32 protein-coding genes (1 of these 32 running past the window's edge) are annotated in these 57,671 nt (G+C 51.2%); 26 read left to right on the top strand and 6 right to left on the bottom strand.

All coding sequences use genetic code 11. From position 1 onward, the window contains the following. Positions 1-993 carry the beginning of an AAA family ATPase gene (locus tag E6072_RS03270; protein WP_316693701.1) on the bottom strand. 1,290 nt of this gene lie to the left of the window's left edge, so the window shows 993 of its 2,283 coding nt (coding positions 1-993); the start codon lies at positions 991-993; its stop codon lies beyond the left edge, outside the window. Positions 994-1,123: 130 nt separating this feature from the next. Between E6072_RS03270 and E6072_RS03265 the strand changes: the two genes are divergently transcribed. From E6072_RS03265 to E6072_RS03165, 21 genes are all read left to right on the top strand, one after another. After that, positions 1,124-2,461: a PAC2 family protein gene (locus E6072_RS03265; RefSeq protein ID WP_316693699.1), complete on the top strand. Its 1,338-nt coding sequence runs from the start codon at positions 1,124-1,126 to the stop codon at positions 2,459-2,461. A 3-nt stretch (positions 2,462-2,464) separates the two neighbouring features. Further along, positions 2,465-3,718: a DNA polymerase IV gene (dinB, locus tag E6072_RS03260; RefSeq protein WP_316693698.1), complete on the top strand. Its 1,254-nt coding sequence runs from the start codon at positions 2,465-2,467 to the stop codon at positions 3,716-3,718. 56 nt (positions 3,719-3,774) lie between these two features. Further along, positions 3,775-4,197, top strand: a complete 423-nt coding sequence (locus tag E6072_RS03255) for a DUF3040 domain-containing protein (RefSeq protein WP_316693696.1) — start codon at positions 3,775-3,777, stop codon at positions 4,195-4,197. A gap of 336 nt (positions 4,198-4,533) precedes the next feature. Beyond that, the gene (gene mraZ / locus E6072_RS03250) at positions 4,534-4,965 is read left to right on the top strand and encodes a division/cell wall cluster transcriptional repressor MraZ (protein ID WP_316693694.1); all 432 of its coding nucleotides are present in this window, start codon (positions 4,534-4,536) and stop codon (positions 4,963-4,965) included. 120 nt (positions 4,966-5,085) lie between these two features. Beyond that, positions 5,086-6,081 carry a 16S rRNA (cytosine(1402)-N(4))-methyltransferase RsmH gene (rsmH, locus tag E6072_RS03245; protein ID WP_316693693.1) on the top strand — a complete coding sequence of 332 codons (996 nt, stop codon included), beginning with the start codon at positions 5,086-5,088 and terminating at the stop codon, positions 6,079-6,081. Next, on the top strand, positions 6,074-6,496 hold the full coding sequence (locus E6072_RS03240; protein WP_307737524.1) for a hypothetical protein: 423 nt from the start codon (positions 6,074-6,076) through the stop codon (positions 6,494-6,496). Before rsmH ends, E6072_RS03240 begins: the two co-directional genes overlap by 8 nt. Positions 6,497-6,508: 12 nt before the next feature. Continuing rightward, positions 6,509-8,452, top strand: coding sequence for a penicillin-binding protein 2 (locus E6072_RS03235; RefSeq protein WP_316693689.1), 1,944 nt, complete (start codon positions 6,509-6,511; stop codon positions 8,450-8,452). Positions 8,453-8,491: 39 nt separating this feature from the next. After that, positions 8,492-10,021, top strand: a complete 1,530-nt coding sequence (gene murF / locus E6072_RS03230) for a UDP-N-acetylmuramoyl-tripeptide--D-alanyl-D-alanine ligase (RefSeq protein WP_316693687.1) — start codon at positions 8,492-8,494, stop codon at positions 10,019-10,021. Continuing rightward, positions 10,021-11,133, top strand: a complete 1,113-nt coding sequence (mraY, locus tag E6072_RS03225; protein ID WP_278605780.1) for a phospho-N-acetylmuramoyl-pentapeptide-transferase — start codon at positions 10,021-10,023, stop codon at positions 11,131-11,133. Before murF ends, mraY begins: the two co-directional genes overlap by 1 nt. Then, a complete protein-coding gene (gene murD, locus E6072_RS03220; RefSeq protein WP_316693685.1) occupies positions 11,130-12,569 on the top strand; it encodes a UDP-N-acetylmuramoyl-L-alanine--D-glutamate ligase in 1,440 nt (479 codons plus the stop codon). Before mraY ends, murD begins: the two co-directional genes overlap by 4 nt. Positions 12,570-12,571: 2 nt before the next feature. Next, on the top strand, positions 12,572-13,918 hold the full coding sequence (locus tag E6072_RS03215; RefSeq protein WP_316693683.1) for a putative peptidoglycan glycosyltransferase FtsW: 1,347 nt from the start codon (positions 12,572-12,574) through the stop codon (positions 13,916-13,918). After that, a complete protein-coding gene (gene murG, locus E6072_RS03210; protein ID WP_278605783.1) occupies positions 13,908-15,029 on the top strand; it encodes an undecaprenyldiphospho-muramoylpentapeptide beta-N-acetylglucosaminyltransferase in 1,122 nt (373 codons plus the stop codon). The genes E6072_RS03215 and murG overlap by 11 nt, the downstream gene beginning before the upstream one ends. Further along, complete coding sequence (gene murC, locus E6072_RS03205; protein ID WP_316693680.1) at positions 15,026-16,432, top strand: UDP-N-acetylmuramate--L-alanine ligase; 1,407 nt, start codon at positions 15,026-15,028, stop codon at positions 16,430-16,432. The genes murG and murC overlap by 4 nt, the downstream gene beginning before the upstream one ends. After that, positions 16,429-17,316, top strand: coding sequence for an FtsQ-type POTRA domain-containing protein (locus tag E6072_RS03200; RefSeq protein ID WP_316693678.1), 888 nt, complete (start codon positions 16,429-16,431; stop codon positions 17,314-17,316). Before murC ends, E6072_RS03200 begins: the two co-directional genes overlap by 4 nt. A 141-nt stretch (positions 17,317-17,457) precedes the next feature. Then, entirely contained in the window at positions 17,458-20,355 is a 2,898-nt protein-coding gene (locus tag E6072_RS03195) for a class I tRNA ligase family protein (protein ID WP_316693676.1), read from the top strand. A gap of 93 nt (positions 20,356-20,448) precedes the next feature. Continuing rightward, positions 20,449-21,456, top strand: coding sequence for a hypothetical protein (locus tag E6072_RS03190; RefSeq protein WP_316693675.1), 1,008 nt, complete (start codon positions 20,449-20,451; stop codon positions 21,454-21,456). Between the two features lie 244 nt (positions 21,457-21,700). Then, complete coding sequence (locus tag E6072_RS03185; protein ID WP_278619533.1) at positions 21,701-24,916, top strand: alpha-L-fucosidase; 3,216 nt, start codon at positions 21,701-21,703, stop codon at positions 24,914-24,916. 131 nt (positions 24,917-25,047) lie between these two features. Further along, on the top strand, positions 25,048-29,226 hold the full coding sequence (locus tag E6072_RS03180; RefSeq protein WP_278619534.1) for a family 20 glycosylhydrolase: 4,179 nt from the start codon (positions 25,048-25,050) through the stop codon (positions 29,224-29,226). A gap of 75 nt (positions 29,227-29,301) precedes the next feature. Beyond that, entirely contained in the window at positions 29,302-36,108 is a 6,807-nt protein-coding gene (locus tag E6072_RS03175) for a beta-galactosidase (protein WP_316693674.1), read from the top strand. A gap of 246 nt (positions 36,109-36,354) precedes the next feature. Then, the gene (locus tag E6072_RS03170; protein ID WP_316693673.1) at positions 36,355-41,811 is read left to right on the top strand and encodes an NPCBM/NEW2 domain-containing protein; all 5,457 of its coding nucleotides are present in this window, start codon (positions 36,355-36,357) and stop codon (positions 41,809-41,811) included. A 37-nt stretch (positions 41,812-41,848) separates the two neighbouring features. Next, positions 41,849-47,353, top strand: coding sequence for an endo-alpha-N-acetylgalactosaminidase family protein (locus tag E6072_RS03165; RefSeq protein WP_316693671.1), 5,505 nt, complete (start codon positions 41,849-41,851; stop codon positions 47,351-47,353). A gap of 208 nt (positions 47,354-47,561) precedes the next feature. Here E6072_RS03165 and E6072_RS03160 read toward each other — a convergent pair whose 3' ends face one another. The 3 genes from E6072_RS03160 to E6072_RS03150 are packed head-to-tail and all read right to left on the bottom strand — an operon-like array spanning position 47,562 to position 50,091. Continuing rightward, on the bottom strand, positions 47,562-48,236 hold the full coding sequence (locus tag E6072_RS03160; RefSeq protein WP_288335899.1) for an N-acetylmannosamine-6-phosphate 2-epimerase: 675 nt from the start codon (positions 48,234-48,236) through the stop codon (positions 47,562-47,564). A 2-nt stretch (positions 48,237-48,238) separates the two neighbouring features. Continuing rightward, entirely contained in the window at positions 48,239-49,177 is a 939-nt protein-coding gene (locus E6072_RS03155; RefSeq protein ID WP_316693669.1) for an ROK family protein, read from the bottom strand. Then, entirely contained in the window at positions 49,174-50,091 is a 918-nt protein-coding gene (locus E6072_RS03150) for a dihydrodipicolinate synthase family protein (protein ID WP_316693668.1), read from the bottom strand. Before E6072_RS03150 ends, E6072_RS03155 begins: the two co-directional genes overlap by 4 nt. 384 nt (positions 50,092-50,475) lie before the next feature. Here E6072_RS03150 and E6072_RS03145 point away from each other — a divergent pair, with 384 nt between their 5' ends. Then, positions 50,476-52,002: a sodium:solute symporter gene (locus E6072_RS03145; RefSeq protein WP_288335896.1), complete on the top strand. Its 1,527-nt coding sequence runs from the start codon at positions 50,476-50,478 to the stop codon at positions 52,000-52,002. 160 nt (positions 52,003-52,162) lie between these two features. Beyond that, the gene (locus tag E6072_RS03140; protein ID WP_288335895.1) at positions 52,163-52,969 is read left to right on the top strand and encodes an alpha/beta fold hydrolase; all 807 of its coding nucleotides are present in this window, start codon (positions 52,163-52,165) and stop codon (positions 52,967-52,969) included. A 53-nt stretch (positions 52,970-53,022) separates the two neighbouring features. Here the strand turns inward: E6072_RS03140 and E6072_RS03135 are convergent, their stop codons facing one another. Further along, complete coding sequence (locus E6072_RS03135; RefSeq protein WP_288335894.1) at positions 53,023-53,793, bottom strand: FadR/GntR family transcriptional regulator; 771 nt, start codon at positions 53,791-53,793, stop codon at positions 53,023-53,025. A 342-nt stretch (positions 53,794-54,135) separates the two neighbouring features. On the opposite strand from E6072_RS03135, the gene E6072_RS03130 reads away from it, so the two are divergent. The 3 genes from E6072_RS03130 to E6072_RS03120 are packed head-to-tail and all read left to right on the top strand — an operon-like array spanning position 54,136 to position 57,275. Continuing rightward, positions 54,136-55,509 (top strand): sugar porter family MFS transporter, encoded by a 1,374-nt coding sequence (locus E6072_RS03130; protein ID WP_288335892.1) that lies wholly within the window; start codon positions 54,136-54,138, stop codon positions 55,507-55,509. Between the two features lie 25 nt (positions 55,510-55,534). After that, positions 55,535-56,347, top strand: a complete 813-nt coding sequence (locus E6072_RS03125; RefSeq protein ID WP_316693666.1) for an alpha/beta hydrolase — start codon at positions 55,535-55,537, stop codon at positions 56,345-56,347. Between the two features lie 22 nt (positions 56,348-56,369). Beyond that, the gene (locus E6072_RS03120; protein WP_316693665.1) at positions 56,370-57,275 is read left to right on the top strand and encodes an alpha/beta hydrolase; all 906 of its coding nucleotides are present in this window, start codon (positions 56,370-56,372) and stop codon (positions 57,273-57,275) included. Here E6072_RS03120 and E6072_RS03115 read toward each other — a convergent pair. Beyond that, positions 57,247-57,671 (bottom strand): hypothetical protein (locus tag E6072_RS03115; RefSeq protein WP_316693664.1); only part of this gene is annotated, 425 nt, incomplete at its 5' end. The two genes, E6072_RS03120 and E6072_RS03115, sit on opposite strands and share 29 nt — an antisense overlap.

The following is a 57,671-nucleotide window of genomic DNA, read 5'->3' as shown; positions in this document are numbered from 1 at the left end:
GCTAAGACGGGCGCGGCGAATCGCCTCTTTTACTATTTGCGGTCGCAGGAGCAGTTTGGTAGCGCCTACCGCTAATGGCTGATCAGAATCGGGAACCCGCTGCAGGGAGCGTACTGCCTGCTCAATTAGTTTTACCCAACGTAAATCTCCCTTCAAAGCCGAGACTTTCGGGTGTTCTTTACCCGGGGCTCTAGTTCCGGGTAACAGGTTTCCCATGGTGGTGGAGACCAACCCGGTTTCTCCTAGCGCGGGTAGCACTTGCTCGATATAACGTAAAAAAGCGGACGAGGGGCCTATTATCAGCACCCCGGATTTTTCTAAGCGTTCCGCCTGTTCATATAGTAAATAGGCCGCGCGATGCAGTGCTACTGCGGTTTTACCGGTGCCCGGTCCGCCCTGGATTACCAGGATCTGAGAAGTATTAGCCCGGATTATCCGATCCTGCTCACCTTGGATGGTGGCCACAATATCGCCCATATGGCCTGAGCGTTCTGCTTGGAGTGCTGCCAACAGTGCGCCCTCGCCCTGCAGCTGGATCCCTGCTTGATCGCTGTGGGATAAATCGAAGGCTTCGTCTTCTAGTGAAATTACCTCCCGGCGATGCAGGCCAATATGGCGTCGCCTAGCCATCCCCAGCGGGTGGCGGGCAGTCGCTTGGTAAAAGGCAGTAGCGGCGTTAGCCCGCCAATCCATTAGCACCTGAGCGTGATTGCTATCTTGCAGTCCCACCCGACCGATATAGAAATCTTTCCCTGTTAGCGGAGTGAGCTTTCCAAATACTAAGCGTTCTTCTACCCGTTCCAAGCGGGCGGCTTGGTCTCCCAAATGAGCTGCCATTACGTCGCGTTCCGAGCGGTTTTGCGGAGAACCGGTGGCGCCAAGTGCCTGAACCTGGCGCTGGCGCTGGCGGTAACGAGTGCGGGCATCATCTAAAACCTGGTAAATGCGATCTACGGCCTGCTGCTCCGCCTCTAACTGCGCGGGATCATTCAAGAAGAGCCCCTTCCCTTAAGAAAAAGTAGGCATCAATTCTACCCGCTATCGCTAAAACCGCATAGCTCGGGCGAGGGGCGATGCGCGCGCGGCGCTGGCCGGGTAGGCTGGACTAAAGAATGGAGGGTAGATGACAGATAGTGCCCGTTTTATAATTCCCGGTCCTGCCTACGAGGATACCCAGGCAGAAGTACTGCTCTACGCCTTTTCGGGGGCGATAGATTCCGGTGATATTGGCGGAATGATTATTGAGCAGCTCTTGCATGCCCTTCCGCATGAAGAAGTTGCGCGTTTTTCCCTTGAGACGGTACTGGATTACCGGGCGCGGCGTCCTCGAATAACCATTGAAAACTGGATGATGACCGATATGCGTTACCCCAGTTGCACCCTGGAGCGGATTACCGATTATTCCGGACGTCAAATATTGTTACTGCGCGGACTAGAGCCCGACATTAACTGGGAAGATTTTTCCCTAGCTATTTTCGAGGTATGTCAAAAGATGGGGGTAAAACAGGCAGTTGATCTGATGGGGATAGCTGCCAATATTCCCCACACCCGGATCCCCTTCATTAACCAGACTTCTCCCAATCCGGATATTTTGCCTCCGCAAACTGAGATGCCGGGTACCTTCATTATCACGGCCTCTTTTGGGCAGTACCTGCAGATGCTATTCCAAATGATTTCAGTGCAGGCACGAGGAATCGTAGTGGGGGTTCCTTATTACTTGGCAGATGGACAATACCCTCCGGGGGCAGTTAGCGCGATTCAATATCTGTCTGAGACTCTCAATCTGGATTTGCCGATGGGAGATTTGGAAGCAGCCAGCACCCAAATGATCAAAGAGATCAGCGCGCAGCTCGAGGAAAACCCCGAAGCCAAAGAACTGATTGAAAAAATGGAGCAGCACTACGACGAGGCGCTAACCCAGCCCTGGGGAGAGCTGCATCCGAAGTCTTTAGCCGAATCAGTGGATTCCCGATCGGGAGAGGCGATTGCAGAACGCATTGAAAAGTTCTTGGCGCAAGTAAATCCCCAAGATGCCCCCGAAGAAGCCGCGGAGGGACTCCTGGCGGGAAGAGATGATTTGCTGGCTCACCTGGCACGAAAAGTTGCCTCCCGCCAGATGAGAAATACGGATATTCACCCCCCGGAACAGGTATTTAAAGCCGTTGGGAACCGCTCAGGACAGTCCGTATCCCCTGCGAAGGAACCTGATCGTAGAAAAGAAGGGGAAGTTACCCCTTCCAAAGTCGCAGCTATTGGCCAGGCGGCTACACCAGGTAGAGCCCCGCAGGGTAGGCATTTTCCGCCGCGCCGCTCCCATCTACAGCGTAAGCAGGCAGAAAGCTCTTCCGGCGGATCTGATCCAGCTACCCCAGCACCGCCGCCTCCTCCCCGTAGTCGGGAAGAATCTCTACCAGACCATCTGCGCAGTTCAGAAGATAACGGGGATAGCGGAAAGAACTGACCGGTGAGTAAAGCTCCACAGTCTGCCGCCGCCAAAAGAAATTGGGGCAGCGATGATAGCGGAACCAATATTCTGCATGTCGACATGGATGCTTTTTTCGTGGAGGCCGAGATCATGCGCAACCCTACCTTACGAGGCAAACCGGTAATCGTAGGAGGCAAAAGCAATCGCGGAGTGGTTTCTTCTGCTTCCTATGAGGCCCGGGCGCACGGTGTACATGCGGCGATGCCGGTTTCTCAGGCCAAGCGAATATGTCCCCAAGCGATAGTGGTCGCCTCCGGGCATGGATACTACTCGCAGCTGTCTAAGAAAGTCATGACAATTCTGGGGGAAATCACCCCGGTAATGGAACAAATATCGATTGACGAGGCTTTCTTAGAGGTCTCAGGAGCGCGCCGGAGACTGGGAACCCCTTTAGAGATCGCTCACCTGCTGCGTAAACGGATCCGGGAAGAACTTTCTTTACCGGCCTCGGTAGGAATCGGGGGCAATAAATTAGTCGCTAAAATCGCTTCCGCCCATGCCAAACCAGACGGGGTACTACTGGTGCCTGCAGATAGAACCAGGGATTTTCTGCAGATTTTGCCCGTGGGTGCCATCCCGGGGATCGGAACTGCCGCGGGCACCAAACTTGAGCGAAAAGGAATCGAAACCGTTGGACAACTGACTACTTTAAGTATTTCCCAATTGAATTCTCTATTTGGGAAAGCCACGGGAGTTCGTCTTTATCAATTATGTCGGGGACAAGATTCGCGCCGAGTAGGCGCAGGGAGCAAAGAAAAATCCATCGGAACCGAGATTACTTTCGCACTCGACGTCCATTCGCGAGAAACTATTGCGGCAACTTTACTGGATCAAGCGCACCAATGCGCGGCACGGCTACGCGCCAATGACCTGTTAGCTGGCAATGTCACCATTAAAATACGAGCCTCCGATTTTCGTACCTGGACTCGTTCCCACACGCTGCGCCAGCCCACCGACGTTGCCCGCGAGATTGCGCGTCAAGCCTTGGAGTTGTTTGCGAAAGAGCATATGCCCAAGGGAGGAATCCGTCTGGTCGGAGTCACTACCAAAGAACTAATCTCTGCCACTTCGGGGGTGCAGCTGGCGTGGGGGAGTGATACTCGCGGACGTGCCACGGAAATAGCGATGGATAGGATTCACCAGAAATATGGTGCTACTTCCCTGCTTCCGGCTACGCTAGTTACGCCCGGGAAAAACTCTAGGGCGCCAAGTTATGAAACTGAGTCTGACTGAACTAGGCTTTTGTTTTATGCTGGAAGAAGCATTTACGCGGAAAGGAGAGAACTACCGTGGGACTATCTGAAAAAGAAAAACAGATTCTCGCAGATATGGAACGCCAATTCTCTGATGTCCGCGTGGCTGAAGCTCCGGTTGTGAACAACTCTGGGTCAGAAAAGTCGCAGAAATTGAACTTTTCGCCCAAACTGGTCGCCACGATGACGCTACTAGTCCTGATGGGGATTGCACTGCTGATCGTGGGCATTTCAGTATGGACAATCTCTAAGTTTTTAGCGATAGCCGTTGCGGTCTCCGGGTTTATAGTGGTGCTTTTTGCAGTGACCTTACCCATGAATTCGCGGTTTTCCAGTTTCGGGGTAAGTCCCAATAAAACTGCAACTAATAACCGGTCTGCAGCAAATAAACCGGGCTCGAAGCGTTCTTTTAAGCAGCGCCAGGAAGATAAATGGGATCGCCGCAACGGTGAGCGTTAATGAGCTGAGTTTTTATTCTTCTAGATCTCGCAATTATTTTGTTTAAAAACATCTGGGACGCTTATTGATATTTCCGCGTCTGGGGAAATGGACGGTTGTCGCGCTTGTCGCGACCGGTAGGTTTTTACTCTAGTCCGGTGTTTAAGGATCAGCTCTCGTAATTCCGGTTACAAACAATCAGAATCGGGTTTTTCACTCCACTTTACTTTGGAGTAATTCACGCAGGTAAAACCGGTAATTCACTCAATTATTTTTCATAAAACACTAGTATTGTGCGCCAAAGTGGAGAAAAATGGGGTAAAGTGGAGCTATCTGGTTGGAAAGGAGGTGGCGCCCATGTTTTTAGGTTCCTATGAACCCAAAATGGACGACAAGGGGCGCTTGATTCTTCCAGCCAAATTCCGGGATCAATTGGCGGGTGGCTTAGTAATCACTCGAGGTCAAGATCGTTGTCTCTATGTTTTTCCTGCAGCCGAGTTTGAGCGGATGTACCAGGAACTACGTCGGGCTCCACTTTCCTCCCGTCAAGGTCGCGACTACGTCCGGGTCATGCTTTCCGGTGCTTCTGATGAAATCCCGGATAAACAAGGCCGGATCGTGATTCCACCTCAACTTCGCGCCTATGCAGATCTAGATAAGCAGCTTGCGGTAATCGGCGCCGGATCGCGCGTGGAGATCTGGAACGCTGAGGCTTGGAACCAATATTTAACCGAGCAGGAAGAAGCCTTCGCCCAAACCGGAGAGGAAGTGATTCCCGGAATGTTCTAGCTTGGAGAGCCTGGCCTCTTCCCGAATGCTCTGATGCCTCTTCCCCGGTAGCAGATCGTCGGGGAGAGCCCTGGTTTTCCACAAAATTCTCCCACCTGTCCCAACTTCCAAAAGGAAACCATGTTCCCAAACACTGTTTTTACTCATCAGCCGGTGCTAGCTGCACGCTGCATCGAGCTTTTGGGGCAGGGGATTGCCCAAGCAGGAAAACAAGGACGCGCCCTGGTAATCGATGGAACCTTGGGACTGGGAGGACATAGCGAGCTTATTTTGCAGACCTACCCCCAGGTGCATTTGATCGGCATCGACCGAGACAAACAGGCGCTCGCGAGAGCTAGTAGGCGTCTGGGCGAATACTCTTCTCGGTTTACGGCGGTACATGCAACCTACGATGCGATTGGGCAAGTGGCGGCGGCATATCATGACGAGGATTATCCCTTAGGTGGCATATTGATGGATCTGGGAGTTTCTTCCCTGCAGCTCGATGACGCAGCGCGTGGTTTTAGCTATGCCCGAGATACCGATCTAGATATGCGCATGGATCAAAGTAGCGGTAAAACTGCGGCAGACTTGTTGAAAGAACTGTCTGTCAGCGAGCTGACAAAAATATTGCGGGAGGCAGGCGAAGAGAAATTCGCTTCTCGCATTGCCCGGGAAATAGTAAAAACCCGAGAGAAAACTCCGCTTACTTCTTCTGCGCAGTTAGTAGAGATCGTGCGGGACGCTATTCCCGCTCCGGCGCGTCGCAGCGGGGGTAACCCTGCCAAGCGAACCTTCCAGGCATTACGGATAGCAGTAAATCAAGAGTTAAGCATCCTCAAACGAGCGATCCCTGCCGCCCTGAAAAGTCTGGCACCTGGTGGGGTGATGGTGGTGGAAGCTTACCAATCCCTAGAAGATCGGATAGTTAAACAGGCCTTTTCGCAGGTAGCGACCGCGAAGAATCTAGAGGGAATTCCTATAGAGGAGCCAAAAGCTTTCCAGCTGCTGATCAATGGAGCCGAAAAGGCCGGAGAAACCGAAATATCCAATAATCCTCGTGCCGCATCGGTGCGGTTACGGGCGATTACCAAGTTAAGTGAGCCCGCAGAAAGGACCCGGGAATACCATGTCTAATTCCGCCGCCTTAAGACAGACATCGCCCACTCGGCGTCGGCCGGTTCGCGCCGGAAATGCGGCTCGCTTACGAGTTGTCGGCGACGAGCAGACACTTAAAAAACGCTCCCCCCTGATGGCGAAAATTGTGGCTGCTGCGCTACTTTTAGTCGCCTTGATTGTTTCCCCGATGCTGATCAATACCCAATTGGCGGTAATTTCTTACCAGATTCATGACGACCAGGTGGAATTAGCGCAAGTACAAGAAGATAACCAACGGGTGCAGTCCCAGGTCAATTTAAAGTCTAGTCCCGAGAAAGTACGTAAAGCTGCCCTGGATGCCGGGTATGTCCCGGCGGGAGAGACCGGATACGTTACCCTAAAAACAAGCAAGATCGAAGGGGGAACTCCTCCAGTTCCGGTAGCTAAGGAATAATAGGCGTCTATGGTGGGAAAGAAGCGAAGGGAATCGCCGGCGAAGAGCGCTTCTTCGCTAAAACAGAAAACTCTTTCTGACCAGGCAGATTCTCGAAAGCGTGCGGGGAGAGATTTCATTTCTAAGGGGAGCGTAAACAGCCGAGGAGCAAGTAAGGTAGCAGGCAAACGCGGCAGGCTGCTACTGGTGATAGTCGTTTTTCTACTGGTGCTGTGTAGCGCTAGGTTATTCGATCTACAGGTAGTGCAAGCCCCCGCTCTTGCTGACGAGGCCAGGCAGGCACGAACTGTTTCCGCCGAGATCGTTTCCAAGCGAGGAGACATTGTAGATAGGAAAGGGACAGTGCTCGCCACCTCGATCGAGGTTTATAACGTGTCTGTTAACCAGATATTGGTCAAAGATTATGTGCATCATGAGATCGTTTCCCCTGACGGCAAGATAGTTACTGATAAAAGTAAACTTCGCGACCCTCGTAATCAGAAGAAAGTAATCGGAACCGGAGCCGCCGAAGCTGCCCGGCAATTGGCGCCAATTCTGGAGATAAACCCGGCTGTGCTCGGGGGGAAAATGGTGGGAAGCAGAGGCTTCGTCTACCTGGCTAAGAATGTTAGCGCCGAGAAATGGCGGAAGATCCGAAAACTAAAAATCGATGGTATCGATGGGGAACTACGTTACCAGCGGCAATACCCTAATGGTGCCACTGCCTCCTCGATTTTAGGTTTCACCGATTTTGAGCAAGTTGGGCGGGCCGGTATTGAGGCCACGCAAAATAAACAGCTGGCGGGAGTTCCGGGCAAGCGGGTGGCAGAGATATCTCCTTCCGGGCAGGTAATCCCGGGGGGAGCCGATGTTCTAAAGGCAGCTACACCAGGCAAAACTGTCCGCTTAACGATTGATGCGGATCTGCAGAACACTGCGGAAAGTTTGGTAAATAAACAGGTTGCAGATTTTGGGGCAGCTTGGGGAACCGCGATCGTGCAGCGGGTAGGCACCGGTCAGATTTTAGCTTTGGCAGACTCTGGTAACGAACCTCCCGAGCAAGTCCGCAAGCGAACCTCGGGAACCACGGGATCGCGGGCGGTGCAATACACTTACGAACCGGGATCTAGCGGCAAACTGGTAACTTTTGCTACTGCCTTGGAACAGAAGAAAATCACCCCATTAACCCCGGTGAACTCGTCAGATAAGATTACTATCGCCGGTCAGTCGTTTAGAGATTCCCATTCCCACTCCACCAAGAGATTAACTGCCTCCGGGGTATTGGCCGAATCTTCTAACACCGGAACAGTTCAAATTGGACAAATGGTTACTGATCAGCAGCGATATCAAATGATGAAATCTTTGGGATTGGGGCAAAAAACGGGCATTGAAATGCCGGGTGAGTCAGCAGGAATAATTGGTAGCCCGAAGAGTTGGGATGCCCGTCAGCGGATGACCACTATGTTTGGTCAGGGGATGGCTTGTACGCCGCTACAAATGTCGGCGCTGATTTCTACTATCGCTAACCATGGGGTGTATGTTGCCCCGCGGATGATTTCCGAATATGAAGATTCCCAGGGAATTCCCGAAAAGGCAAAAGTTCCGGCAGCTGCGCAAAAGTTAGATCAGAACGCAGCAGCCACTTTGGTGCGGATGATGGAGTCGGTAACCAGTGATGAAGGAACTGCAAAGAAAGCACAGATTCCTGGTTATCGAAGCGCTGGTAAAACTGGTACCAGTGAAATTATTTCTGGCGGGGGAGGTTCGCGGGGGGTAGTTGCCTCTTTTACTGGTTTAGCACCCGCGGAGAATCCGGAGATCGCAGTGTCAGTAATTATCTACCAGCCAAAATCAGGAATTTATGGCGGGGTAGTAGCCGGACCAGTATTTTCGCAGGTAGCGGCGCAGGCGTTAACCTTGCTGGATGTTCCGCCTTCCAGCACCAAGCCGCAGCTTTATCCGATTGAAGCTCACTAGCTATCCTTAGAAAGAGAACTTTTTAATAGGAGCGGACAAATGTGGACACTAGGTTGGATTGCTGAAGCCCTCAACCGGACGTGCAAAAATTCAGACACTATTATCGCGGGGCGGGTAGTTACTGATTCTCGTGAGGTTGCGCCAGGAGATTTATATGTAGCCCGCGTCGGGGAAAACTCTGATGGACATGACTACCTGGAAAACGCCTGGCGGGCAGGGGCAGCTGCTGCCCTAGTAGAACGGCAAGAACCTGCTGAACAGGTAGGTATTCCCTATATGCAAGTTCCGGAAGCCACGCGCGCTCTCGGATGGTTAGCTCACTGCCATTTAGCGGCTTTACGACGCAAAGGCCAGGGGAAAAGACCAGTTTGTATCGGGATCACCGGGTCAGCCGGTAAAACTACCACCAAAGATTTATTAGCCAGCCTGCTGCAGCTTAAAGGTCAGGTAATCGCTCCCGAGAAGTCCTACAACAACGAGGTCGGGGTGCCGTTAACCATATTGCGCGCTGATGAAACTACAGATTTTTTGGTTCTGGAAATGGGAGCGTCTGGACCGGGACATCTGGCGCTGCTAACCGAAATTGCACCCTTGGATATGGCGATTGAGCTCATGGTAGGACATGCCCATTTGGGCGGATTTGGCAGTGTTGAGGGACTTGCTCAAGCCAAAGCCGAGCTTCTTTGGGGCTTAAGAAACTATGAAGGCAAACGCTATTGGCCTTTAAGCACGCCCGCACAGCAAGCCCGCCGAGTATTTGAGCAAGATGGTTATAGCGAGGAATCGCCCTCAGAAAAGGTGGCGCCCTCGCTAGCTATTTTGAACTGCGGGGATGACCGGGTACGCCAAATGGCTTCCGGAGCGCAGATTCGTTACTTCGGAGAGCTTAAACCAGAACGAACCGGGCAAGAAACTGAGGCCAAGGGAGTTTATGCCTCCGAAGTCACAGTAGGTGGCGATGGCCGGCCCGCATTCTGGATGACCTGCGGGTCAGAAACACTCAAAGTGAAGTTAGGGCTGGTAGGGCGCCATAACGTGGCTAACGCCTTAGCGGCAGTGACCGCTGCCACCGAGTTGGGGGTGAGCCTTGCCCAAGCTGCGCGCGTCCTCGAAAATGCCCGTCCCTTGTCGCAGCACCGTCTTGACGTGCGGGAAATCGAATCTGATATTACGGTGATCGATGATTCCTATAACGCAAATTTAGATTCGATGCGCTCGGGGATCAGCACCTTAAAGACCCTGACGCAAGCGAAGGGGAGAGGGCGAGCGGTGGCCATCTTGGGGGAAATGCTTGAGCTGGGAGCAGATTCGGAGAATCACCACCGCCTGGTGGGTAAGGCCTGTCTCGAAGCGGGAATAGAGGTAGTTGTAACGGTGGGTCAACAAGCCACCCCGATTTACCAGACTGTTTTAGACCACGCCGAAGCTCAACACTGTGAAAACGCCGAGGAGGCACTTAGAGTGGTTAGGCAGGTTCTAGCTCCCGGCGATACGGTATTGGTTAAGGGTTCAAACGGATCTGGGGTCTGGAAAATTGCAGAAGCCTTAACAGGAGGTAGCGACAGCTAATGGTGCCTTTAGGAATAGCGCTATTAACCTCCCTAGTAATATCACTGGCAGGAACGCCGGTACTGATTCGGGTATTGCGCAAACACCAGTATGGCCAGTTCATTCGAAAAGATGGTCCCACGGCGCATTACACTAAGCGCGGTACTCCCACTATGGGGGGATTGGTCATCATTTTGGCTACTGTTTGCGGTTGGGTAGTAGCGCACATTGCTTCCTGGACCTTTCCCTCGCCCTCGGGCTGGCTGTTGATGCTACTGATAGTGGGGCTGGGACTGATCGGGTTCTTAGATGATTACATTAAAATCTCGCGTCAACGCTCCTTAGGGCTAACTCCCTGGGCAAAGATTGTGGGACAACTGGCAGTGGGAACCACTTTTGGAGTCTTGGCACTGCTGTTTCCCCGCCGAGATGAAACCGGGATTGCTATCACCCCGGCCTCTACAAAGATTTCAGTGGTACGCGACGTTAGCGGATTAGATTTGGCGTTCGCCGGAACCGTAGTGGCGTTTATTCTATTTGCGCTATGGTCTAACTTTTTGATTGCCGCCTGGTCAAACGGGGTAAATCTCACCGATGGCTTAGATGGTTTAGCCGCCGGGGCTTGCCTATTTGCTTTCGGAGCCTACACCGGGGTGGCTACTTGGCAGTATTATCAACGCTGCCCTCTAGTGGATGTGGCTCCCAAAGTTGCTTCCGCCTGTTATGAGGTGCGGGATCCGGCAGATTTGGCGATCATCTCGCTGGCGATTGTAGGTGCCTGCTTTGGCTTCCTTTGGTGGAATACTTCCCCTGCTCAAATATTCATGGGGGATACCGGTTCATTAGCTTTGGGGGGAGCTTTCGCGGGGCTATCAATTCTGACTCGTACCGAGTTCCTGGCCGTAATCATCGGCGGATTATTTGTTTTGATCGTGATGTCAGATGTGATCCAGGTGGGGGTATTTAAACTTACTCGAAAACGGGTCTTTAAAATGGCGCCCTTGCATCACCACTTCGAGTTAAAAGGGTGGAAAGAAGTAACGATTGTGGTTAGGTTCTGGATTATTGCCGGCCTGTTCGCGATCATAGGCGTTGCCTTGTTCTATGCAGAATGGGTGGTTGCAATCAAGTGACAAACCAAAACTGGGCAGGCCGTTCTATCTGCATTATCGGTTTGGGATCATCAGGCAGAGCCTGTTGTGAAGTGCTTTCTACCCTGGGCGCCAAAGTATCCGGGATTGACGGCCAAGAGGAAGCAGTTGCCGCCTGCTGTCAGGACTACCCGCGTGCGCAGTTCTATCAGGGGCAGGGGGATAGCTGGGAAGATATCCTCGACAAGATCGATCCCTCCCTGCTAGTGGTTAGTCCCGGGGTGCCTCCGCGTCATAGCGCGTTCGCTTGGGCGCAAAAACACCAGGTAGAACTGTGGGGTGAGGTCGAACTAGCTTGGCAGATCCAAAAAACCGCTACTTCCCGCCCGGATACCCCGTGGCTTGCAATTACCGGTACCAACGGGAAAACCACCACGGTTTCGATGACCCAGTCGATTTTGCAGGCTGCCGGTTATCAGGCACTAGCGGTCGGAAACGTAGGTTCCCCGGTGGTGTTGGCGGCTGCCCAGGCTAAAGCACAAGTGTTAGCGGTAGAGCTCTCCAGTTTCCAGCTTTACACCACTAAAACAGTATCGCCACTGGCTGCAGTTTGTTTAAATATTGATGCAGATCATCTGGATTGGCATGGGAGCGAAGCTGCATATGTTGCGGCGAAAGCTCGAGTTTATGAACGGGCTCAAAAAGCCGTCCTCTACAATCAGCAAGATTCCCGCACCTTAGATTTAGCGTTGGCTGCCGAGGTCACCGCAGGCTGTCGGGCGATCGGTTTTACTACTGGCACCCCCGATATTTACCAGTTGGGCATAGTAGAAAATATGCTGATCGATCGCGCCTATAGCGCAAATCCCTATAAAGAGGCAGTGGCGCTTGTAGGGATGGGGGATTTTCACTATTACCACGCCGAGCCGGGGATTACGGTGTTGCAAGATGCATTAGCGGCAGCTGGTCTCACCAGAGCCTTAGGGGTTGCTCCCGAGGCCGTGCGTGACGGAATCCGCAGCTTCATCCCACAGGCGCATCGACGAGCCATCGTAGGTCAGGCGGCACAGGTCACTTGGATTGATGATTCCAAGGCCACCAACACCCATGCCGCGGCTGCTTCTTTGTCGGGAATGCCTCCTGCCTCAGTGGTTTGGATAGCTGGCGGGGATGCGAAGGGACAATCGTTTGATCAGTTAGTTACCGATATCGCTGCTACTTTACGTGGGGTAGTGCTTATCGGGGAAGACCGCTCCGCTTTGCGTCAGGCATTAACGCAGCACGCGCCTAATGTTCCAGTGGTCGAAGTTACCGCCCATGACGACATGATGTTCTCGGTGGTAAACGAGGCAGTCGCACTTTCCCGGCCGGGAGACAAAGTAATTTTGGCGCCTGCCTGTGCCTCCTGGGATCAGTTCGCAAACTATTCGCAGCGTGGGGAGGCTTTCGCAAATGCCGTGTCCCGCTTGGAGGGATAGGGATGGCGCCGCGGACAAAAGCTGCAGATCGTAAGCATCCTCGTGAGCCTAAGACCAAAAAACTTAGGGGAAAAATTCCGCGGATTGAAGTAAAGCGAGCAGAATCTTTCCGATCGGATAACCCAGAAGGCAAACGCAAACTACTGAACCTGTGGCGTTCTGTCACCCATACCCCTTTATTCAACTACCAAATGCTGTGGTTCTTGATCATCGCCTTAGCGGTGATCGGTTTAATGATGCAGTTTTCTGCCTCGGTAATCCTGGAGCTTTCTGCCGGTACCAATCCCTATTGGGGAGTGGCGCGTCCCCTGTTGATTATGGCGGTGGGTTTTGCAGCCATGGTTTTCATATCACGGCTCCCTGCAGATATCTTTGAAAAAATAGCCTTACCGGTAATATTCCCACTGGCTATTGCCGCTCAATTAGCGGTTTTTACCTCGCTCGGCCGCGGTCAAGGCGGCAATCGCAACTGGGTTTATATTCCCGGTATCAACCAGGTATTACAGCCATCCGAGTTCCTAAAAGTCGCATTTATTTTACTGTTAGTTACGGTATTTACTACCGGCAGATGCCGCATAGATTCCCTTGGCGACCTGTTCAAATGGGTAGGGCTGCCATTCATAATTATTGTGGCTACGGTGATGGCAGGTCACGATATGGGAACCCTGCTGATTTTCGTTTCTATTTTGCTGTGCGTATTGCTAATCGCCGGGATTCCTCTGCGCTGGTTAGGGATCGGGATAGGTCTGCTTTCCCTAGCCGCAGTGGGGGCGGTACTTAGTTCTGCTTCCCGCAGGAACCGCGTGCTTTCTTTTTTGCATCCCTCCCAGGCGAATCCTACCGGTTCTGGTCTGCAGCCCCTGCGCGCAAAATGGGGATTAGGCACCGGGGGACTTACCGGGGTGGGGCCGGGTGCCTCTCGCCAGAAATGGAATTATTTACCGGAGGCTCACACTGACTTTATCTATGCAATTTTAGGTGAAGAATTCGGGCTTTTCGGCACGCTTTTAGTACTGGTAGTGTTCGGGCTGCTCGCCTGGGTACTGTGCCGGTTAATCGTCAATGCTAGTCAGCAGACCACCCGCTTGTGTGCTGCGGGAACTTTGGGGTGGCTAGTGGTACAGGCGCTGATGAATATTATGGTAGTGATTGGATTCCTACCGGTAGTCGGAGTTCCGCTCCCGCTAGTTTCTTCGGGAGGTTCCACGGCGCTAGCCACCTTGATACAAATGGGGGTGCTGCTAAGTTATCTGCGAGCAGAACCGGGAGTAGCTGCAGCGGTAGCTCATAGACCAAAGTATTTGCGTACCAGTAGAGCCGTCAGATTGGAAAAACGCGATGGAAAATAATAAATCGGTACTTTTAGCCGGAGGAGGAACCGCCGGTCATGTTAACCCGCTGCTGGCTGCGGCTCGCTGTTTGCGGGATGAAGGCTGGGCCGTCACGATTATTGGTACTAGGGAAGGCAAAGAAAGTGAGCTAGTGCCCGCTGCCGGCTTCGACTTGCACTATATTCCCCGGATCCCCTTGCCGCGGCGCCCCTCTTTGCAGCTGTTCACCATCCCCAGCAGGATGAGGGCGACGGTGCGGAAAATAGAGACCCTGATCCGTCAGAAACAAGTCGGGGTAGTCATCGGGTTCGGAGGCTATGTTTCCACTCCCGCTTATTTAGCGGCGCGGCGCGCGCAGGTCCCGCTGGTAATCCATGAACAAAATGCGCGTCCCGGTCTGGCCAACCGGCTAGGAGCACGGTGGGCGAAAGCGGTTGCTTTAACTTTTCCCTCCACGAAACTTGCGGCGAAGAAGGGGCAAACCACTTGTATTGGTTTGCCACTGCGTCCCGAAATAGCGCAGTTAGCTCAAAAACGTCAGCATCCGCAGGATCAAAAACGGCAGCGGGAGGTGGCACTTAAGTCTTTTGATCTGGATGGACAGCTACCAACTTTACTGGTTACCGGGGGGTCTTTGGGAGCGCTTTCCCTTAACGAAGCCCTGCAGGAGGCAGCGGTACAGCTACCGGAAAATATGCAGGTAATTCACTTAACCGGTAAAGATAAAGATCAACCGGTACTCCGCGCTCTTCCCGAATCCTTAAAGTCGCGTTACCGAGTTATTGATTACCTGGTGGATATGGAAAGAGCACTAGCTGCCGCCGACTTAGTGGTTTGTCGTTCAGGTGCCGGTACCGTGGCGGAGATGACCGCCTTAGCGCTTCCGGCGGTCTATGTGCCCTTGCCGATTGGCAACGGCGAGCAACGCCTTAACGCCGAAGACGCGGTAAAAAGTGGCGGTGCCCTGTTAGTTGATAACGCCCGCTTTAATGCAGATTTCGTTACCACACAGGTAGTGCCTTTGCTCTTGTCACCGGAACGTTTGCAACAAATGTCGCGGGCACTGCCGGAAGAGGGAGTCGACGCCGCGAAGAAACTGGCGCAAATTGCTGAGGAAGTATGTCGATGAGCGAGAAGCAGTATCATTTCATCGGGGTCGGGGGAGCTGGAATGTCAGTGGTCGCACAGCTTTTTGTGGCACGCGGCTGGGAACTGACCGGTTCAGACCAAAACGAATCCGACAACTTAGACAAACTTCGGAATCTGGGAGTCAAATGTTGGGTGGGTAGTAGGCCGCAGCTGATTACTTCCGAGATGACTATTGTTTATTCCAGTGCGATTCGCCCTAGTAATCCCGAATTTGCTGCCGCTAAAGCTGCCGGTTGTAGGTTTATGCATCGTTCCCAGGCGCTGGCGCTCGCGGCTGCTGACCGTAAGTTCGTGGCCGTGGCGGGAGCGCATGGTAAAACCACTACTTCTGGCATGTTGGCGCAAACTCTTTCCCAACTCGGGGCGGATCCTTCTTTTGCGGTTGGAGGGATAGTTCGTCACTACCAAACCGGAGCCCATCTGGGTAAAGGAGAGTATTTTATTGCCGAAGCCGATGAATCTGATGGTTCCTTCCTGAATTACCGCCCCCAGGTGGCGATTATTACCAATATCGAGCCTGATCACCTCGATAACTATGGATCGGCGGAAAAGTTTGCGCAGGCATTTTTTGATTTCAGTAACTGTATTAAACCAGGGGGAACCCTGATTGTTTGTACCGATGATACCGGCTGTCGCCAGCTGGTTGAGCGCCGGGAATCCTCGCGAAGCCACTGCGCTGTCCCTGGGATCCGGATCCTCGGATACGGCCTAGAGGAACCTTCTCTCAACTTGGATGGGTTTTGCCTGATTAAACCGCTAGCGGAAGATCCTGCCTCAGTATCTGCACAGTTCATTGTGGCGGGGAAAACTACTACCGTGCGCCTACCAATGCCGGGGCGACACAATTTATTGAATGCGGCAGCAGTGTTCCTCGGAGCTCAAATTGCCGGTTTTTCTGCGCCAGAGATTGCTCGGGCGTTAGGGGATTTCGAGGGAACCGCGCGCCGGTTTGAAACCAAAGGTGAGGTTGAACGGATCCGGGTAATCGATGACTACGCTCATCACCCCACTGAGGTGGAAGCCCTCATGCACCAGGCGCGAGAAGCCGCCGGGGGAGGGCGTGTTCTGGTGCTCTTCCAGCCGCACCTGTATTCGCGCACCCGCAATTTTGCTCCTCGCTTTGCCCAGGCGCTTGATTTAGCTGATCAAGTAGTTGTGTGCGATATTTTCCGGGCACGGGAAGATCCGATCGCGGGGGTATCTTCCCGCTTAATCACAGACAAGATGCAGCACGGCTCCTACTTGGGGGATCGGGATGAGGGGGCGCGCGTACTCGCTAATGCGGCTGAGCCCGGAGATTTGATCTTAACTGTGGGAGCGGGAGACGTGACCGTGGCCGGTGGGCTGGTTTTAGAGATTTTAGCCTCGAGGTTCACGCAGTGACTTCCCGCAAATCCGCTTTTTCGCGCCGCTCTAAGGCCACCGAGGTATCTAAAAATACTCGGGTACGCACTATTCGCCGGCCGGCAAGTGCCGGGGAAAAAGCGGTGTCCCGGTCGCGGTCTTCGCAAGTTTCTTTAGCTTCCAAAGATCGGGCAGTGGTATCCAGTGGGCTGGCGCAGCGACGCGCAGAAATCGCGCAGATAAAGCGACGTAAGCGACTGCGCCGGGGCGCTATCGGGGCGCTATCCGTGGTAATCATAGTGGCCTTGGGCTACCTGTTCTGGTTTTCCCCGGTTTTTGCCTATGATCCGGGTAAGACGCGAGTTGTAGGGGCAAGCGAACAAATTTCCGCAGGACAGGTTAAAGAAGAATTGGCGATCTATGCGGGCAGACCTTTAATGCGAGTACCTACGGGTCAGATTGGCGCAACGCTTAAAAAAGACAATCCATGGATTAAACAAATAGAGGTTAGCCGGGAGTTTCCCCGCGGGATGATGGTGCATTTGACGCTGCGAAAACCGGTGGCTAAAACCGCGCAGGGAGCAGTGGTTGATCTAGAGGGGAAAGAGTTTCCAGCGAAAGGATTCGACGTAGCAAATCTGGTGACGGTAGCTAGTTCTTGCAGCACCAGCGATAATCGGGACTGTTTAAAATCGGCAGCCAGCGTGGTGGACTCATTGCCACCGGAAATAAAAAAGAAAACTAGACAGGCACAAGCGGTACGGCCAGAAAATATAGAGCTGCAATTGAATTCGGGACAAAAGGTCATTTGGGGCGCCAGTAAAGATAATAAAAAGAAAGCGCAGGTGCTGTCGGTGCTTATGCAACGCGGAGGCAGTGTCTATAACGTGACCGATTACGCTCACCCTACGATAATCGGGTAAGGATGGCTGCGCATTAGCGCTAAAGCAAGTTCACCAGTGGTAAATAGAGTTTTGCTACCGATTCCGGGTCTTAGCGTAAAAATCGGTCAGCGCCCAGTATGGGGTAGGCTTTGAGGGAGAAATGAAGGGAGAAAATAGTCCATGAGCAAGAGCGCTAGCGATATACCGGCATATCGATACACCGCCCAGATGGCAGGTAAGATCGAGGAAAAATGGCAAAAATACTGGTTAGACCAGGGTACTTTCAATGCCGATAACCCGGTGGGTTCCCTAGCCGGCCCCATGGCAGACAAAGATCCTTTCTTCGTAATGGATATGTTCCCTTATCCATCAGGCAAAGGCCTGCATGTGGGACACCCGCTAGGTTATATCTCTACCGATGTCACTGGGCGTTTCCAGCGGATGCAAGGGAAAAACGTCCTCTACACCATGGGGTACGACGCTTTTGGTTTGCCCGCGGAACAGTATGCGGTAACTACCGGGCAGCATCCGCGCAAAACTACCCGCGAGAATATTGCGACTATGCATCGTCAGTTGGCGCGTATTGGGCTCTCCCATGATCAGCGGCGTTCTTTCGCTACTATTGATCAGGATTATTACCGCTGGACACAGTGGATTTTCCTCCAGATTTTCAACTCTTGGTACGATCCGGAGGCTACCCGCCCAGATGGAGGCAAAGGTGCGGCTCGTCCTATTAAAGAGCTAATTGAAAAGTTTGCCCGCGGGGAAAAACCGCTGCCGCACGGTAAGCAATGGAAAGACCTCAACGCCAAGCAGCGCGAAGATATCCTCGAGAAGTACCGCCTGGCATACCTTTCTTATGCCCCTGTTAACTGGTGCCCAGGACTGGGAACGGTGTTAGCGGACGAGGAAGTAACCTCCGAGGGTCGCTCTGAACGCGGTAACTTCCCAGTGTTCCGTTCGCATCTGCGGCAATGGATGATGCGGATTACTGCCTATGGTGACCGCCTGATCCAAGATCTGACCACTTTGGATTGGCCGGAAAAAGTGCGCACCATGCAGGAGAATTGGATTGGCCGCTCCCAGGGCGCGACGGTAACTTTCCAGGTAGATACGGAAAAACTGCAGGTGTATACCACCCGTCCCGATACCTTGTTTGGAGCCACCTTTATGGTGGTAGCACCTGAGCACCCAATTCTTTCCGGTTTGGGACAAAGTGAACTTCCTGCGGGCGCACTGCCAATTCCCGCCCAGTGGCCTCAGCATACGCGCGAGGCTTGGACGGGGGGATTTGATAATCCGCAGCAGGCTGTGCGCGCCTACCAACAACAGGCAGCTGCCCGCAGTGAACGGGAACGCGGCGAAGATGCCCACGAAAAGACCGGGGTATTTACCGGTTTGTTTGCTACTAACCCGGTCAATAATCGTCCGATTCCGGTTTTCACAGCCGACTACGTGATGATGGGCTACGGTACTGGCGCGATTATGGCGGTTCCGGCTCATGATCAACGTGACTGGGATTTTGCGAAGAAGTTTGACCTGGACATTATTTACACGATTACTCCCGCGCCGGATGCAGATAAAGATGCTGCTTGGATCGGGGATGGGGTCATCCAGAATTCGGCAAATGACCAGATTTCTCTGAACGGCTTGGGTAAAGCCGAGGCCATTAAGAAAATAACTTCCTGGCTAGAAACTGCCGGATTGGGGGAAGCTACCACCACTTATCGCCTGCGTGATTGGCTATTCTCCCGTCAGCGCTACTGGGGAGAGCCTTTCCCCGTGGTCTATGACGAGGACGGAGTGGTGCACGCCCTTCCGGAATCCATGCTGCCCCTGGACTTGCCGGAGGTAGATAATTTCTCTCCGCGCACTTTTGCACCTGACGATGCGGATTCGCAGCCGGAAGCTCCTCTGGGGCGCGCCACCGAATGGGTAAAAGTGGAACTGGATTTGGGGCAAGGTAAACAAACCTATTATCGGGACACTAACGTGATGCCTAACTGGGCAGGTTCTTGCTGCTACGAGCTACGCTACCTCGATCCGGGAGAGAAAGACTTCCTGGCTAAGGCGGAAAATGAGCGTTACTGGATGGGGCCGCGCGAGGACGCGTCCTCGGGAGGTACCGATCTTTATGTAGGAGGAGTCGAGCACGCGGTTCTTCACCTGCTCTATGCGCGTTTTTGGCACAAAGTGCTCTATGACCTGGGGCATCTTTCTAGCAGTGAGCCTTTCCATAAGCTGTTTAACCAAGGTTATATCCAGGCCTATGCCTATACAGACCAGCGGGGAGCCTACGTGCCAGCCGCTGAAGTAGCAGGTGATGAGGCAAGTGGTTTTACCTACGAGGGACAGCCGGTTAAACGCGAATACGGCAAGATGGGTAAATCTTTGAAGAATATCGTTACTCCTGACGATATTTGCGACGAATACGGAGCGGACACTTTCCGGGTCTATGAAATGTCGATGGGACCGCTGGATATGTCGCGGCCTTGGGAAACCCGGGCAGTGGTTGGATCTCAGCGTTTCTTACAGCGGCTATGGCGCAATGTGATTGATGAGAACACTGGAGAGGTAACCGTTAGCGAGGACGCGCCCGATTTGGAAACCCAGCGTGCCCTGGCCAAGGCGATTGCGCAGGTAACCGAAGACTATCGGGAAATGCGTCTTAACCTGGTGGTTTCGGATTTGATTGTGCTTAATAATCACCTGACTGCGCTGAAAGCGGTTCCTCGGGAAGCTGCAGAGGCGTTGGTATTAATGATTTCGCCGCTGGCTCCCCATATTGCCGAGGAGCTTTGGAATAGGCTGGGGCACTCTTCCTCATTGGCTCGCGAGCCTTTCCCGGTAGTAACCGATGAATCTCTACTGGTAGAAGAGGAAATCACGGCGGTGGTACAGATTAACGGCAAGGTTAAGTACCGCTTGCAAGTGCCGCAATCTATTTCAGGTGAGGAGCTAGAAAAACAGGCACTGGAAACTGAAGTGGTGCAGCGGGCCCTTGCGGGAAGCGAACCTTTGAAGGTGATAGTGCGAGAACCAAAATTAGTGAACGTAGTAATAAGGAAAAAGAAATAAATAGAAATAAGTGCCCTGAATAATCTGCGTGAGCTATAGACTAATAGGTAAGGGCTCTTTGGTATTACCTTGTTTTATTTTTAAGGAGCAAACTTGAGTTTCGAAACCTGGACGCTGAAAGCGGGCGAAGACTCGGTATCGATCGCCAAAATCGGGGCAACTGTCCTGGATTGGCAGGTAGAAGACCAATTTCAAAGCATTTCAGAGGTTCCGTTACCTCCTGACAGCGGGCATACTCTACAGCAGCGTACGGTACACGTCCTTGACGGGTATCGTGACGCGCAAGAGGCTCGGGATATGGATGGTTTCCGGAATGCGGTTATGGCTCCTTGGTCAAATCGTTTACGTGATGGCAAATACAGTTTCCAAGGCCGCGAGTATGATTTCGCAGGGAAAACCGTGGGCGGTTCGCTGGCGTTACATGGTTTGGTAGCAGATCAACCTTTTGAGTTAGTTGAGGCGGGGGAAGACTTCCTGCGAGCAAAGGTTCAGGTACCGAAGCTCGAAGCCTATCCCTTTGAAGTGGAAGTGGAAGTTACCTATCGGATATGCGCTGATCCCCATCGGCTTTCCCTAGATATAGTGGCCAGAAATAATGGTGAGGCAGACGCGCCGATTACCTTGGGGTGGCATCCCTACCTGGTGTGTCAGGCAGGCAGCGCGGAAACTACTAAAATCACGGTGCCTTCCCAAGTTCGTATCCAAACTGATAAGAATCTGATTCCTAAACCAGGAATAAAAGGATTTTCCACCCAAGCTTATCCGGTTACTTTGGTGCACCGCCGCGACATTGACTGGGGGATGACTTCCCTAGTGGCTGAAGATGGGGTGGCTACCGCCTTAGTTGACCATGTGGATGGTTCTCAAACTGCCGTAGAGTTGATTGGGGCACGGCAGGGGCTGGGCTTAGGCTCTTTCCAGATCTATACTGGTCAGGATTTGGCCTATCGGCGAGGTATCGCGGTAGCGGTAGAACCACTGCTGGCGATGACAGATGCTTTTAACCGTTCAGAATGCGAAGGCCTAATTACGGTGGCACCGGGGCAAGTGCAAGAGTTTCACGCTGCCCTGGAGCATCGCAGTCCCCTTAACCGGCAGTAGGCTCTCACTTAAGTAGTTTTCTTGGTGGCGAATCCTTAGCCCGGATTTAGCCACCGGTGTCGTTCACCTCGGTAAGGATTGGGCAAACCTAGCCCCGGTGAAAGCTTAGTCTCATTTTCAAAGAAAGATTCGTTCCTGAGTATTTCCTTTTGTTAAACTGACAGCACCCTTGGAACTAAAAGGGTACGTCCCCCGGGCAGTAATGACGCTGTCCTTTGATCAGTACTCAGAAAGACACGAAGAAGTGAAGAAAAGTTTAAAACGTTTGCTGCGTTCTTGTGCCGTATTCCTATTTTCTGCCTCGTTATCTATAGGGGCGCTAGGGGGGATTTCCCTAGCTAAGGCTGCGGACACGGATTTATTAAATGTTGCATTCGGGGGATCTTTAGAGAGCGGAGGGTTGACCACCCAGGCGGATGAAATCCTCAAAGGCGCAGTTACCCGCAAAGATGGGGGAGAAACTCAAGAAACTGGCAAGATTGTATTAGCTGGAGGTAACCAGGGTCTTTTCTATACCAGTGCTCGCACTTCGGGCACGGGTACCGTGTTTTTTACTCTAGGCGAGGGGGTTGCTACCAACGGATTTACAGCTGAGGTGAAATATACTCCGCAGGCGGATCAAAATAATCTCGCTACTATTTTTTCTGCCGGCGGCAACCTTTTTGTACGGTATGTTGATGCCGGTCACTTAGAATATGGTCTGTCTTATCAACAAGGAGGACGTTGGGCAGACACCAAGCAGACTATTTTGGCTCCAGCAGCGGGGAAAGAGCATGCGCTATCGGTGACTGTTTGGCCTAAAAACGGGGGCACCGCGGTAAAGGTTGCCGTAGACGGAAACGAGTATCCAGAGATTGTAAGCCCCGCGCCGGCGGTGGTTTCAAACGGTTTAGAGTCAAGGTTCGGGTTCGGGGCGGAAGTGCATACGGCTCCCAATGCTCAAAATAGAGGGCTGAAAGGTAGTTTGCAGGCGTTACGTTTTACCTCAGCAAATAGCTACAATTACCAGGACGGATTTGAATTTCAGCCTGCTGAGAGTCAGGAGGGAAATCCCGATGATGTTCCCTGTGCCGCCTGGGAAGAAATCGAACCAGCAACTCAAATTGCGGTAAGTCCCGCTGACTGTCGCGAACATATTTTGAAAAAAGCATCCTTAGTCAGACCTACTAAGGAGCAGTTGCGCTGGCAAGAACAAGAATTAACCGCGTTTATTCATTACGGGGTTAACACTTTCTACAATCAAGGTTGGGGGCATGGTACGGAGGATCCTCAGCGTTTCGCGCCCCAGGATTTAGATGTCGACCAATGGGTAAAGAATCTGGCAGAGGCAGGTTTTGGGACAGTTATTTTGACTGTCAAGCACCATGATGGATTCTTGCTATACGATTCGCGCTACACTGACCACGATATCGGCTCTTCGGCAGTACCAAACGCCGATATTCCCCGAGACGTAGCCAAGGCCGCGAAAAAATATGGGATGCGGGTAGGATTCTACCTGTCACCTGCTGATTCGAGTGCAGAAATTAAGGGACTCTTTGGAAACGGATCGGCAAAAACCGAGCGCACGATTCCCACCCTAATAGATGGGGATGACCGTTCTGGAAAAATCGATAAGTTCTATAAATATCCGGCAACTGATTATGGGGAGTATTTCCTGAATCAACTCTACGAAGTATTGACTCAATATGGCGACGTTGACGAAGTTTGGTTTGATGGGGCTGCCGGTAACACCGATAAACATGAGCTTTTTGATTATTCTGCCTACTACGATTTAATTCGCCAATTGCAACCGAATGCGGTTATCGCAGTGGGCGGCCCTGACGTACGTTGGATCGGTAATGAGGAGGGGCGAGGACGCGCAAATGAGCCCTCAGTTATTCCGGTCAAACAGCTGGAGTCCGGGAAAATTGATATTAGCGGACAAGCGGGGCACTTTAACCAGAACTTGGGCAGCGATGACCAAATAGTTAATGCGGTTCGCAGCGGGGGAGCGCAATATCTACGCTGGTGGCCAGCCGAAGCTGATATGAAGCTTACCAGGGATTGGTTCTGGCAGATTGATGCGGATGAGGATAATTCAACCGTTAAATCTGGCACAGCGTTATGGAACAAATATCTCGAAAATGTGGCTCGTAACTCGGTAATGCTTTTGAATGTACCTCCGAATAAGACTGGGAAATTCTCTGCTAACGAGATAAAAGCTTTACAGGATTTTGCGGCTGAGCGACGAAAGGCTTTCGCACTCGACCATGCTTTAGGACGACCTGTTAACGTAGGTGGGGAAAGCACTAGTGTTTACACCGACAATAATTTGCGCACGGGAGGACAAGCCTACACTGGGGAAACCAGTTTTGAGATTGATTTAGGAGCAGAAAAAACTGTTAACTATGTTTCCTTGGCGGAAGATACTTTAAATCACGGCCAAAACATTCAAAGTTTTGTGATTGAGAAAGAAACTGCTGACGGATGGCAGCCGGTGAAGATCAACCGTAATTCCGCTACCGGAACTGTGGGGGTTCGCCGGATTGTGCAACTGGCTGCGCCAGAGACGGCACAAAAATTCCGGGTTAGGGTAACGGACGATCGCGGACCATTTGCTCTTTCAGATTTACGGCTTTTTGGAAGTGCAAATCAAGATCCGGAAGTGCAACTGGATTATTATGTTGATTCTGCCGCTAAGGAAGCCGGACTAGGTACTTTAACTAGTCCCTTTAACTCCTTAGAACAGTTAAGAGGATTGCGTTTACCTAAAGGCGCAAAAATTCATTTGAAGTCAGGTGCCGTCTTCCCGCAATCGGATCTACGCTACTACGGTTTTGGCACTGAGGAGCAGCCCATAATAGTGGATGTTTACGACGGTGATCAGCTTCCTAAAGTAGGTGAAGGCACCGCTTGGGACGAGTTCGCTCCGAAGATGGCAGCTGGTTGGCAGCTTAATCTACCTAAACCTCAGAAACCGGATGCAAAAGTTGCGGCTAGTAAGTGGCAAGACGTTCCGGATAGCAGCGATTGCGGGCAAGGAAAAGTCAGTCAGTCCCGCACCGTTACCACCACGGATTACCGTTGGGATACCACTAAATGGATTCTCGATGACGCAAATGCTGTGGAAAAGACCGAGACCAGATTGCGAGGCATGACCGCAGCCGAAAAGAGCGCCTGCCCCGGAAATAAACCGGGAGAAAGCGGCGGGGAATCAGAAAAACCGGGAACGAATACTCCTGGAGAAAAGCCAGGGACAACTGACAAACCCGGGACAACCGCCCCATCTGGGGGGACGAATACGTCCAATAGCAAACAAAAATCCAATGCTCAGCAAAAAGGCGCGGATCGGCAGGTACGCAATCCAGATTTGGTAAATACCGGGACTTCCGCGGGCGAATTATTGCTATTAACTCTGCTAGGGATGCCTTTGGGGCTAGCTTTGGTTCTGGTGAACAACTTCCGCTCTAAGCAGCATTGATGGTGCCTTGAGTGGAAAAAGATAACAGGTGATTTTAGGGGAGAAACTTCCCCTAAAATCACCTCCTTAAACAGGTTTGATTGGGCGGCAACAACACAATTGCGGGATTGAGAAACAGGAAGGTGCAAGATATGTTTAACCGGTCTAAAAAGGTATTTTGCCTTTTAGGGGCAGGCGCTCTGACGCTAGCGGCATTATTACCAGCCGGCATTGGGACAGCAGAGGCTGCGGAGCCAACTAATCAAGCGTTAGCAGCCAATGGCGCGAGCGTTAGTGCTTCCGGGAATGAAGTTGCTGATAAATGGCAAGCGCAGGCCGCTATTGATGGTAACGACAGTGGTGATTCTCGCTGGTCATCCAATCACAGTGACCAAGCCTGGATTGCGGTACACCTAAAAGAAGCCATTAAAATTGACCACATAACTATTAAATGGGAAGCCGCCTGTGCCGCCTCCTATCATTTAGAGGTTTCAAATGACGGAACCACTTGGGAAAAAGCCAGCGACACTATCCGCCCACAATGTTCCAGCACCGATACCCAAAAACTCAATGCCGCTACCGCTAATGGAACTTGGAAATACGTGAAAATGCAGGCCGAGAGTCGCACACCTTTCCAAGGAATTAAATACGGGGTTTCTTTATTTGAATTTGAAGTATGGGACGGGGCAGAACCGGTAGCTCCCGCCCAGCCTAATTTGATTCCACTGCCTGCTGAAATGACTCCCGGAGAAGGCAATTTTGAATTAGGCGCAGACACTAAAATCAAAGCCGATTCCGCTTCTAAAACGGTAGCGGAGATGACCGCCAAAACTATGCGAGCCTCCACCGGATTTCCCCTGCCAGTGGGCAAAGACGGACAAATCAGTTTACGGGTAGACACCGCTCTAGATACCACCGGTTTAACCAGTGGAAATATCGAGGAAGCCTATAGCTTAAAGGTCAGTGAAAGCGGGGTAGAGATTGTCGGAAAATCTGCGCAAGGGGTTTGGAATGCTACCCGTACCCTGCTGCAACTATTCCCCGCCTTTATCTATTCTCCCCATCAGGTAAACACCCAGTGGCTAGCCCCCGCGATTACGGTCAAGGACGCGCCCCGGTTTGCACACCGCGCGATACAAGCAGATGTAGCCCGCTCGTTCCTCACAATCGCTGACTTAAAACAAATGATTGACACTTTTGCCAATGTGAAAGGCTCGCGTCTGCATCTGCACCTTTCAGATGACCAGGGTTGGCGGCTACAAATAACCAATGAGGGACGCGAAACTGGGGACACTATCGACTACACCAAGCTCACCGAGATTTCCGGAAAAACCGCAATGAACTGGAACTCGGAAGCCTATTCCTTAAAGGATTTAACCGGCTCTAGTCAGCAGGCAGACGATAACGTAGTCGAATTGGGGCATCATGGTTTCTACACTCAGGAAGAATATAAAGAACTGGTCAAATATGCGGCCGACCGTTTCGTAACGATTCAGCCCGAGTTTGATATGCCTGGACACACCAATGCGGCGCTGCACGCCATCCCGCAATTAAACTCTGCCAACTCCTCTCATAATGGCACTGTAGATGCCGAGGGCAACGCCATCACTGATCCGGCTAAATGGCAAGTTGCCCCCGCTAATGGGACGGGAGATGTGGGATATTCCTACCTGGATCCGGACTCAAAGCACACCCAGTATTTTGTCCGCCACGTATTTAAACAGCTAGCCGGGCTTACCCCCGGTAAAATTCTTCATATCGGAGGGGACGAATCCCACGATATGGTTACCAAACTCGGTAAAAACAAATTCAACGAATTTCTGAATATGTCCGCGAAAGCAGTTCGCGATCAAGGCAAATCTCCTATCGGGTGGAATGAAATAGCCTCAAACACGCTACAGCCTGGGGACTTGGTACAGTATTGGACCGGGAATACCGCTAACACGAAACGAGCAATCCAAAACGAGGGCGTTAAAGTCGCGGTATCAAATGCCTCGACCGCCTATATAGATATGAAATATGGAGTTCCCGGCGGTAACAGTATCGGTTTAACCTGGAGTGGAACTGGAGATTTCGATAAATACTATAACTGGGATCCCGCGCAAGTAATCCAAGGGATTTCCGAAAGCAGCATTGTAGGGACAGTAGCCGTGCAATGGTCAGAAACTATTCGCGGGGGATACCAGGCAGAATGGTTAATGTGGCCGCGCTCAATCTCTCATGCGGAAGTAGCCTGGACTCCACAAGCTAAACGAAATGTAAACCAGTTCAAACAACGCATGGCGGCTATGGGAGATAGGCTCGCCATTTCGGCAGTGAATTTCTTTGACGGCCCGAAAGCCAATTGGCAAACCGCATTAGCCGGGGTAAACCAAAAAGTTGCGCCCGGACGCTCCGTAAATCTTACAGTAGGCGAATTTGCGGCTCCCGGCACTGTGAAGAATTCTGCGGGAACGCAAATAACGAAAGCCGATAACGCCGCTTCCGCCCTCGGGGATACTCCCTTTAGCGCCACTATCGATTGGGGTGACGGCTCCGCGCCCTCACCGGCAATATTCACCCAAAGCCATTCCCGAGATGCCTTACATAGCAGCCCGCTATATAAAGTGACCGGAAAACACCCCTATGCGAATCTCGGAACCTATACCGGTACTATTACGGGCTCAAACGGACAGAAAGCCACTTTTACAGTAAATGTGGCAAATGGTGCCCCCGATCCCAGTGAAAATGCCTCCTGGGACGGAAGTAAAAAACCGACTATCACCATTGAAAAGAATCTCATCCGCCCCTATGAGCGGGTAAAAGTTAAGCTCAGTGGATTTGAACCTGGCAAATATGTAAAACTCGCCTGGAATGACAAAGACCAGTTCTTGGCAATGCCCGGGGCAGATGGAAGCGCCGAGTACTATCTGCCATTCTTTGACAAGGCAGAAAAAGTGTTACGCCCCCAAGACACCGGCACGCATCAACTTCGCGCCACCCAGATTGGGGCTAATAGAAGTGCCGAAGTCACCGCCACCATTGTGTCTGATCGCGAGGAACTGCTAAACCCAGTTGCGCAATGCCCCACGATGAATGACCCGAATTGCGGATATGAAAGCATTACTGCCTCCTCACAGGCAGACAATGAACCAAAACCCTCCGGGCCGGTGAGCGCCGCATTTGACGGTGATCCCAATACCTATTGGCACACCCGCTGGGCTGCTCCTGCCGGTACTTTCCCGCACACCGTTACCGCGCAGCTCAAAGCCGCGCCAGAGCAAAAATGCCAGATTACCGGGTTTGAATATACGGCACGCAGCGGGCAAGAAAACTCGCGGGTTAAAGATTTCCGGATTGAAGTATCCGAAAATGGCAGCGACTGGAAGAGTGTCATTAGTGGTTCTTTGAAGAATCATGCCGACCCGCAAGTATTTAACTTTGCAGCTGACAAACAGTTAAGTGGCAAATACGTGCGGATGGTTCAGCTAAATTCCCAGGCAGGAAATGATTTTGGGGGTGCAGCTGAGATTCGTTTCGGAGCTTTGTGCGCTCAAAACGGAACGGAAGTAACCCCGGTTGCTCCCGTAGCTGAAAAGCAACCCTTAACGGAGCAAGGGAAAGAATATCCCGGATTTTTCCTAGTGCCTTTAGTTACGGGGGTTAATTATTACTTGGGCGATGAGCTGCTAACCCCGCAGCAGGTAGTCCCGCTGCCCTATGGAAAAACCAAAATTGTAGCTCGGCCCGCGAGCGACCTATTTAGGTTTAAAGAGGGCGCAAAGAGCGAATGGACCCTAGATATGGGCGACGACCCGGGTCAAGTTGATCCGCCGCAGCCGGAAAAACCCGAAAAACCGGCTCCTCAGGTGGTAAAAGGCGACTGGACTGACTCCCCAGGGCAAGAAGCCAGCAATTGTAAGACCTTCAAAGTTATGCAGACCCGCAGCGTTACCACTACTGAATATATTTGGGATGCAGCTGGAGCTAAATGGGTGCTTGATACTGCTAATGCCCAGGTGACTACCGAGAAGGGCGCTCGCGATATGAGCGCAACTGAAAAAGAACAATGCGCGCTCTCGCCTGAGGAGCCCAATCCCGATAACCCGAACCCGGATAAACCTGGAAAGCCCGATGGGCAACCAGATACTAAACCAGGAGCAGGTAGCGATAGTGGGGCGGTAAAACCGGGCAGCACCGGGTCGAAGCCTACCGCTAAACCCCGCCAGCAGAACACTACTTCTGCGATGCCCTCCACCGGTGCTTCCAGTGAGCTATCGCTGCTACTAGCAGCGCTAAGTATCGGATTTGGTGGAGTGTTGCTGCTGAGCCGACACCGAACTCACAGGTAAAAGTGGAACGGCGCGGCAAGGCGCTTCCGAAAGACATATAAGAATCTGAGCAAAGAGGCTGGGAAAGGTAAATAAATGAGTAAGGTTAGTTGGAAACGCCGGATAAATGCCACTGTGGTTACAGCGGCAGTGGCTTTAATGTCGGTGCTAATCCCAGCGAGCAGTGCCCAGGCGCTCGCGCCCGGGGATAGTGCTCTGTGCGCAGACAATTTGGCAGTCGGGAAAACAGTAAACGCCACCAGCCGGGAAGTAGCGGGAGAAAAAGGGCCAGAGCTGGCAGTTGATGGTAATATCGGCCCCGATGATAAAGCTACTCCGGCAGTACACAACGTAAAATCTGCCAGTCGCTGGTCAGCCGCCGGAAGCGACAATAACGCTGCCCTGACCATCGATTTTGCCGGAACCGCTACTATTAACAAAGTACAGCTTTATTGGGGAAACACTTTCGGTAAACCCTACAAGTTGCAAGCCAGCAATGATGGCAACACCTGGCGGGATTTAGTAACCAACCAGAACGGTAAAAAAGCTGGAACCACCGAGCACACCTTTAACGGCAGCGAAAAAATGCGCTACCTGAAAATGCAGATTTCTGGCAAATCACAGCAGTGGGGACTATCACTGTGGGAAATAGCAGCTTGTGGGACTCTAACTTCAGATCCCACCCCGACAGATAACGAAAATCTGGCTCAGCTGAATCAATTGATTCCCTACCCGCAAAAAGCTGAACTTGCCGGAAATAATTCTCGGTTCACCCTCACCAAAGATAGCGAGATTACTGCCAGTGGCTTAGCGGGGGAGCCCGCTAAATATCTTGCCGAGACGCTAGCGAAATCCACCGGATACAAACTACCGGTATCCGCCACTTCTAGTGCTAAAACCCAGATTAATTACGTTATCAATCCGAACTTAACCGTCAGTGGGGTAGGCAAGGAACAAATGAATGAAGCCTACACCTTACAGATTGCGCCGAACCGGGTAACCATAACCGCGCGCACTGCCAGCGGGACGCTATGGGCAACCCAATCGCTGCTGCAATTGCTAGGACCTTGGGCAGTATTTCCTCAAGTTACCGTAGGATCTTTAATGCCGATACCGGCGATGACTATTCAAGACGGTCCTCGCTATTCTTGGCGCGGGCTAATGCTTGACCCGGCGCGCTCCTTCATTCCCAAGAATGAAGTCATCAAGCTGATGCATTCTATGAGCCGCTTCAAGATGAACACTTTGCATCTGCATCTAAGTGATGAGGGCTGGCGGATTGATATCCCGAATGAGGGCAAAGACGCTGCTGACCCGATTGACTATAGCCAGCTGGCTAAACGCGGAGGCAGTGCCGGTTTACGAGCCGGAGATATTGGCCGTGCACCCCAGGCGGGACGAACTGGCTACTACACCTTGGATGATTACCGAGAAATGGTGGCAACTGCCAATAAATTAGGGATAGCGATTGTTCCCGAGATCGATACTCCCGGTCACACAGAGGCAGCCCTATATTCTATACCGCAGCTGAACTCGGAAAACTCTAACCCCAAGCCAGAAGCCGGTCAAGACACGATTGGGCAGCCAAATTACTCGAAAAACAATATGAAAGTGAATCTGGATGCTTTAAATCCCCACACTTACACCTTTATGCAGCACGTTTTGAAGATTTTGGCGCAAAACTCTAACAACACTTATCTGCATATTGGCGGCGATGAAGCTAATAGTATGGATCACCAGCACTACCTGCAATATATGCAGCAGATTCTGCCCAAAGTAAAAGCCATGAAGCAAACCCCCATCGTTTGGGATGAAGCTTTAAAGAGTGTGGGGGCTGCCGGGATTGCCGACAATGGTGGGGTAGTCCAGTGGTGGAATACCGACTCGGCGGCTCCTAATCGCGCCCAGCTACGCAATGATTTCGTAGCTAAAGGCGGCAAATTTATTGTCTCTAACGCCAGCTACTTCTATTATCCCCAACGCGAAGACCGCTCACACGTGGCTCCCAGTTGGGCTTGCCCCGGCGGGGAATGCACTTTGAAACACGCCTATGATGCCCAGCCCCAGCAGGTCATGGGGCTCAGTGACGATAAAGGAATCCTGGGGGTCGAGGGCGCAGTCTGGAGCGAGGGCGTGCGCAATCTGGCAGATATCGAGTATATTGCGTTCCCGCGGCTCCTAGCTCACGCCGAGATGGGCTGGACAAACCAGGCTAATAAGAACTGGGAACGCTTCCGGGGCGAGGTTGCCCAACAGGCAACTACCCTAAACGCTACGGACACCAGTTTCTTTAACGGCTCTCAGGTCACCTGGCGGATTTCCCCAGCATTATCCCCGCTAGCCACAGATTCCCAAGGAAAGGGAATTGGCAAAGCTAATCGGCAGTTAATCGGATATGTTTCGGCTCCCGGCAAAGGTAACGATAACCTGGATTTGTCTTTGACCCTGACGCCGAAAGAATCCCAAAATGCGATAAATGTGCCGGTAAGTACCACTTTGGATAAAGAGTACATACCGGTAAACGGTTCCTATCAAACCGGCAAACAGATGAACTCGGTCTTTAAGGTTTATGCCGATCTGACAAAAGTTCCCAAAGGTAGCTACCAGGCGCAACTGAGCGCAAAAGCCAGCGGATTAAAGTCCCTAGACGGTAAGAGTGATACCGGTCTGGCCAGCGCGGTTATTCAGGTGCCAGCCCTTAGCGGTCAAACGCCCCCCGGGCCGGGAACTCAAACCAGCCAAAGCGATACCACCTGGGAAAGCACGGAGCGTTCTTTCCCTAAGAGCAGCTATAGTTTTCCCGGAAATGACGGTAAACCTCATAAAGTAACCTGGGATAATCATTCTTTGAAAATAGATGGTGAGCGGCTACAAGTTTGGGCTGGTGAGTTCCATCCTTGGCGAATCCCGTCCCCCCAGGCTTGGCGCGACGTCCTCCAAAAGATAAAAGCAGCCGGATTCAATGCGGTATCTTTCTATTTCTTCTGGGGCGATCATCAAAGCGAAGAGGGCGGTCCCTTCAATTTCGATAAAGGCACTCGCCGCGACATTGACCTGTTGCTGACGATGGCTAAGGAAGAAGGGCTATATGTGATTGCTCGTCCCGGTCCCTACGTCAATGCCGAGATTTCAATGGGAGGTCTGCCCGCATATATGACTAACTACGGGGCGTCCTCTTTGCGTTCAACTGACCCGAAAGCCTTGGCCGCCTCTAAGAGCTGGTTGAAAGCCTTCAACAATATCGCAAAGAAACACCTGATTACCGAGGGAGGCGGCTCCATCATTATGTATCAGGTGGAAAATGAGCTGCTGGCAGAAAATCCCAGCACGACCGCATTCCTAAAAGAGCTAAGCAACTTTGTACGCGCTGATGGGATAAATGTTCCCCTGTTTGAAAATGACTGGGGATTGGCAGGACGCTTTGCTCCGAATAAAGCCGGAAACCCGGCCGGTAAATATGGCAGCACTGATTTTTACACTTACGATCGTTATCCGCTGGGCTTCAATTGCGGGGCAGGACGCGGGAACCTCGATGATGTTGAACAGACTTTCCGCAATTATGAACCGAAAGGTCCGCATTTTATTGCCGAAGGGCAAGGGGGTGCTTTCACTCCCTGGGGAGCAAACTTTACTCCCGAAAAATGCGCCCGTTTCACCGATGGAAACTTTGTGCGCCAGTGGGGGACAGTCCTTGCCGGTAACGGAGTGAAAGCCTATACCTACTACATGATTTTTGGCGGCACTAACTGGGGTTATACCGGTTCTCCTTCCTCTGGTTTTACCAGTTATGACTATGGGGCTGGCATAGACGAAGATCGAACGATTCGGAAAGACAAATTTGGGGCGCAAAAAGAGATTGCCTACTATTTGCAAGCCAATCCCCAATATGTAACCTCTAATCCGGTAGCTAAACCCGATATTAAGAGGGTCAGCGGCGACGCCCAGATTAGAGGGTATCAACGGATTTCTTCCGAGGGCGCAGCGGCGCTTTCAGCTACCGGTAACGGTGGGCGCACTCTGGGGTTTGTTTTGAATAACACCAATGACACCAGTACCAATAAGTTTACTTTTGCTTTGGATTTAGCCAATGCCGCCGGAGTGGGGGCAAGGTTTAATCACGATGATAATGACAGCGAGCTAAAGTATTCGACGGGTTGGAAGTCGGTTAAGGACGATTCAGCTTGGAAAGGAAGTATCCACGAGGCCAGCAAAGCGGGCGAGGAAGTCGCCTTCGAGTTTACCGGCACGGGAATCGAGATTGCGGTAGCCACCGGAACCGATCATGGAAAATTCGCGGTAAAGCTCGATGACCAGGCGGAACAGGTAGTAACTGGCTGGGTGGGAACCGAACAGAATAAACCTACCCAAAAAGTTGTGTTCTCTAAGAGTAATCTTCCTGCCGGTAAACACACCCTGAAGGTGCGGGTGCTGGGGCAAAGCGCCGAGGGATCTACTACTGGGGGCACAAAAGTCCAGCTAGATGCGCTCAACGTCCTGGGAGCCAGCGCCACGCCCTGGGTAGTGGTGAACAATAATGACCCGGCTATTAAATATAATCCCGCCGTCGGGACTGCCTCATCTTGGGAATATGCTACCGGGCAAAACTGGACTAGCGGGGATTATCAAGGAGACGAAACCTATTCTGCCCGTAAAGGTGATTCTTATACCTATGACTTTAACGGGGTGGGAATCGATATTATTGGGGCTTTCTCCGGTAATCACGGCATAGCCGATGTGTTTATTGACGGGAAGAAAGTGGGGCAGACCGAAGAAGAAGTCACTAACACCGCGCGCGCCCAGCAGGTTTTATATAGTGTGCGGGGTTTAAGTGCCGGTAAGCACACCTTAAAAGTTGAAGTCACCGGCAAGCCTTTTGCGGGTTCTAAAGGTACTTTCGTATCGCTAGATGCTTTGCGAGTATTCCCCGATAAAGATGCCATAGATCAGTTCAATACCGGAACCAGCGTCAAAGATGGAGAAAACTCTTGGTCGCGGATTCCACAAAAAGCGGGAACTGCTCTGACTTTGCATGGCCGGGATGCGTTGCTGATGAGCGCGGATATGAAAATTGCGGGACAAAAACTGCTATACACGACCTCGCAGCTATTCGGTTCCCCGATTGCTACCGATAATGCCCAGGTACAGTACCTGCTCGGGGTAGCGGGAGACGATGGGGAAACTCTGCTACGTTACCCGGTTAAGCCGCAGGTGAAAGCGCCTAAAGGGGTAGAGGTTACCTGGAATGAGCAGTATAAGACGCTGCGTTTGAACTATAAGTATTCTGCCGAGCCTACCGATATTACTATCACCCCGGCTGCCTCAGATAGGGCAGCCAGTGCGGGAGATACGCTGCGTTTGCGGATTATTGACCGCACCTACGCACAAACTACCTGGTTACTAAATACCGGTGAGGGAGGCAGTGGCAAACGTTTAGCGGTAGAGGGCGCAGAGCTCGCTCGTAACTGGAGCTTAAACGGCACGAATTCCGAGGTTAATGGCACTACTGATTCTCAGAGCCAAACTCCCTATGTGCTGCTTCCTAAAGGCGCAAAGAGCGCGAGTTGGAATGGGGGCAAAGCGGGAGTAAGTGAAACCGAAGGTATTTATGCCGGTTTCACCAAATTTATTCCGCAGATGCTAAGCTATGAGCCGCCCCAGCTAAAGTGGGTGAAACAGGAGGGCGCTCCGGAAAAGGAAATCGATTTTGACGATAGCGCCTGGCAGGTGGCTAACGGTAAGCAACGTAACCATAAATGGCAAGCCCCCAGCGGGAATGGACTGGTGCTTGACTCGAATTATTACGGTTTCTATGAAGGCTCCGTATGGTATCGCGCTACCTTTGTGGCCAGCAGTGATTCCCCAGTTATCACTCTAAACGCTAACGGGGGTTCCGGAGTGCCCGGGCATGGCAAGAATCCCGCCTTTATGCAAGTGTGGGCAAATGGGAAGTCGCTGGGCGCGGCCAGCGCAGCTGGCACAGGCCAGACTTTTACCGCTAAAGGGATTAAAGCCGGCGATAAAGTAGTTTTAGCGGTGCTAGTAAATAACCTGGGGCAAAACCTGGACTGGTCAGATAATGGGTTATCACGCCAAAACCGGGGATTGTATTCAGCTACTATTCCCGCTCAGGATGGGACAGTTACCTGGAAGATTCAAGGCGCTGCCGATAAGAGCGGCACTAAAGATAAAGCGCGGGGTCTTTACAATAACGGTGGTTTATATGGCGAGCGTCAAGGCTGGCATCTGCCAGGTTTAGATGACTCTAAGTGGACAGCGGCTACTGATATGCATGCGGACGAGGCCGGGGTTACCTGGTATCGATCCACTTTCGATTTAAACGTACCTAAAGATGCCGATGTAGCTTTCCGCCTGGATGTGCTCTCGCGGCGCTTCGGCAATACCCAGCAGACCCGAACCGACCATTCTCAGGCGTTACTGTTTATTAATGGGTGGAATACCGGTATCTATATCGGTGATATCGGACCGCAGGATTCCTTCACTATCCCGGCGGCTTTCCTTAATCTAAACGGCAAGAACACGGCGGCAATTGCGGTTATTGGTAAAGAAGCTGATGCGGGGCCAGAAAACGTAGTGCTGCGTGCGGTTCATCTTTCCCAAATGAATGCCTTATTACCAGTAACTGCGCTAACGGATAACCCTGGGGAAGTTGAACCGGACACCCCGGAAACCCCGGATACTCCGGATAAACCGGACACCCCGGATCCTTCCCCAGAGGCGACTCCTACAGAAAACGCTAAAACGCCCTCTTCAAAGGGAAAGACCGTTAAAGAGGGATTGAGGCGTACCGGTACCGAGGGCGTCTCCGCTTTATTAATCGCGCTATTGGCATTGGGGGTAGGAATCGGGATGCGTTACCGCCAGCGATGGCTGGAAGAAAAATAACCAAATTGGTGGGGTGGAAACCCAAATGAGGTTTCCATCTCACCGCGTTATAACCTGAGTAAATACCTAGGGTTAGGGCTTGCTCATCTGGATGAAAATCGAAAAGATTAATAGTACTCGTCACTTTCGGGATATTTTTGCCGGCGTTGGTAAACTCCGCAGAAAGTGAGCATCTAAGACAATGAGGTTTGAACAGTGTTACAAATAGCAAGACGGCGTTTTAAGGCTCTAGCAGCAGGTTTTTCGGTGGCTTTGACTTCAATGACGCTTATGCCTCTGGCAACTGCTCTTCCTGCCGAGGCCGCTACTGGCCAGTTCAGCTATAACACCGTAGTTAAATACGGTGACGATGGGGTTACTAACTATCGGATTCCCGCGGTAATAAAACTCAATAATGGTGATTTATTAACCGCCTATGATGCTCGCCCCGCAAATGGCGATGCCCCGGCGCCCAACTCGATAATGCAAAAACGCTCTACCGACGGGGGAGCGACCTGGCAGCCGCAAACTGTTATTGCCCAAGGTAAAGGCACTACTATGGGCGATCCTGGTAAAGAGGGATTCTCTGACCCGGCCTACATTTACGATAAACAAACTGGGCACCTATTTAACTTCCATGTGCATTCCTATGACGTAGGGTGTAATCCCAATGGAACCCTAGAAACTGACGAGTTTAGCAACCGCAAAGTGCAAGGGGTGAGCCTGTCAGTTTCTACCGATAATGGAGCCAGCTGGACGGAGCGTTACGGAAACTCTCCCGATGCAACGCGGGGGCTTACTGCTGCGGTTAAACAGCCCGGATATCCCTGCGGTTTTGCGGCTTCTGGACACGGTATCCAGTTGCAGCATCAAAGCGGTGCTAATGCGGCAAAAAATGGACGCCTAATCACCCAGTTTATTGCCGGTAAACCCGGTACTTGGGCAGCCTACTCGGTGTATTCCGATGACCACGGTAAAACTTGGAAACGCGGCTCCACTATCGGCGCGGATATGAACGAAAACAAATTGGTGGAACTGTCCGATGGCACGCTCTTATTGAACTCCCGGATGAGTAACAAGGCGGGATACCGCTATATTGCCAAGAGCACCGATGGTGGGGAAACCTGGACGGATCTGCAAATAGAACGGTCCCTAGTTGATTCCAAGACCCCGGGGCGCAATGCCTCGATTATCCGCAGGTACCCGGATGCTCCGTCCTCAGACCCCAAATCTAAAGAGCTTTTGTATTCTGGTATGGCTGATAGCGGTAAAACTCTTGCAGTGAGCTATTCCTATGATGACGGTAAAACCTGGCCGATTCGTAAACTCTATTGGAATGATAAAGCCGCTTACTCTGATCTAGTCGCGATTGATACTCAAAGCGGTAAATACGGGGTAGCTTTCGAAGAAGATCACCAGATTGGTGGTAACTACTTTGAAACTATTCATTTTGGCACTTTTGACACCAATTGGTTGAACCCAGTAAAGATTTCTCTAGCTGATGCAAAAGTAGCAGCGGAAGCGGGTAAAACTGTCGAGATTCCCGTTAAGGTTACCAATGATGACGCGAAAGAGGTCGTTCCCCTAGCTACCGCGGTAAAACTGGCGTTGCCGAGTGGGTGGAAAATGGAAGAAAGCGTCTTGGCGCAAGAACTTCATCCCGGAACCTCCGAAACTGTAACTTTACGGGTTAGCGTTCCGGCTAATGCCACCCAAAAAACCTATTATCTAGACTCTAGTCTGGAATACGGCAATGTTAAGTTGCGCGGGGACGTGGAAATCAAGGTTACCAACCCCAATATAATTACTGACCCTACCGGTTCGGTTGGCGTTGACTTTGAGCTTACCAATCCCAAAGCCGATGGAACATGGGCTGTGGGCGACAAAATGATTTTCAGCGTTAATGTAACAAACCTGCTTGCAGAAGATAAGGCCTTCACTGCCACTGACTCCAATTTGGATACCGGATGGGCAGGTTGTAGGTGGAGAAGTATCTCGGCGGGAGCTACCTTGCCGTGCGCAAACCGCACCCATACGGTCACCCAGGAAGATCTCGACGTCGGATCCTTTATTCCCTCCATCACTTACAAATACCAAAATCCTGGTTATTCTGGCGTTGCTACCCAGTTAAAACCGGTTAAGGGAAATAAAATTCCGATCTTTGCCAGTCATGTCCAGGTAACAGATTTGGCAGTAGCGGGAACTAAAGACAAATATGACGTGGGCGATAAACTGGCGTTTACCCCGACAGTGCAAAACGTGGGACAAATCCCGGTAGATGTGCAGCTGAACGGGGAGAACTTTACGCTATCTTGCCATAACGAGGACGGAAAGCTGGATAAGGGAAGTACCTTCTCTTGTACCGCCAGTGACTATGTAATCACCAAAGATGATATTATTCGCGGCAGCTTTACTCCCAAGTTCAAAGTTAAAGTAACTGATGGGAATAAAGTACTCCAAGAGTTCACCTATAGCGGGAAAGAAATCCCGCTACCCTCTGATAATCCGATTGCTACTAAACTTCCCCAAACGATTCCCTCTTTGGATTCTTGGAAGACCAATACCAATGCAAATGATGTGTTCAAACTAAGCCCGGACACGGTAGTTTACTATCCGGCCGGTTTTGAAGATCAGGCTCAGATTGTGGTGCAAGAGCTAAACGCCTACCTGAAAGCGGCGGGGCAGCCACAAACTGTGCGGGCACAAGCCGCCGGTGGGGCAACTCCGAAAGCCCACGATGTGGTCATCACCCTAGATACTGCGCAGCAAGACAAACTAGCAGAGGAGGGGTATAGCCTCCGGATTGATGCCCAAGGGGTAAATATTACTGCCGCGCAAAAACGGGGAGCATTTTGGGGTACGCGCACTCTGTCGCAAATGCTGCGGCAGCAGCTAACCCTGCCCTATGGCAGCGCCTTTGACCAACCTCAGCAGCGTGAACGTGCTGTCACTCTATGCGCCTGCCGGATTAAGAATCAACCAGATTATATTCACCGGATGCTCACCGATATGGCTGACCTGAAGATGAATCAGGTAATTTTAACTGCCAAGATGGAGTCAGCGAAAGAACCGGTCACCAATAACTACTCCTATTACACTAAGGAAGAGTTAAAAGGAATTGTTGCTTACGCCGACAAATTGGGTATTGAAGTAGTTCCTCAAATGGGAGCCCCGGGACATATGGATCCCAAGATTCATAACCTGCCTCAGTATCAGCTTAAGAAAACCGATGGCACTTTGGATAATGACCGTCTAGATATCACTAACCCGGAAGCCGTCGCTTTTTATAAGCGCCAAATTGAAGATTACCTGGAGGTATTCCCCTCCAAGTATTGGCATATGGCAGGGGACGAATATATGTACCGTTCCGCCTACAAGAATTACCCGGTATTTGGACCTGGTGGAGAAAACGGTCCCAAGCTGTTCGTAGATTTCATTAACGACATTAATAAGTACGTGAAATCTAAGGGTAAGACTTTGCGAGTTTGGAATGACGGATTAAAACAAGAAAATATTGATTCCCTGGATAAAGATATCGTGATCGATATGTGGCAAGGGGGTCTCAGTCCGCAAACCCTGATTGATAAAGGACATAAAGTAAATAACACCAATTACGATCTCTATTTCTCCCGAGAAATGGGCTGGCGGATTCAAAACAGTGGCGCAGCCGCTATCTACAATGACAAAGGGTTCACTGCCGGTACTTTTAAGAGCGGAAAAGTAGCTGATGATAATCCAGGAAACCTGGGGATTAAGCTCTCGATATGGCCAGATACTTCCATATATCAAACCGAAAATGAAGTAGAAATGGAAACCTTTGAGGCTTTCCGCTTAGTGTCCCAACTAGGCTGGCAAGGCTCGCGCCCCTGGAAAGACGGCAAGACTTTTGTAGACTTTGCAAAGGCGCTAGGACATGCGCCTAACTGGGAAAATGTTAATCGACGTCCCTTAGAAGACGGGGTGTATGCCTTCACTAGCTCCGGGCTACGCTTAGATGCTTCAGAAAATCGTGAACCAGACGCAATTAGCTATTCATCCGATCAATGGCAAATAACCCACACCTATGACCACTACTACCAGTTGAAGTCGGTTAGAAGCGGCAAATGCCTCAGCATGGATGTGGGTAAACAGCGTTTCAATGGCAGCGGGCGCCAGTACGCCACTGCAGATTTGAATGTAGTTAACGAAGTTGGTGCCCGCCCCGCCTTGGTCGAGTGCGTAAACGACATTAACCAGAAGTATCACACTGGTGCCTGGAAGAATAACTCTTCAACCAGTAAACGCAATAACCAGAAATGGCAGATTATTGACGACGGAAACGGCAAGTATATTGTGCGCCAGGCCCTGACCAATATGGATTTGGCTATTTCTACCGGGGAAGAAAAGCACGTTGATTTAGGCAACGTGGGAGATTTGGATGACAACACCAAGTCCAGGCCGATGGCAACTGATTTAGTGCAGCTACCTAGCGATATGACCACTACTCGCTGGACAATTACTAAAGCTGACCAGGACACCCCGGCTCAAATGCGCGCTCCTCACGGAACTGTTCCCGTAGCCAACTTGGACTGGTATCCCGGTAGCAGTATCGGTTGGGCAGATGACGGTCTGATTCGGGTAAACCGAACTTTGAAGGGTAGTCCCCTCTTGATTGAGGGAGAGAAGTATCGCGGCGGTATTGGAACCCACGCGTCCTCGAAAATAACTGTGCATTTAGGAAAACAGTGCTCGGTATTCAGCGCGAAAGTTGGCATAGATGACACCCAAGAAGCTGGGAAATCATCTTCGGTAACTTTCAGAGTGTTAGGGGCTGACGGGCAGGAACTGGGAGCGTCCAGTAAAGCATTGACAGCTGCCGATAAGGCTGAAGCCATGAAAGTGGACGTAAGCGGGCAAGAAAAAATTACCTTGTTTGCCGATGCTGGCGAATCTAATGCCCAGGATCACGCTGACTGGGCAGATGCCATGGTTACCTGTGAACAGATGGATGCCGATAAGTATCAGCCTTCCTATCAGGACACCGAAGCTAAAGCCGGTAAAACCGCTAGCGCCGCCGCTCCTAGTTTCGAGCCGGAAGCTGGAAAAGAAAAGGCTCAAAAGTTCGAGCTGGTAGAACCAATCCCAGCGGGGATGAGCATTGAGGCTGGTACCGGGGTGATAACTTGGCAGGTGCCCGAAAATCAGGAAAGCGGAACTGTAAGTGTAGACGTTAAAGTTACTTATGAGGATGGGTCTAGCGAAATAGTGCCTGCCAAGTTTAAGGTAAGCGCCAGTGCTCCGCAGCCACTTCCGCAGGTAGCTCCGCAAGCACCGATCTTTAACGATAAAGACAACACCTATACGATTCCGCAGATTCCGGGAGTGGTTTACCTGCTTGATAACCAGGTAGTTAAGCCCGGGACTTACCCAGTTAAGACTGCGAGAAAAGTATTGATTACTTCCCAGCCGGCCAGTGGTTATCGCTTTAAGGCGGGGGCTACCACCCAGTGGGAGCACCAGTTCAAAGTGGAGACCAAGCCCAGCGAGCCCACGACTAAGCCGGGTGGAACCCAAGGGGCTCAGGATGGTCGTCCTGGGCAAGCTCAAGCTAAGCCGCAAAAATCGGCAGCCGGGTTGGTATCTACCGGTGCTGCCGGGACAGTGGGGCTACTGGCGCTGGTAGTCATGGGAACTGGACTCATGATCCAGCGTTTTTCCAGAAGACAGAGCGTTATTAGTGAATGATGATGGTTTTTTCTTAAAGAAGAAAAGGTAGGAAGCAATGCCCTTAAAACATAAAACTATCTTGACGGTTAGTGCCGCGCTGTCTCTGGCTTTCGGGGGACTGGCAAGTGCGCCGATTGCGGCCGCGGAAGCGGTGTTTACCCCGATACCACAAGCGCAGATGAAAGCCGTGTGGACTGATTCTGTAGAAACTGGTGGTGAAGGAGCCAACGGTCCGCTAGAAAAAGTGCTTGATGGGGATACCAAATCCTACTGGCATACCGTTTGGTATCAAGGTACAGGCAATAATGAAATGCCCCATAAATTCATTATTGATTTGGGTAAAGAAGTCCCAGATTTAGGGCGAGTAACTTTAACCCCGAGGCAAAGTTCCAATGGCTCGGGAAGGGCACGCGAATATGAGATTGTCAGCTACACCGATGCCAACTGCGCCGATAAATCCAAAGCAAAGGATTTAGCCCCGGCTAAGACCTTAGCGACCGGCGAGTTTGAAGAAAATCCTGGGGATTTAAGCGCCAAAAATATAGATTTTGCTCCGGCCCCTGCCCGCTGTGTAGGGGTAATTTATAAGAGTGCCTGGGGCGGTCAAGCCGGAAGCAGCGAAACCGTTGGTTCTTTGGCGGAGTTCAATGCCGCTACCGTCAGCGGATATGAACCACCCGCTCCCCCCGCAGCTGAACCAGAAGTTAAAATTCCTAACCCTGGCGATAAAATCACCATTACCGATGGCACGTTATCAGCCGACTTACAGGCAGGATTTCCCCAAGTTATCGCCTATCACCTGCAGGGCAAAACCCTACCGGCAAATGTGGGGCCTGCTTTGAAACAAGTACGCATTAATGAACAGATGCGAACCGTCTCCTTGCTTTCTGCCGCGACAAAGACCGCTGATAGTGCAACCTATAAGCTAAAAGTTGGCGGCTTAGAAGCTACTTTGACAGTAAAGATTTCCCTGGCTAAAGGTAATCTGCGCTGGGAAGTAACCGCGATTGATGATCCTAAGAATCAAGTAGATCGCCTGGCAGTACCAGGGCTGAATCTGGTCAGCGTTGCCGCTGCTAAAGATGGATCCCTAACAGTTGCCAGTGATGGCACTAATCGAACAAAGAACCCCGACACTACCTGGAAAATCGCTAAGCAAAAGGTAGGGCGCGCCAGTGGATATATGGCGGCGCTTAGCAACAGCGAACTAGCTGCCGGGCTGGTCTCGAATGCGATCAGCGACGACTATGCCGACAGTATTCAAGACGGACGCGAAGCAACTCGCTGGGTAGCAACTACCGCCCAAGCAGAGGCGGCTACCGCGGGTAAAACCACAACGGTAGGCTCGCTTACTCCCGCCTCCTGGGTGGTGTGGGGCACTAATACCCGCAGCGGGAAAATCGGTAAAGATCCCAATCCGTTCGCCCAGGTACGTGTGGTTAGTGACGTAAACGGTGACAGCGCGGTGGACTGGCAAGACTCTGCCACCGCTACCCGCGCCCTCATGGTGGAAAATAAACTACCTAATGGTTACGGCGATACCAAGAACCGGGTGATTACCCGGATTCCGTTCAATATTGTCTCCCAAGCTACCCATCCATTCTTACGCACTCTAGACGATACTAAACGCATCAGTTTAGAGACTGATAACCTGGGGCAACACGTATTGCTCAAAGGTTATCAAGCAGAAGGGCATGACTCTGCCCAAGGAGACTATGCCGGACATTACAACCAGCGGGCAGGCGGTTTCACCGATTTGGTGACCATGACTAAAGGGGCGGAAAACTATAACGCCGACTTTGGGGTACATATCAACGCCACCGAATCCTACTCGGAAGCTAAGTGTTTCAATGATGGTACCAACCCCGCTACCGTTACCGATGAATCATGTGTTATAAAAATGCCGCCCCAGGCGGCTTGGGGCTGGATGAACCAGGCATACTATATGGACGATAACGCGGACCTGGCGCAGGGACGGGTAATTAAGCGTTTCCAGAAGTTCCGGGATGAACTGACTGAAGCCGGGATTGCTGACCGTTTCGATTGGCTCTATTTTGACGTATTTTACGGCAAAGGATGGCGTCCTCAGCGTCTAGGTGCAGAGCTGCAAAAACAAGGCTGGGAAATCGGCTCTGAATGGGCTTGGGCATTCCCGGATACTTCTTTATGGTCGCACTGGGCAAACGATGAAAAGTATGGGGGATACAAAGAAAAAGGTTTGAACTCGACCTTAATTCGTTTCGTGGAAAACAGTTGGCGCGATTCCTGGAATCCAAATCCGCTACTAGGCAATGCTAATGTCGTGGAATTTGAAGGCTGGACTGGTCACACCGATTATGGCAAGTTTATTAATAATGTGTGGCAACGTAACCTTCCCACCAAATTCCTGCAACAATCAGACATTAAAACCTATCAGCTGGGACAAAAAGCAACTTTCACCAACGGAACCGAGGTTACCTCTAAGCGTGCCAGTATCGGCGGTACTGATTTGGGGACCGACCGAGTAATAACCTATGACGGCGCTACCGTATATACGGGCGGAAAATACCTGTTGCCCTGGGGTGAAAAAGATGGAATCGGGGCAGCTAAATCTGCCGGAGACAAACTGTACCATTACAACCCGGCTGGGGGCACTAGCACCTGGACACTGCCGGGTCACTTTAAGAACGTTACCTCCTTCCATTTATATGAGCTCACTGCTACCGGAAGGGTAGATAAAGGAACCGTGAATGCCAGTGGGGGCAGTATTTCCCTCTCGGCCAAGGCAAATACCGCCTACGTCCTCTATCCGCAAAGCGCTCCTAGCCAAGCAGGCCCCAACTGGGGGCAGGGCAGCGGGATTAAAGATCCCGGGTTCTTCTCTGGTACCTTAAAATCCTATGAGACCAGTGGAAACGTTAGTATTGAAACCAGTAGTCGCGGCAACTTCCAGGCTCTATTAGGTGAGGGCGCGTCCTCCCTATCCCAAACCCTTACTTTGCCTAAGGGAGACTATTCCATGTGGGCCTGGGTCGAGGTACAGCCTGGTCAAGAGCGGCAAGTAGACGTGAGTATTAGCGGTAACGGCGTTAAAGCTGTCGGTAACCAAAAAACCATTGATGGGAAAGTTGCCACCAGAATCACTAAATCTACTGCGCCTAACAAGACGGCTTCAGATGAAAAGTTCCAAACCTACTTCCAGCGGGTACGGGTAACTTTCCACAGTGAGGGTGACCCGGTTACTTTCCAGGTGGCAGCAGCAAAAGGAGCCGCAAAAGTCCGTGTCGATGATTTGCGAGTAGTTAAATATAGCGCTCCGGTAGATAACGACAAAACCGCGCAAACCGTCTTCTTTGATGATTTTGAGGACGTAGATACCGGTTATTGGCCTTTCGTTACCGGCGCTACTCAGGGAGGAGACGCTCGCACCCAGTTGGCTGAACGTCACTCTCCCTATTCCGACGCCGGCTGGTGGGGAAAGAATAAACAAGGTCAAGTTGTTGCCCACGGTAAACAAAGTGACAATGTGCTGGCCGGGAAATGGTCGCTGCTGGCGCATGAAGAAAATGCGGGGCAAATTTTGCGCACTATCCCAGCTGCAATAAAGTTTGAACCAGGACATAAATACCGGGTTTCTTTTGCCTACCAGCAGGCCTACGCGGGTGAATATCAGTTTAGTTTAGGCCGGGACTGGCTGCTTGACTCGCAGATTAAGAGCTCTACGGTGCAAACTAAAGATATTCCCGAAGCGAAAGGTAAAGGAGTAGGGGGCAAAGGAACCCAAATCTTTTCCACCGAATTTGTTACCTCCACCGTAGGGGACTACTGGATTGGTATTAATAAAGTCGGCGGGCTTCCCGGGTCCGATTTGACCCTAGATAATATCCGGGTGGAAGACCTAGGGAAAGCTGAGGTGTTGCCCGGTAATGCCGATCCGGCAATCCAAGCAGCCCAGACCGTATCTGAAGGGCAAACCTTTACGGTACAAACCAATACCGAGTTCTTCGAACCGGGTAACCCTGGAAAAATTACCGACCTGAAAACTACTCTCAGCGCTCCAGAGGGCTGGAAAGTCACTAAGAAGAGCGAACCTAGTGGGGACAATATCGCTCAAAATTGGGAGGTTAAGGCTCCCCAAGGGGCGACAGATGGAGTATTGACCTATAAAGTTTCCTATCAGGTTGATTCCGATGGCACGACCAGAGAAGTAAGTGTAGCCAGGAAAGTTAAAGTTCTCCGCTCGGTTCGCGACGGCGAAAACTATCTCTCTGATTTGCCCTGGAGTAATGAAGAGAACGGTTGGGGCCCGGTCGAAAGAGACCAAGAAAATGGAGAACAAGGACGAGGCGACGGTACCCCAATCAAGGTGGGAGGCAAAGAATATCCCAAAGGTATCGGTGCCCATGCACCAAGTAGCATTACCTTTGATTTGGCGGGTAAATGTACCCGGATGAACGCAATCGCCGGGGTGGATGACACTCAACCAAACGGCTCCGTGAAGTTTATGGTGATCGGAGACGGGAAGATCTTATTTGAATCCCCGCAGGTAGTTACCAAAGCGGGGGGAGCAAATAAAATTGACCTTGATATTACCGGGGTGAAATCCCTGATTCTAAAGGTGACTGACGGTGGTAACGGCAACGGTAACGATCACGCCGACTGGGCAGATGCCAAAGTTACCTGTAAGGTTGAGACTCCTGCCGCGCAGCCTCCCAGCTTGAAAGACGTAGTAGCAGAGGCTAAACCGGGTACGGCTGCCACTTCGGATGCTCCTACTTTCGTTGACGAGGACGCGGACACCGTTACCCCGCCGGCGGGCGTGAAATTCAGCTTCGCGAATCTGGACAGTCAGCGGCACTTGGTGCAATCGCGCGAAGCGGTTAAAGCTAATGGTGATATCTATATTGATAGCGCCACTGGGCAGGTAACCTATCTTCCTTTGGCTTCAGAAGCCGGAAAGTCTGTGAAGATTCCGATTCAAGCTAGTTATGTTCAGGCAGATGAAACAATAACTATCCCTGGCAACGTAACCTTTAACGTGGCGGCAAATGAAGAAACGCCCGGTAAAATCATTGAGGTTACTCCAATAGCACCGGTAGCAACCGATCCGGGCAGCTGCGCGAAGAAACCATTCGTGGAGATTCCCGTGACCAAAGGAGTCAAATACCTGATTGACGGTAAAGAGGTGGCAGCCGGTAAGCACGAATACGCCTACGGAAAGCAAATTACTGTTACCGCCCAGGTTTCTGATACCAGCAGCTATCGTTTTGTGGCGGGAGCAGTAACCAAATGGACTTTCCAGGCTATGGCTCCTGAGGGATGCGAGGAGGCACCGGGCAATCCAGATAAAGATAAGCCGGGTACCGGAAAACCGGGAGCTACCGATAGGCCGGTAACTCCGCCTACAGATACCCCCGCTAAACCGGGTAAATCTAATAGCGCGGGGACAGGAAATAAGACCGCTAACTCGCGCGGGGGGAATCTAACTAGCACCGGTACTTATGGCGGAGCATTTGCCATAATTGCATTAATGCTGATAGTTGCAGGTAGTAGGGTTCGTAACCGTCGTTTAGAGTCATAAGGTTAAGATCTCTACCCGGTTCTCCTAGTAGCAGCTGCGGCGGCGTGGAATCGATGCGAAAGCATAGAAGAAACCACGCCGCCGCAAAAAGCTAATAACCGCAGATGCAAATAGTTTTGGGGGCGCTGGATTAATCCAGCGCCCCCAAAGTTTTCTCTTTTCCTATAAAGTCCCCGTTTGTAACTGCAAATAAACAGACGTATAGGCGCTAATCCTTAATTGCGGCATTGAACCAGCTAGTAATACTGGTGGGATGGGTAATCGCGGTGCCGACTACTACCGCCCAGGCTCCCGCCTCCATAACTTGGCGTGCCTGCTGCGGGGTGTGTACTCGTCCTTCACATAGCACTGGAAACTCTGGGAATTCCGCAGTCATTTGAGCCAGTAGCTCAAAATCCGGTCCGGCAGTTTTGGGTCTATCTCCCGTATATCCCGCCAGAGTGGTAGATAAAATATCGGTTCCTGCTGCAGCTGCTTGCCGAGCATCCTCGATACTTCCGCAATCGGCCATCACCACTATGCCCTCATCATGCAGGGCAGCAACAGTTTCCCCATAAGATAGACCATCGGGACGCGAACGGCGGGTAGCGTCTAGCGCCACAATATCGGCTCCTGCCATTGAGCAGGCGCGAGCGTGACGCAAAGTAGGCGTGATAAACACGCCCTCGTGCCCCTCTTTCCAAATCCCTAAAACCGGGATTTCAACCTGTCCTTTAATCGCAGAAATATCCGATAAGCCCTGACAGCGAATCCCTACGGCGCCACCTTGCTCAGCGGCTAAAGCTATTTGTGCCATAGTTTCGCTGTGCCGCATCGGTTCGCCCACATAGGCTTGTACGCTAACGATTAATCCCCCTTTAAGGGACTGGATTATTTGATTCATGATTATCCTAGATTCGTATTTGCCCAAATAGCTGCACCTATTAGGGGAGCATTTCCTCCCAGGGTGCCACTGATTAGGGGAGTGTTCTTTACGGGGGTGAGGGCATCGGCCCCGAAGCCCGCTGTTACTGCCTGCCACCATTGCTTACCGGAATGAGTAACCGATCCGGAAACTATAATGGCCTGCGGATCGGCCAAGTTGCAGATACCGGCCAGGGTTTGTCCTAGGGCATATCCCGAGTTATAGATAACCTGGGTTGCCCAGGCTTCTCCTTTTAGGGCGCGCTCGGTGATTTCGCGTCCGCTTTGCGCCCGCGGGAGATCAGCCGGTTTATCCCGGTTATACAGTTCTACTTGACCACTGCCGGAAGCCACGGTTTCGATATGACCTTTGGCTCCACAAGAACAGGTTAAACCGGTAGCTAACGGGTGGGGTAGATGCCCAATATGGCCGGCGGCACAGTGCGCTCCAAACTGGACTTGACCATTGATAACTAGCCCGCCTCCCATACCGGTTCCCACCGCTGCGGCCAGGATAGAGGAATAGTCTTTACCGGCTCCTAGGGTTGCTTCCCCGAGGGCGTGGGAGTGCACATCATTGAGGACGTAAACTTCCGTGTTGAAAGCTGCCTTTACCTGTTTTGCTAGTTCGGTTCCCGCCCAGCCTTTAATCAAATCGGTAGCAGAAATAACCGTTCCCTGCTGGGGGTCAATCACGCCCGCAGCAGAAATGCCGATTGCCTGGATTTGGGTTATGCCATCGGCGGCAGCTGCCTCTTTAGCGTGACTTAGCGCTTCGATAATGGCGTCTACTACTGCCACGCTACCCTCACTGGCGGGGGTAGGCCGCGAATAGTTCGCCGACACTGTCCCTTGGGCAGTATTAACTACCGCGGATGCTATCTTAGTGCCGCCCAAGTCGGCGACGAGGATATAGCTCATTTTAAGAGCCCTACCTGCTCAAGTACGGCGCGTACTCGTTCAACATTTTCCCCTTCGAGGGCTTTAACCGGTTCGGTAACCTGGTTGGTGTTGAAAACTCCCAGCAGTTGCAGGGCAGTTTTGAAGCCCCCTACTCCCGCTCCGTAGCCTTGAATGCCGCTCGGTACTGCGGTAATCCGCATTAGGCGAGCTAAATAGTCTTGTTCCTTCCGTACGGTTTCCCAATCCCCGTTCTGGTAGGCGCGCCATTGGCGGACGTAACCCTCGGGATCTACATTTCCCAGGCCGGGTACGCATCCGTCAGCCCCGGACATATAGGCGCCATCAACCACGACTTCGTGCCCTGTTAGGAGGGATAAGGGGCGGCCGCAATCGCGATTTTCCTGGCAGAGGAAACGGAAAGAAACGTCGTCACCGGAAGAGTCTTTTACGCCGGATAACACCCCGTCTTTGCCGAGGCGAATAATTAAATCTACCGGCAGTTTAACGTGTACACATACGGGGATGTCGTAAGCGAATAGGGGCAGGTCAATGGCCTGGTGAATCAAGCGGAAATGGCGTTCGATTTCCGCGAGCCCCCCTAGAGCATAGAAGGGAGCGGTAGCCACAATCGCATCTACCCCGAGTTCTTTTGCTTCTTTGGCGTGTTCAATAACCCGCATAGTTTCGGTATCGATACAACCGCCCAGTACTGGAACCCGATGATCTACGATTTCAACGGCAGTTTTTAGGACTTCCCGGCGCATTTGGTCGGTTAGGAAGGCTACTTCCGAGGAGGAACCGAGGACGAATAAGCCGTCTACTCCGGCTGCAATCATCCGTTCTAGGTGGCGCTTATAGGATTCTTTATCGAGTTTGCCGTCCTTGGTTAGTGGGGTAACTACCGGGGGGACAATACCGGAGAAATCAGTCATTTCTTTTCCTTTTTACTTAGTGGATTTATCTGTTTTTAGAGTACTCGACTGGGAAGAGGGCTGCTTAAGCAAGATTGTCACAGTAGAAACATCATTGCCTCTCTGCTTGGGTAGGGCTTCCGCAGCTCAAATCCATCGTTAGTTGTCTGACACTTCGAGCATAATTCATTGATTCGGCTGACGCAAGGGTTTTGAGGGTATTCTTTATATTTCCTTGTTAATAGCTATTTAAGGGTTGAGTGCTAGTGGGTGAAAAAATTATGTTGATGTAAATTGTCAGATAAATTACTATTTTTTCTATGTACACATTGAAGTCGCAACGGTAAAGTGACACTCGAAACTCAAGTAGTTACCTAATCCCAATGACGAGAAAGCTGTAATTAAATGAAAACTGAATTTGGTACTGCGAACTGGATAGTTTTGATTGCATACCTAGCGGCGATGTTGGCGGTAGGTGCTTATTTCACTAGGCGTGCCAGTAAAAATACAGATGCCTTCTTCAAAGCAGAAGGAAAAATCCCGGCCTGGGCAGCGGGATTCAGTATGTATGCCACAACTTTGAGCGCTATTACTTTTATGTCCACTCCCGAGCAAGCATTCAACAATGACTGGGCTTACGCTATCGGATCCTTGAGCATCATGATGCTGACTCCGGTATTTATCAAGTTTTATATTCCTTTCTACCGAAAACTCAAGGTAACCACTGCATATGAGTATTTAGAGGAACGATTCAATCCGGCGATGCGAGCCATTAGTTCCCTATTGTTTATGATTTACCATATCGGTCGCGTGGCAGTGGTCATCTACCTGCCTATTATTGCAATTACCTCTGTTTCCTCTATTAATCCCATCGTCGTGGCGGTAATCGTTGGGGGACTGTGTATCGTTTACACCTTCTTAGGTGGCATCGAGGGCGTGGTGTGGTCCGATGTAATCCAAGGATTCCTATTATTAGGGGGAGCTCTCCTGGTGTGCATTATGGGCATATCCGCACTAAATGGCGGGTTTGGCGAGTTCGTTAGTTCAGCTGCCCATGACGGAAAGCTACTGTCAGGACAGAACTTCCAATTTGAACACATGGACAAGTTTGTACCGGTGATTTTGCTAGGCCAACTGGCTAACACGCTTTACCAATACACCGGAAGCCAAGATGTGGTGCAGCGCTACCAGGTAACAAAATCTATTAAAGAAACTGAAAAAGCCTTATGGACTAACTTCTTCCTGGGGCTAATCACTATCCCGATTTTCTTTGGTATGGGCACAATTCTTTGGTCTTTCTACGCCGATAATCTCCCAGAGATTCTAGAAAAGAATACTGCTGGTCTGGTTCCCTATTTCGTGATTACTCAGTTGCCTGCCGGGATTGCCGGCCTAGTAATTGCCGGTATTTTTGCGGCTGCACAATCAACTATCGCTTCAAGTCTGAACGCTATCTCCAGTTGTGCGGTGACTGATTTTAAGCAGCGTTTCTTTGCGAACCGCTTAAAAGGTCTGTCCGATGTGGCACTAGCAAGGATCATTATTGCGATTTCCGGGTGTTTCTCTCTGGCGGTGGCGATCTATTTCCTATTACATGATGCGAATGAAACCTGGAATATCTTCCTTACAGTTTCCGGGCTGTTCGGGGTACCGGTAGCGGGGATTTTCTTTATCGGAATCTTCACAAAAAGGGCGAACTCAGTAGGCGCTATAGCAGGGCTTATTATCAGCGTATTGGTGGGAGTAGGAATGAAATTTTTCCTGCCAGAAGGGTCAATGTTTGCTTCCGCGTTGATGATAGCTTTTATTGCCTTCGTATCTTCTTTGGTATTTTCCTATCTGATCAGTCTAGTATTTCCGAAAGCCAATAAAGAAGTTACGGGACTTACCTATACCACCATTGATGAGGAGTATGTTCGTCCGGTGGCCTAGAAGCTCCGCTAATATTAGCTATCCATTCAAATAAATGTAAGCAGATAAGTCTTAAATGCCTTTTAGTGAAGACAGCTAGTCGGAATAGTTGTTGGCAGTGCTCTGCTTTTCTTCGGTACATATAGCCAAGAAAAGCAGAGCACCATAGCAAGGAGTAAAAATGCTTAGTTATCTGGTAGCGGGAAATCCTACGCGCCCTCTAATTATTTTGGTTCATGGAGTAGAAGATTGCGCGATTGCCTGGGCGGATTATATTGACCATTTAAAGTCCCGTTACCTAGTGGTTTCAATAGACCACAAAGGACACGGTTTTTCGCCTCGATTTACCGACCAAGAGCTAGAAGATCCTTTCGAGGCTTCATATTCTGCCCTGGTGCACGCGGTGCAATTTATCGAAAAAACCTTTGGTAAAAAAGCTATTTTCGTGGGGCATTCTATGGGAGGCGCCCTCGTTACCAAACTGGCTGCGCGTCACCCGGAACTGGTGGCAGGGGCGGTAGTAGAAGATCCGGCGTGGCTGTCGCAAACCTACCGTCAAAACTATGTCACTAATATTCCAACTGCTCTTAGCCAACTTGAATCCTGGCAAGACCCGATGGTGGCCTATGACTGGGGGAGAAAGCGGCGTCCCTGGTGGCCGGGGGATACCATGATTGGTTGGGTTTTTGGAAAGCTCCGGGCAGATTCAGGACTGATAGGAACCGGAGTGGTTAGTTTTAACGAAAACTGGCAAGACTTGGTGCAAGAAATTACGGTTCCCCTGGTGGTGGTTTCATCCGATCAAGAATCAGATATCGTAGGGAAAACCGGGTTAGCACAAACCGATGCTTTAGCTAATCGGAATGTGAAAACAGTTTATATTCCCGGCTGTGAACATACGCTACGGCGCAACAAACCCCAAGAATTCAACCGGTTAATAGATCCCTATCTGATTAAATGGGCGGAAGCGGAAGAAAACCGTAGTTAGGGGAGAGGGGTTGTAGCGATACTCGCCCTCATGGCAGGAAGTACAAAACTGGCTTAATCGGGCAGAGCCTCAATGGATTCTATTAAAGGAGAATAGTGGTCTTGTACCGCTGCCATGTATCCCAATGCATCCCCCGCTTCAGCGGCTTTGAGCATAGCTCCATGCGCCTTAGCAGTTGCTACCATATTTTCTTTCTCGGCAGCCGGCAAGACAGGAAGCACCGACATGTGCACCAGCCAGAGGGTGTTCATTAGTTCTTCCAGTAGGACGTTGTTCAATTCGGACACTAGACCAGTGTGAAACTCTATGTCCTCTACTAAGTATTCCTGACCGTTACGAGCTTTTTCCACCATAGTGTCAACTAGCTGATGTAAGTGAGTTAGCTGCTTTCCAGCCACTTTCATTACTATTTCACGGGCTAACCCAATATCAAGAGTATGGCGAACTTGCACCACTTCTTTTAAGGAAGTCAGGCTGGTAGATTTTAGCGAAGAACGCAACACCATCATTTGGGCAAGAGGACGTAAAGACATTTCTCCCACGTAGGTTCCGCGTCCTTGGTGAACGGTAACAATATCTAAAGCCTGTAATTGCCTTAAGGCTTCGCGCACGGAAGAACGGGAAACCCCTAAGCGTTCACACAGTTCATTCTCCGTAGGTAGTGGATCCCCTGGTCGTAAATGCTCTTCAAGTATGAAACTTTCTATCGCAGCCAGGGTACCTTTAGACCGTGAGCGAGGATTCTCTAAGCTCTTTTTGTTATGTAGTAAGCGCCGGTAATCGTCCACTGTGGAAACTGATTCGGGGGTAACTGTCTTGTCCATATGATTCCTCTATTGCAACTGCGCTCATCTAGTAGAATACCATTCCTCATAGAACGGTAGTTGTCTGATGACAGCTGTGCTACAGAGCCTAGTAAAGTGATGTAATACTCTTTCACTTTGTAATGCGGATAAGTCAAAAACCGCCCCTTTTTTGCAGGTTTGCAACGAAAAAGTTGATGGTATTAATGCTTGAATGCTCTATTGAGTTTAGCTTGACCTAGTGTTATGTTAAACTTGTCTGGTGACTGAGTTCCAGTCAAGTTTTCGGGGTGATGGTGCTAGCCGATTTTACTTAGACCAGGACATCATCTGGAACAGTCGATTCTACAAAAGGGGTAAACCGTGAATTCGTCCGATGAATCAATCGCGCAAACGAATAAGGTAACAAGTAAACGAGTAATTTGGGCAACTTTCGTGATTGCTCTTGGAGGGCTGCTTTTCGGATATGACAGCGGAGTTATCTCCGGTGCTCTTCCCTCGATGACGAAAGACTTTAACCTGGACGCTATTCATTCAGGAATGGTGGTTAGCTCCCTGGTAGTAGGGGCAGCTATTGGAGCGCTTAGTGCCGGGAGAGTATCTGATCGTTTCGGCAGACGGCCGGTATTAATTGCGGCATCAGCAATCTTCGTATTGGGGGCAATTATCGCGGCTTTTTCCCCCAATGTTCCGGTAATGATCGTGGCGCGGGTAATTCTCGGTTTAGGGGTAGGTACTGCTTCCAATATCGTTCCGGTGTTTATTTCGGAACTAGCTCCCGCCCATATTCGCGGACGCTTGGTATCGCTCAACCAACTGATGATTGTGACCGGAATTATGATTGCTTATATCGCGAACTATGCACTGCACGGCGTAAGTCACGATTGGCGCTGGATGTTCGGGATTTCGATAGCTCCGGCGCTGCTATTTGGTATCGGTATCATCACTCTTTCGGAGTCACCGCGTTGGCTGGTGTTAGATGGGCAGGTCGATAAGGCACGGCAAGTTCTGCAAAGCGTTCGGGAAAGTCAAAACGTTGAGGACGAGTTAACTGAAATTGAGGCTTCGATTGGCGGGGAACAAGGAAACGTAGGTTTTCGCGCCTTGGGGGAGCGCCGGTTGCGCCGAGTATTAATCGCCGGAATCGGTCTGCAGATTCTAGGACAGCTAACCGGCGTGAATGCAGTGGTATTCTATGCCCCCACTATTTTTAAAGGAGCAGGTCTAGGCGATAGTAGCGCAATTCTAGCTACCGTGGGTATGGGGGCGATTAATATCGTTGCCACCTTCATCGGTATGGCATTAGTAGACAAGATTGGGCGTACCCGACTGCTGGCCAGTGGCTCTTTCCTAATGACCATCTTCCTAGCTGGGTTGGCGATTGATTTAGCTATAGGCGGTCAGGGAACTACCAGTGCAATTATTGGTTTAATTTGCGTATTTGGCTATATCGCGGCAGTTGCCTCCACCTTGAACGTGGTAGTGTTCATTATTGCTTCCGAGCTTTACCCCCTGAGCGTTCGCGGTACCGCGATGAGCTTAACTATCGGCGTGAACTGGACCATGAGCTTTATCGTCTCCCTAACTTTCCTTAGCCTATTTGAAACCTTCGGTGGCCCGGGAACTTTCGGGGTCTACGCGCTAACCTCCGCCGCGTTAGGGATTTTTGCGTTGAAAGTTATCCCGGAAACCAAAGGTAAAACCCTAGAAGAAATTGAACGAGACTACGCCAGCTAACGCGCGAAAAGTTAAGGTAAATACTATGGAAAAGACAATTCCAGAAGGTCAGATGCTGGCCTATACCATGGTCGGAGCTGCAAATAGGTCACTGATTATCGCTACCCACGGGGTTACCGATAATGCGTCCTCGTTAGCTGGCTTACAAGTATACTGGTCAAATGATTACCGCGTAGCCTGTGTAGACGCGCGTGGTCATGGGCTGTCGCCTCGTTTTAGCCGCGAAGCCCTGCTTGACCCGCTGGCTACCGAAGTCGCCGATATGATATGCACGATTGAGCACCTTAATGCTGGCGAGCCCGCTATATTAATTGGGCACTCAATGGGGGCAGCGGTGATGAGCGCGGTAGCGTTCTGGCGACCAGATTTAGTTAAGGCCTTGATTTTGGAAGAACCTGCCTGGCTAACGCCAAAGCAGGCTACCCAATACAAAGAAGGCGCAGCGGAACTGGTGAAACGAATTAAAAGGATGCGAGCCGAACCGGCCGCGGCATTAACGGAAAACCGCAGAGACTATTCCAGCTGGTCGCTCGCGGAAGCTTGCGGCTGGTTACAGGGGAAACTGCAAGTCGATTTAGATTTTGTTGCCATCGGTGAAGTTAGCCCGAGGCAGCCTTGGGAACAGATTGCCCGCTCGCTCAACATGCCGACCTTGCTGATTACCTCCGATGGTGAGGACGTGTTGATAGGACCGCAGCGGCTAAAAGAAATCGAAAACCTGGGCAACAACAACTTAAAGACGGTGATTCTTCCGGGAACCCGTCACTGCGTACGCCGTGAAAAAGAAGGCGAGTTCTATGCCCTATGTGACGATTTCTTAGCCACCCTAGATCATTAGAGTTTCAACGGAGAAGAGAATAATGGATAGCAAAATACTTTTAGATTCCGAGATAGCCGCGGTTCTTGACACAGTTCCACCCCAAATGGCGTGGGATCCGCCGGCAATGCGGGCAGCAGGCGAGAAGATGCTCAGTGGCGAGATTGCGCTACCTGCCGGTATCATTCGGGAAATAGTGCAGGTGGAAAGTAAAGACGGTTACCAGGTTGAACTGCGAGTATTCCGTCCAGAAAACCGCGAACCGCAAGGGGTTATCTACAGCATTCATGGTGGGGGAATGATTGCGGGGCAAGCTCGCTATGATGATGGCTGGAACGGACAGCTAGTGGCAGAAACTGGCCAGTGCGTTGTTAGCCCCAACTATCGTCTCGCCCCCGAGAATCCCTATCCTTTGCCATTACAGGACTGCGTGGCGGGCTGGCAATGGGTGAAAGCGGAGCTTCCGTCGCTCCCGAGCGTAATGTATGGAGATAGCGCCGGAGGTAATCTGGCGGCAGCAGCAACCTTATTCAGTCGCGACCATGGGATAGCACTTGCTGACCGAGTGTTTCTAATTGAGCCAGTTTTAGATGATCGGCTGGAAACAGTCTCTATGCAAGGCGGACAAGACACTCCGGTATGGGATTTGCCTAACGCTAAAGCCAGTTGGAAAGCCTATCTTGGTGGAGGGGAGGCTGATATTTATGCGGCTCCCGGCAGAGCCACTGACTTATCGGGATGGCCGGAAACTTTTCTGGTAGCCAACCAATGCGATCCCTTGCGAGATGAAGATATTAGATTTGCGCAGACACTAACGGAAAGTAATGTTCCGGTGCGCCTAACGCTGCTTCCAGGCACCTGCCATGGTGTATTAGGGCTGCAAGGCCCGGCGATTGCCCAGCAGGCACGCGAACTGGTGATTAACGCGCTAAAATCAGCGGGGATTTAGCGCCTAGCGGCACTTGCTGCTTGTTTGGATTACTTAATCCCAGCAGCCCTAAAAAGGCAGGTACTTTTTCAACGCCATAATGGAAAATGCGGTGGAAATCAGAACTATTGTGGTCTCTCTTACTTTTGCCTAATCTGGTTTGACCCGTGGGCGTTGGGGCGGTAACTTTGTATTCGTTGCTGAGCGACGAAGCCGGCGGGAAGCGAGTTTTCCGCCGATTATTTTTTGCTCGCAACGAATCCTGATCGGCCAGTTTGGTTGGTTTGTGGTTTGGTTGTTTGTGTTCTCGATAGTGTGTTTTTTGTTTTGTTTGTGTGGGATTGAGCTGGGCTTGCTTGCTGTTTTTGGTGGGTGGGTTTGGTTTTTTCTGTTTTTTGTTTTTTTGATGCTGATGAT

The organism is Varibaculum cambriense, assembly GCF_032557235.1.
Classification (GTDB): domain Bacteria; phylum Actinomycetota; class Actinomycetes; order Actinomycetales; family Actinomycetaceae; genus Varibaculum; species Varibaculum cambriense_C.
Note: the sequence above shows the minus strand (reverse complement) of the source record. Positions and strands in the feature narration are given on the sequence as shown.

What these genes read in the sequence shown, in the direction of transcription:
- E6072_RS03240 (WP_307737524.1), top strand. Translation starts at nt 6,074, where the DNA reads ATGTCTAATTCCGCCGCCTTAAGACAGACATCGCCCACTCGGCGTCGG.
- E6072_RS03165 (WP_316693671.1), top strand. Translation starts at nt 41,849, where the DNA reads ATGCCCTTAAAACATAAAACTATCTTGACGGTTAGTGCCGCGCTGTCT.
- mraY (WP_278605780.1), top strand. Translation starts at nt 10,021, where the DNA reads ATGGTGCCTTTAGGAATAGCGCTATTAACCTCCCTAGTAATATCACTG.
- E6072_RS03155 (WP_316693669.1), bottom strand. Translation starts at nt 49,177, where the DNA reads ATGAGCTATATCCTCGTCGCCGACTTGGGCGGCACTAAGATAGCATCC.
- E6072_RS03135 (WP_288335894.1), bottom strand. Translation starts at nt 53,793, where the DNA reads ATGGACAAGACAGTTACCCCCGAATCAGTTTCCACAGTGGACGATTAC.
- mraZ (WP_316693694.1), top strand. Translation starts at nt 4,534, where the DNA reads ATGTTTTTAGGTTCCTATGAACCCAAAATGGACGACAAGGGGCGCTTG.
- E6072_RS03195 (WP_316693676.1), top strand. Translation starts at nt 17,458, where the DNA reads ATGAGCAAGAGCGCTAGCGATATACCGGCATATCGATACACCGCCCAG.
- rsmH (WP_316693693.1), top strand. Translation starts at nt 5,086, where the DNA reads ATGTTCCCAAACACTGTTTTTACTCATCAGCCGGTGCTAGCTGCACGC.
- E6072_RS03140 (WP_288335895.1), top strand. Translation starts at nt 52,163, where the DNA reads ATGCTTAGTTATCTGGTAGCGGGAAATCCTACGCGCCCTCTAATTATT.
- murC (WP_316693680.1), top strand. Translation starts at nt 15,026, where the DNA reads ATGAGCGAGAAGCAGTATCATTTCATCGGGGTCGGGGGAGCTGGAATG.
- murG (WP_278605783.1), top strand. Translation starts at nt 13,908, where the DNA reads ATGGAAAATAATAAATCGGTACTTTTAGCCGGAGGAGGAACCGCCGGT.
- E6072_RS03145 (WP_288335896.1), top strand. Translation starts at nt 50,476, where the DNA reads ATGAAAACTGAATTTGGTACTGCGAACTGGATAGTTTTGATTGCATAC.
- E6072_RS03175 (WP_316693674.1), top strand. Translation starts at nt 29,302, where the DNA reads ATGAGTAAGGTTAGTTGGAAACGCCGGATAAATGCCACTGTGGTTACA.
- murF (WP_316693687.1), top strand. Translation starts at nt 8,492, where the DNA reads ATGTGGACACTAGGTTGGATTGCTGAAGCCCTCAACCGGACGTGCAAA.
- E6072_RS03150 (WP_316693668.1), bottom strand. Translation starts at nt 50,091, where the DNA reads ATGACTGATTTCTCCGGTATTGTCCCCCCGGTAGTTACCCCACTAACC.
- E6072_RS03120 (WP_316693665.1), top strand. Translation starts at nt 56,370, where the DNA reads ATGGATAGCAAAATACTTTTAGATTCCGAGATAGCCGCGGTTCTTGAC.
- E6072_RS03180 (WP_278619534.1), top strand. Translation starts at nt 25,048, where the DNA reads ATGTTTAACCGGTCTAAAAAGGTATTTTGCCTTTTAGGGGCAGGCGCT.
- E6072_RS03160 (WP_288335899.1), bottom strand. Translation starts at nt 48,236, where the DNA reads ATGAATCAAATAATCCAGTCCCTTAAAGGGGGATTAATCGTTAGCGTA.
- E6072_RS03125 (WP_316693666.1), top strand. Translation starts at nt 55,535, where the DNA reads ATGGAAAAGACAATTCCAGAAGGTCAGATGCTGGCCTATACCATGGTC.
- E6072_RS03265 (WP_316693699.1), top strand. Translation starts at nt 1,124, where the DNA reads ATGACAGATAGTGCCCGTTTTATAATTCCCGGTCCTGCCTACGAGGAT.
- E6072_RS03215 (WP_316693683.1), top strand. Translation starts at nt 12,572, where the DNA reads ATGGCGCCGCGGACAAAAGCTGCAGATCGTAAGCATCCTCGTGAGCCT.